This window comes from Curtobacterium sp. MCLR17_034 (assembly GCF_003234485.1).
In the GTDB taxonomy this organism is placed as follows: Bacteria; Actinomycetota; Actinomycetes; order Actinomycetales; family Microbacteriaceae; genus Curtobacterium; species Curtobacterium flaccumfaciens.
Map to the genome: position 1 here is coordinate 115343 of NZ_QKTH01000006.1, position 57671 is coordinate 173013.

General features: G+C 71.6%; 54 protein-coding genes (2 of these 54 running past the window's edge). 7 read left to right on the forward strand and 47 right to left on the reverse strand.

The features are described from left to right. The 4 genes from DEI98_RS08685 to fmt all read right to left on the reverse strand — a co-directional run. Positions 1 to 219 carry the 5' portion of a phosphoribosyl-ATP diphosphatase gene (locus DEI98_RS08685; RefSeq protein WP_027465728.1) on the reverse strand. It extends 45 nt beyond the left edge of the window, so 219 of the gene's 264 nt are visible here — the first part of the coding sequence; its start codon is at positions 217 to 219; its stop codon lies off the left edge, out of view. Between the two features lie 101 nt (positions 220 to 320). Next, positions 321 to 980 (reverse strand): ribulose-phosphate 3-epimerase, encoded by a 660-nt coding sequence (gene rpe, locus DEI98_RS08690; RefSeq protein WP_110864565.1) that lies wholly within the window; start codon positions 978 to 980, stop codon positions 321 to 323. Positions 981 to 1015: 35 nt separating this feature from the next. Then, complete coding sequence (locus DEI98_RS08695; protein WP_111100537.1) at positions 1016 to 2521, reverse strand: RsmB/NOP family class I SAM-dependent RNA methyltransferase; 1506 nt, start codon at positions 2519 to 2521, stop codon at positions 1016 to 1018. A 59-nt stretch (positions 2522 to 2580) separates the two neighbouring features. Continuing rightward, positions 2581 to 3516, reverse strand: coding sequence for a methionyl-tRNA formyltransferase (gene fmt / locus DEI98_RS08700; RefSeq protein WP_111100509.1), 936 nt, complete (start codon positions 3514 to 3516; stop codon positions 2581 to 2583). A 134-nt stretch (positions 3517 to 3650) separates the two neighbouring features. Between fmt and DEI98_RS08705 the strand changes: the two genes are divergently transcribed. Together DEI98_RS08705 and DEI98_RS08710 are read left to right on the forward strand one after the other, a co-directional pair. Next, complete coding sequence (locus DEI98_RS08705; protein WP_111100510.1) at positions 3651 to 3980, forward strand: hypothetical protein; 330 nt, start codon at positions 3651 to 3653, stop codon at positions 3978 to 3980. Positions 3981 to 3994: 14 nt separating this feature from the next. After that, positions 3995 to 4450, forward strand: coding sequence for a DUF4383 domain-containing protein (locus DEI98_RS08710; protein ID WP_071403720.1), 456 nt, complete (start codon positions 3995 to 3997; stop codon positions 4448 to 4450). A gap of 123 nt (positions 4451 to 4573) precedes the next feature. Here the strand turns inward: DEI98_RS08710 and DEI98_RS08715 are convergent, their stop codons facing one another. The 14 genes from DEI98_RS08715 to DEI98_RS08780 form a co-directional block, all read right to left on the reverse strand. After that, positions 4574 to 6556 (reverse strand): primosomal protein N', encoded by a 1983-nt coding sequence (locus DEI98_RS08715; RefSeq protein WP_111100511.1) that lies wholly within the window; start codon positions 6554 to 6556, stop codon positions 4574 to 4576. An 8-nt stretch (positions 6557 to 6564) separates the two neighbouring features. Further along, entirely contained in the window at positions 6565 to 7776 is a 1212-nt protein-coding gene (metK, locus tag DEI98_RS08720) for a methionine adenosyltransferase (RefSeq protein ID WP_110858970.1), read from the reverse strand. A 5-nt stretch (positions 7777 to 7781) separates the two neighbouring features. Beyond that, positions 7782 to 8045 carry a DNA-directed RNA polymerase subunit omega gene (rpoZ, locus tag DEI98_RS08725; RefSeq protein ID WP_017887186.1) on the reverse strand — a complete coding sequence of 88 codons (264 nt, stop codon included), beginning with the start codon at positions 8043 to 8045 and terminating at the stop codon, positions 7782 to 7784. A 27-nt stretch (positions 8046 to 8072) separates the two neighbouring features. Next, on the reverse strand, positions 8073 to 8996 hold the full coding sequence (gene gmk / locus DEI98_RS08730; RefSeq protein ID WP_258370785.1) for a guanylate kinase: 924 nt from the start codon (positions 8994 to 8996) through the stop codon (positions 8073 to 8075). Next, a complete protein-coding gene (gene pyrF, locus DEI98_RS08735) occupies positions 8993 to 9877 on the reverse strand; it encodes an orotidine-5'-phosphate decarboxylase (protein WP_258370786.1) in 885 nt (294 codons plus the stop codon). Before pyrF ends, gmk begins: the two co-directional genes overlap by 4 nt. Positions 9878 to 9888: 11 nt before the next feature. Continuing rightward, the gene (gene carB / locus DEI98_RS08740) at positions 9889 to 13182 is read right to left on the reverse strand and encodes a carbamoyl-phosphate synthase large subunit (protein WP_111100513.1); all 3294 of its coding nucleotides are present in this window, start codon (positions 13180 to 13182) and stop codon (positions 9889 to 9891) included. Continuing rightward, positions 13182 to 14381: a glutamine-hydrolyzing carbamoyl-phosphate synthase small subunit gene (gene carA / locus DEI98_RS08745; protein WP_111100514.1), complete on the reverse strand. Its 1200-nt coding sequence runs from the start codon at positions 14379 to 14381 to the stop codon at positions 13182 to 13184. The genes carB and carA overlap by 1 nt, the downstream gene beginning before the upstream one ends. Next, positions 14378 to 14941, reverse strand: coding sequence for a hypothetical protein (locus tag DEI98_RS08750; protein WP_051596738.1), 564 nt, complete (start codon positions 14939 to 14941; stop codon positions 14378 to 14380). The genes carA and DEI98_RS08750 overlap by 4 nt, the downstream gene beginning before the upstream one ends. Then, positions 14938 to 16296: a dihydroorotase gene (locus DEI98_RS08755; protein WP_111100515.1), complete on the reverse strand. Its 1359-nt coding sequence runs from the start codon at positions 16294 to 16296 to the stop codon at positions 14938 to 14940. The genes DEI98_RS08750 and DEI98_RS08755 overlap by 4 nt, the downstream gene beginning before the upstream one ends. Continuing rightward, the gene (locus tag DEI98_RS08760) at positions 16293 to 17267 is read right to left on the reverse strand and encodes an aspartate carbamoyltransferase catalytic subunit (protein WP_110864574.1); all 975 of its coding nucleotides are present in this window, start codon (positions 17265 to 17267) and stop codon (positions 16293 to 16295) included. The genes DEI98_RS08755 and DEI98_RS08760 overlap by 4 nt, the downstream gene beginning before the upstream one ends. Then, on the reverse strand, positions 17267 to 17866 hold the full coding sequence (gene pyrR / locus DEI98_RS08765) for a bifunctional pyr operon transcriptional regulator/uracil phosphoribosyltransferase PyrR (protein ID WP_017887177.1): 600 nt from the start codon (positions 17864 to 17866) through the stop codon (positions 17267 to 17269). The genes DEI98_RS08760 and pyrR overlap by 1 nt, the downstream gene beginning before the upstream one ends. 24 nt (positions 17867 to 17890) lie before the next feature. Continuing rightward, on the reverse strand, positions 17891 to 18343 hold the full coding sequence (gene nusB / locus DEI98_RS08770; RefSeq protein WP_027465744.1) for a transcription antitermination factor NusB: 453 nt from the start codon (positions 18341 to 18343) through the stop codon (positions 17891 to 17893). An 11-nt stretch (positions 18344 to 18354) separates the two neighbouring features. After that, the gene (gene efp / locus DEI98_RS08775) at positions 18355 to 18918 is read right to left on the reverse strand and encodes an elongation factor P (protein ID WP_017887175.1); all 564 of its coding nucleotides are present in this window, start codon (positions 18916 to 18918) and stop codon (positions 18355 to 18357) included. Between the two features lie 148 nt (positions 18919 to 19066). Then, on the reverse strand, positions 19067 to 20758 hold the full coding sequence (locus DEI98_RS08780) for an AarF/ABC1/UbiB kinase family protein (RefSeq protein WP_181437987.1): 1692 nt from the start codon (positions 20756 to 20758) through the stop codon (positions 19067 to 19069). Between the two features lie 467 nt (positions 20759 to 21225). On the opposite strand from DEI98_RS08780, the gene DEI98_RS08785 reads away from it, so the two are divergent. Beyond that, positions 21226 to 21405 carry a hypothetical protein gene (locus DEI98_RS08785; RefSeq protein WP_110864577.1) on the forward strand — a complete coding sequence of 60 codons (180 nt, stop codon included), beginning with the start codon at positions 21226 to 21228 and terminating at the stop codon, positions 21403 to 21405. Positions 21406 to 21414: 9 nt separating this feature from the next. On the opposite strand, the gene aroB is transcribed toward DEI98_RS08785, so the two are convergent. From aroB to DEI98_RS08830, 9 genes are all read right to left on the reverse strand, one after another. Beyond that, the gene (gene aroB / locus DEI98_RS08790; protein ID WP_111100517.1) at positions 21415 to 22512 is read right to left on the reverse strand and encodes a 3-dehydroquinate synthase; all 1098 of its coding nucleotides are present in this window, start codon (positions 22510 to 22512) and stop codon (positions 21415 to 21417) included. Next, entirely contained in the window at positions 22509 to 23090 is a 582-nt protein-coding gene (locus DEI98_RS08795; RefSeq protein ID WP_111100518.1) for a shikimate kinase, read from the reverse strand. Before DEI98_RS08795 ends, aroB begins: the two co-directional genes overlap by 4 nt. Continuing rightward, the gene (aroC, locus tag DEI98_RS08800; protein WP_110858979.1) at positions 23087 to 24307 is read right to left on the reverse strand and encodes a chorismate synthase; all 1221 of its coding nucleotides are present in this window, start codon (positions 24305 to 24307) and stop codon (positions 23087 to 23089) included. The genes DEI98_RS08795 and aroC overlap by 4 nt, the downstream gene beginning before the upstream one ends. 42 nt (positions 24308 to 24349) lie before the next feature. Then, complete coding sequence (gene mltG, locus DEI98_RS08805) at positions 24350 to 25912, reverse strand: endolytic transglycosylase MltG (protein ID WP_146243476.1); 1563 nt, start codon at positions 25910 to 25912, stop codon at positions 24350 to 24352. A 93-nt stretch (positions 25913 to 26005) separates the two neighbouring features. Further along, positions 26006 to 26449, reverse strand: coding sequence for a Holliday junction resolvase RuvX (gene ruvX / locus DEI98_RS08810; RefSeq protein WP_171907752.1), 444 nt, complete (start codon positions 26447 to 26449; stop codon positions 26006 to 26008). 8 nt (positions 26450 to 26457) lie between these two features. Continuing rightward, on the reverse strand, positions 26458 to 29115 hold the full coding sequence (alaS, locus tag DEI98_RS08815) for an alanine--tRNA ligase (RefSeq protein WP_111100520.1): 2658 nt from the start codon (positions 29113 to 29115) through the stop codon (positions 26458 to 26460). Positions 29116 to 29174: 59 nt separating this feature from the next. Further along, complete coding sequence (locus DEI98_RS08820; protein WP_027465751.1) at positions 29175 to 29357, reverse strand: hypothetical protein; 183 nt, start codon at positions 29355 to 29357, stop codon at positions 29175 to 29177. Positions 29358 to 29778: 421 nt separating this feature from the next. After that, positions 29779 to 30408: a 30S ribosomal protein S4 gene (gene rpsD, locus DEI98_RS08825; protein WP_017887166.1), complete on the reverse strand. Its 630-nt coding sequence runs from the start codon at positions 30406 to 30408 to the stop codon at positions 29779 to 29781. 234 nt (positions 30409 to 30642) lie between these two features. Beyond that, complete coding sequence (locus tag DEI98_RS08830) at positions 30643 to 31995, reverse strand: replication-associated recombination protein A (RefSeq protein ID WP_084740335.1); 1353 nt, start codon at positions 31993 to 31995, stop codon at positions 30643 to 30645. Positions 31996 to 32127: 132 nt separating this feature from the next. Here DEI98_RS08830 and DEI98_RS08835 point away from each other — a divergent pair, with 132 nt between their 5' ends. Both DEI98_RS08835 and DEI98_RS08840 read left to right on the forward strand, forming a co-directional pair. Next, a complete protein-coding gene (locus tag DEI98_RS08835) occupies positions 32128 to 32940 on the forward strand; it encodes a peptidylprolyl isomerase (RefSeq protein ID WP_111100521.1) in 813 nt (270 codons plus the stop codon). A 113-nt stretch (positions 32941 to 33053) separates the two neighbouring features. Next, positions 33054 to 34286, forward strand: coding sequence for a DUF349 domain-containing protein (locus tag DEI98_RS08840; RefSeq protein WP_110864584.1), 1233 nt, complete (start codon positions 33054 to 33056; stop codon positions 34284 to 34286). 83 nt (positions 34287 to 34369) lie between these two features. Here the strand turns inward: DEI98_RS08840 and DEI98_RS08845 are convergent, their stop codons facing one another. Genes DEI98_RS08845 through DEI98_RS08865 form a run of 5 tightly spaced genes read right to left on the reverse strand, consistent with a single transcriptional unit; the run spans position 34370 to position 37635 of the window. Then, a complete protein-coding gene (locus DEI98_RS08845; RefSeq protein ID WP_111100522.1) occupies positions 34370 to 35332 on the reverse strand; it encodes a bifunctional riboflavin kinase/FAD synthetase in 963 nt (320 codons plus the stop codon). Between the two features lie 8 nt (positions 35333 to 35340). Beyond that, positions 35341 to 35796, reverse strand: coding sequence for a hypothetical protein (locus DEI98_RS08850; protein WP_110891558.1), 456 nt, complete (start codon positions 35794 to 35796; stop codon positions 35341 to 35343). A gap of 45 nt (positions 35797 to 35841) precedes the next feature. Next, positions 35842 to 36207 (reverse strand): hypothetical protein, encoded by a 366-nt coding sequence (locus DEI98_RS08855; protein ID WP_111100523.1) that lies wholly within the window; start codon positions 36205 to 36207, stop codon positions 35842 to 35844. Continuing rightward, a complete protein-coding gene (gene truB / locus DEI98_RS08860; RefSeq protein WP_111100524.1) occupies positions 36204 to 37166 on the reverse strand; it encodes a tRNA pseudouridine(55) synthase TruB in 963 nt (320 codons plus the stop codon). The genes DEI98_RS08855 and truB overlap by 4 nt, the downstream gene beginning before the upstream one ends. A gap of 22 nt (positions 37167 to 37188) precedes the next feature. Further along, positions 37189 to 37635 carry a hypothetical protein gene (locus DEI98_RS08865; RefSeq protein WP_111100525.1) on the reverse strand — a complete coding sequence of 149 codons (447 nt, stop codon included), beginning with the start codon at positions 37633 to 37635 and terminating at the stop codon, positions 37189 to 37191. Between the two features lie 52 nt (positions 37636 to 37687). Here DEI98_RS08865 and DEI98_RS08870 point away from each other — a divergent pair, with 52 nt between their 5' ends. Continuing rightward, the gene (locus DEI98_RS08870) at positions 37688 to 38614 is read left to right on the forward strand and encodes an A/G-specific adenine glycosylase (RefSeq protein WP_375334812.1); all 927 of its coding nucleotides are present in this window, start codon (positions 37688 to 37690) and stop codon (positions 38612 to 38614) included. On the opposite strand, the gene rbfA is transcribed toward DEI98_RS08870, so the two are convergent. The 12 genes from rbfA to DEI98_RS08930 form a co-directional block, all read right to left on the reverse strand. Beyond that, positions 38611 to 39087, reverse strand: a complete 477-nt coding sequence (rbfA, locus tag DEI98_RS08875; RefSeq protein ID WP_110864589.1) for a 30S ribosome-binding factor RbfA — start codon at positions 39085 to 39087, stop codon at positions 38611 to 38613. The genes DEI98_RS08870 and rbfA overlap by 4 nt on opposite strands. A 113-nt stretch (positions 39088 to 39200) precedes the next feature. After that, positions 39201 to 42053 (reverse strand): translation initiation factor IF-2, encoded by a 2853-nt coding sequence (infB, locus tag DEI98_RS08880; protein ID WP_110864590.1) that lies wholly within the window; start codon positions 42051 to 42053, stop codon positions 39201 to 39203. 74 nt (positions 42054 to 42127) lie between these two features. Continuing rightward, positions 42128 to 42439: a YlxR family protein gene (locus DEI98_RS08885; RefSeq protein WP_031259737.1), complete on the reverse strand. Its 312-nt coding sequence runs from the start codon at positions 42437 to 42439 to the stop codon at positions 42128 to 42130. Positions 42440 to 42507: 68 nt separating this feature from the next. Further along, on the reverse strand, positions 42508 to 43503 hold the full coding sequence (gene nusA, locus DEI98_RS08890) for a transcription termination factor NusA (RefSeq protein WP_071414715.1): 996 nt from the start codon (positions 43501 to 43503) through the stop codon (positions 42508 to 42510). 203 nt (positions 43504 to 43706) lie between these two features. Continuing rightward, entirely contained in the window at positions 43707 to 45458 is a 1752-nt protein-coding gene (locus DEI98_RS08895; protein WP_111029245.1) for a proline--tRNA ligase, read from the reverse strand. A gap of 694 nt (positions 45459 to 46152) precedes the next feature. Continuing rightward, positions 46153 to 47307 carry a flavodoxin-dependent (E)-4-hydroxy-3-methylbut-2-enyl-diphosphate synthase gene (gene ispG / locus DEI98_RS08900; RefSeq protein ID WP_181437988.1) on the reverse strand — a complete coding sequence of 385 codons (1155 nt, stop codon included), beginning with the start codon at positions 47305 to 47307 and terminating at the stop codon, positions 46153 to 46155. Positions 47308 to 47363: 56 nt separating this feature from the next. Then, a complete protein-coding gene (locus tag DEI98_RS08905) occupies positions 47364 to 47924 on the reverse strand; it encodes a cysteine hydrolase family protein (protein WP_111053972.1) in 561 nt (186 codons plus the stop codon). After that, a complete protein-coding gene (locus DEI98_RS08910; protein WP_111100527.1) occupies positions 47921 to 49399 on the reverse strand; it encodes a cytosine permease in 1479 nt (492 codons plus the stop codon). The genes DEI98_RS08905 and DEI98_RS08910 overlap by 4 nt, the downstream gene beginning before the upstream one ends. Before the next feature lie 24 nt (positions 49400 to 49423). Continuing rightward, entirely contained in the window at positions 49424 to 50758 is a 1335-nt protein-coding gene (locus DEI98_RS08915) for an RIP metalloprotease (protein ID WP_181437989.1), read from the reverse strand. Between the two features lie 128 nt (positions 50759 to 50886). After that, a complete protein-coding gene (gene dxr, locus DEI98_RS08920) occupies positions 50887 to 51999 on the reverse strand; it encodes a 1-deoxy-D-xylulose-5-phosphate reductoisomerase (RefSeq protein ID WP_111094225.1) in 1113 nt (370 codons plus the stop codon). A 2-nt stretch (positions 52000 to 52001) separates the two neighbouring features. Continuing rightward, positions 52002 to 52973 carry an FKBP-type peptidyl-prolyl cis-trans isomerase gene (locus DEI98_RS08925; RefSeq protein WP_071404621.1) on the reverse strand — a complete coding sequence of 324 codons (972 nt, stop codon included), beginning with the start codon at positions 52971 to 52973 and terminating at the stop codon, positions 52002 to 52004. Positions 52974 to 52979: 6 nt separating this feature from the next. Then, on the reverse strand, positions 52980 to 53489 hold the full coding sequence (locus DEI98_RS08930; RefSeq protein ID WP_111053976.1) for an OsmC family protein: 510 nt from the start codon (positions 53487 to 53489) through the stop codon (positions 52980 to 52982). Positions 53490 to 53523: 34 nt separating this feature from the next. On the opposite strand from DEI98_RS08930, the gene DEI98_RS08935 reads away from it, so the two are divergent. Then, positions 53524 to 54516, forward strand: a complete 993-nt coding sequence (locus DEI98_RS08935; protein WP_111100529.1) for an asparaginase — start codon at positions 53524 to 53526, stop codon at positions 54514 to 54516. Between the two features lie 85 nt (positions 54517 to 54601). Here DEI98_RS08935 and DEI98_RS08940 read toward each other — a convergent pair whose 3' ends face one another. The 3 genes from DEI98_RS08940 to DEI98_RS08950 all read right to left on the reverse strand — a co-directional run. Next, on the reverse strand, positions 54602 to 55372 hold the full coding sequence (locus DEI98_RS08940) for a hypothetical protein (protein WP_111100530.1): 771 nt from the start codon (positions 55370 to 55372) through the stop codon (positions 54602 to 54604). Positions 55373 to 55437: 65 nt separating this feature from the next. Continuing rightward, positions 55438 to 57408 (reverse strand): zinc-ribbon domain-containing protein, encoded by a 1971-nt coding sequence (locus DEI98_RS08945; RefSeq protein WP_111100531.1) that lies wholly within the window; start codon positions 57406 to 57408, stop codon positions 55438 to 55440. After that, positions 57405 to 57671, reverse strand: partial view of a DUF3488 domain-containing protein gene (locus tag DEI98_RS08950; RefSeq protein WP_111100532.1) — the 3' end only. The gene runs 2205 nt beyond the window's last position; the window shows 267 of its 2472 coding nt (coding positions 2206-2472); its start codon lies beyond the right edge, outside the window; the stop codon is at positions 57405 to 57407. Before DEI98_RS08950 ends, DEI98_RS08945 begins: the two co-directional genes overlap by 4 nt.

The window sequence follows — 57671 nt, forward strand, 5'->3', positions numbered from 1 at the left end:
CATGAGGACCTGGAGGTGGTAGATCAGCTGGGAGATCTCCTCCGAGGTGCGCTCGTCGCCCTCGTACTCGGCCGCCATCCAGACCTCGGCGGCTTCTTCCACGATCTTCTTGCCGATCTGGTGCACGCCGGCGTCCAGTTCGGCGACGGTGCCGGAGCCCTCGGGGCGCGTACGCGCCTTCTCGGTGAGCTCCTGGAACAGGTCGTCGAACGTCTTCACGGGGTCCAGGCTACCGGTCTCCGCCGACGCTGCCGACGCACCGTCCGGACGGGAGGCAGTGGTCGCCTCGGTGACGCCGGTGCGCTCCGGCGCTCCCCAGGTCACGAGCGAGCCCGAGCGGCGGCCTCGCGCAGGTCGGCGATGCGCGCAGCGGGTTCGCCGCCGTACACCGCGGAGCCCGCGACCAGCGTGTCAGCGCCGCTCCGCACGGCCTCGGGCACGGTGTCCACGGCGATCCCGCCGTCCACCTCGAGCCACACGTCGAGCCCGGAGGCGTCGACGGCGGCGCGGGCGTCGGCGAGCTTCGGCATCACGGACGGCATGAAGGACTGGCCGCCGAACCCGGGCTCGACCGTCATCAGCAGGATCATGTCGTAGGCGTCGAGGTGGTGCAGCACCTGCGTGATCGGGGTACCGGGCTTCACGGCGACGGCGGCCCGGGCACCGTTCGACCGGATCGCGGCGGCGGTCGCCACCGGGTCGTCGGCTGCCTCGAAGTGGAACGTGACGCTCGACGCACCCGTCTCGGCGTACTTCGGCGCGTTGCGGTCGGCGTCGGTGATCATCAGGTGCACGTCGAGCGGCACCGGCGACACCTGCTGCAGGCGCTGCACGATCGGCAGCCCGAGCGTCAGGTTCGGGACGAAGTGGTTGTCCATCACGTCGACGTGCACCAGGTCAGCGGTCTCGATGCGCTGGAGTTCGCGCTCGAGGTTCGCGAAGTCGGCGGACAGGATGCTCGGCGAGATGCGGATCGTCACCGGGCAAGCCTACCGGCGTGCCGTGGGCCGGGGCCTCAGTCGACGCGACGGAACAGCGCGATGAACATCGCGTCCGTCCCGATGCGGTGCGGCCACAGCTGCGCCGTGGCGCCGTCCGCGATCTCGGGGTCGCGTGCGGCGACACCCCGGACGATCGCGGCGGTGTCGAGCTGCTCGAGCCGGTCGCCGTGCCGCCCCATCAGCGCGTCAACCTGCCCGCGGGTCTCGGCCAGGTGCGGCGAGCACGTCACGTATGCCAGGGTCCCACCCGGTGCGAGCACCCGGACGGCGGCGTCGAGCAGTTCGGTCTGCAGGCCAGCGAGCTCCTCGACGTCCTCGGGGAGCTTCCGCCAGCGTGCCTCCGGTCGGCGACGCAGCGCGCCGAGCCCGGTGCACGGGGCGTCGAGCAGGATGCGGTCGAAGGTCATCCCGGTGCCGTCGCGTCCGTACCGACGGGCGTCGCCCTCGACGACCCGCACGTGGTCACCGAACACGCCGAGGGCGTTCCGCACGAGGCCGGCGCGGGCGGGCACGAGCTCGTTGGCGACCAGGGTCGCCCCGCCCTGCTGCGCCTCGGCGGCGAGCAACGCGGCCTTGCCGCCGGGCCCGGCGCACATGTCGAGCCACCGCTCCCCCGCACGCACGTCCGACGAGCGGCTCAGCGCCAGCGCGGCGAGCTGCGACCCCTCGTCCTGCACGCGCAGGCGTCCGGCGGCGACGCCCGGCACGCGCGCCGGGTCGCCGCTGATGCCGCGGATGCCGACGGGCGACACCGGCGCGGCGTCCGCCTGCACGACGGGCTCGTCGGCCCGGACGGGAGGCACGGTGCCGGTCACGCCGTCGGCCTCCGGTTCGTCGTCCGCGGGCACCAGGGCCGCGGGCACGTCGTCCGCACCGGTCGCGTCGGCGAACGCGGCGTCGGTGTCGTCGTCCGGAGCGGTGCGGGCGGTCGCCGTGGCGATGTCTTCGTCGGTGGCGAGTCCGGGCAGGGCCGCGAGCTGCACCCGGGGTGCGGCGTTGTCGGCGGCGAGCAGGGCGGCGAGCTCGTCGCGGGAGCGTTCGGCGGCCAGGGCGTCGCGGAGCGCCGAGACGACCCAGACGGGGTGCGACCAGCGGGTGGCGAGCAGGGCGTCCCCGGCGCGGCCCTCGGTGATCAGGGCGTCCCACTCCTGGTCGGTTCGGGCGGCGATCTTGCGCATCACGGCGTTCACGAACCCGGTCGCGCGGCGGGCACCGACCTCGCGGGCGAGCTCGACCGTGGCGTCGACGGCGGCGTGCGTCGGCGTGCGCATGGCGAGCAGCTGGTGCGCACCGAGACGCATCACGTCGAGGACGTCCGCCTCGATGTTCTCGGCCCGACGACCGGATGCCAGCGCGATGATCACGTCGTAGCGGCCGAGCATCCGGATCGACCCGTAGGTGAGCTCGGTCGCGAACCCGGCGTCGCGGGCGGTGAGCCCGGCGCGGCGGATGCGCGTCGGCAGCAGCAGGTTCGCGTAGGCGTCGTCGACCTGCACGGCGCGGAGCACGTCGAACGCCACGCGGCGGGCACTCGCCGGACGCGGGCCGCGGCGGGCACCCTGGGGCTTCGTCTGGGGGCTCATGCGAGGACCTTCCCGTCCAGTTCGCCGAGGCCACGGGCCCAGGCGGCGGCGTCCATCGCCTTCTTGCCCGCCGGCTGCACCTCGAGCAGCACGAGCGGGGTGTCGGCGGTCCCGACCAGCAGCCGGCCGCCGTGGAGTGCGAGCGCACCGGGCGCGAGCGACGGGGCGGGGTCCTGCGTGCCTCCTGGCTGGAGCGTGCTGCGGAGCAGCTTCAGGCGGGTCTCGCCCAGGTGGGCGTACGCGCCGGGCTCGGGCGTGACCCCGCGCAGCCGCGCGTGCACGGCGGCGGCGGGCGCGGCGAAGTCGATGCGGCCGTCGTCGATCGTGAGCTTCGGGGCGAGCGTGGGCTCGCCGGACTGCTCGGTCGCGACGGCGGTGCCGGCGGCGATGGCGTCCACGACGTCCGCCACCACGTCGGCGCCGACCTCGGCCATCGCCGCGAGGACCTCGCCCGAGGTCGCCTCGGGGTCGATCTCGAAGGGCAGGGCGGCGTAGACCGGGCCGGCGTCCAGCGACTCGACCAGCTGGAAGACGGTGGCGGCGGTCCGGGTGTCGCCGGCCATCACCGCACGCTGCACGGGAGCCGCACCGCGGTACGCCGGCAGGTCGGAGAAGTGCAGGTTGATCCAGCCGTGCCGCGGGGCGTCGAGGGCCGGACGGCGGAGCAGTGCGCCGTAGGCGACGATCACGCCGAGGTCGACGTCGAGGTCCGCGATCCGGGCGGTGACGGCGTCGTCGACGCGCGAGGCCTCGATGACCGGCAGTCCGAGCTCCGCGGCGACGACGGCCACCGGGGTCGGGGTGAGGACACGCTTCCGGCCCTGCGGGGTGGCCGGCCGCGTGAGCACCGCGACGATCTCGTGGTCGGACGCCGCCAGACGGCGGAGGGTGGGGACGGCCGCAGCGGGGCTGCCGGCGACGACGAGACGCATGGGTTCGATCCTCCCACGCCGACGGGCCCACCCGACCCCGACCGCCTGTCCGGAGCACGCGGTGCTCGGCACTGCCTGTGCACCAGCAGAGCGTGGGCTGCGTACGTTCTGGCGGTATCGACGGAAGGAGCACCATGACCGACCGAGACCTGCCCATCCCGGACTTCGACCACGTCCCGCTCGGCAACCTGACGGAGCACCTGACGGCCCTCGACCGCGAGCAGCTCGAGATGCTGCTCGACCACGAGAACGCCCACGGCGCACGGTTGCCGGTGCTGGAGCGGATCCGTCACCGGATCGAGGCCCTGGACGGCGGTGCGGAGCCGACCGGTTCCGTTCCGGAGCGCCTCCCCGAGACGTCTGCGGGGGCTTCGGCACCAGCGGACGTCACGCCGGCCACCGCCGGTCCGACGATCAACCCGCCGTCCCACGGCGTGCCCACCAACCCCGCGCAACCGCGCTGAGATCAGGAGACACCATGAGCGACGTCACCACCGCCACCAACCGCTACGCCGGTTCGTCCGTCCAGAAGGCCGCCCTCGTGGTCGGCATCGTGTTCCTGCTCGTCGGGATCGCCGGGTTCGTCCCCGGCATCACGACCGGCGACCTGGCCGGGGCCGGACACGAGTCGATGGGCATGCTGCTCGGCATCTTCCAGGTGTCCGTGCTGCACAACATCGTGCACCTGCTGTTCGGCGTCGTCGGACTGCTCGCCGCCAACCGTGCCTCCGGTTCGCGGATGTACCTGGTGATCGGCGGGATCGTCTACTTCGTGCTGTGGATCTACGGCCTGTTCACCGCCGGCCACAGCTCGGGTGCGAACTTCGTCCCGCTGAACAACGCCGACAACTGGCTGCACCTCGTGCTCGCCATCGGCATGGTCGCCCTCGGCGTCGTGCTGCCGCGCGAGCGTCGTCGGCCCGCCAACGCCTGACCCGCCAGCACCAGCCGGTCGCCACCCGGCGGCAGACCCCGAACGACACCGCCGACGTCCCACGACGTCGGCGGTGTCGTTCTGCGTCGTGGAGCGCCCGGGCCCACACGGACCCGGGCACGGTCAGACCTCGGAGAACGGTTCCGCGTCGTCCAACCGCACCCGCAGCGTCGGAGCGGCCCGTCGTCGGTTGCCGCCCTTGAGCACCCGCCGGGTCGACGAGCGCCGGATCACCTCGGCCTTGAGCGTCGCGGCGACCTCGGCCCCGTGCGCGTACGGGAACCGCACGATGGCCCGGACCGTGCCCGGCAACGTGTCGTCCTCGACCGGGACCGGGCCGAGCACCGGACCGACGACAGCGTCGCCGAGGGCCTCGACCGCAGCGGTGACGGCCTCGTCGGTGCCGGTCATCGTCGCCACCCGCACCGCCGGCGGGAAGTGGAGTTCGCGGCGGTCGGTGAGCTCGTCGTGCGCGGGACCGTCGAGCCGCCACAGGGCCATCGCCGACGCCAGCCGACCGCCGATCCCGACCAGGTACACCTCGGCACCGGGGGCCGACTTCGCGGCGGCGTTCGTCCAGAAGCGCAGCACGTCCTCCTGCACCCGCAGCCCTTCGCGGGCGAGCATCTTCTCGCCGTCGAGCAGCAGCACGCAGGCGTACCCGCCCGGCGCCGACGGCTCGGCCCCACGGGTGGCGACGACGACCGATGGCTTGGCGGGAACCTCGTCGAGCGGACGGGATCCGTCCGCGACGATGATCCGGGTGCCGGGGAACGCCCGCCCGAGCTCCTCCGCGGTGCGCTGGGCCCCCTGGCCGACCGGCTTCACGGTGCCGTTGCCGCACGTCGGGCAGCGGAACCCGACGGCCAGGGCACCGCAGAACCGGCACTGGGGTGTGGCGCCGCGGTGCGGGCTGCCGAGCGGCCCGCCGCAGACCCGGCAGTGCGCGCGTTCGCCGCATTCGGCGCAGACCAGCCCCGTACCGAAGCCCGGGCTCGCGACCTGCACCAGGACGGCACCGTGCTGGCTGGCCTCGCGCGCGGCACGCCAGGCGGAACTCGGGATGCGCGCCTGTGCGGCGAACCCCTCGGCCCCGGTCTGCTGCACGGTGGGGATGACCTTCGGCGTCTTCACGCGGTAGGGCACGACGTCCTGCAGCCAGTGCAGCTCCACCAGCCGTTGCACGTCGGTGCTGCGCGCGTGTGAGACGAACAGCAGCGCGGCCCCGGACTGGGCGGCCCGCACCAGGGCCACGTCACGCGTGTGCACGTAGGGGGCCCGCTGCTCGATGAACGAGGCGTCGCCGTCGTCCCACATCGCGATCAGGCCGAGCTCCGTCGCCGGCGCGTACATCGCCGTACGGTTGCCGATCGCGACCACCGGGTGCGTGCGGGCCTGCAGCAGGGCCTTCGCGCGCTGCCCGTTCGTCTGTTTGGCGTCGAACCGCACCACCCGTTCCGGCGGCAGCACGGCGAGCAGGGCGCGCTCGAGGTCGATGACGTCGCGGAAGTCCGGCACGGCGATCACCGCGGACTGCTCGGCCGCCACCGTGTGTGCGGCGGCCTGGGCGAGCGTCGCGGCCCACCCCGGGACCCAGACCGGTGCGTCCGCGTCACCCACCGCCACGGGCTGGGGCACGGCGGCGACCGCGGCGCGCCCGTGCTCCGTCACCACGGCCTCCAGGACGCCGTCGGCGTAGCCGGTGACGGGCGGGGCGGTCACCGGCGGCGGCGACCACGCGGTGTCACGGGCGAGCCAGGCCTTCTCGGCGCGCACCTGCCGCGGTGGCACGGCCAGGCGCAGGACGTCCGAGGCGACACCCGCGGCGCGGTCGGCGACGGCGCGCGCGAGGGTCCAGATCTCCGGCGCCAGCACGGGCACCGGGGACAGCACGGCCTCGATCTGGCTGAGCTCACCGGGGTACTCACCCTCGGTGACGATCTCGACCACGTAGCCGTCGGACATCCGGGCCCCGGTGCGCAGCGGCACCTTGACGCGGACGCCCGCGACGCAGTCGTCCTCGAGCTCGGCCGGCACCCGGTAGTCGAACAGACGGTCCAACTGCGGGAGCGGCGAGTCGAGGACGACGCGCGCGACGGTGGTCACGCGGTGCTTCAGACGGTCGCGGCGACGAGTCCTGCGGCGGCGCGGAGTTCCTCGACACGGTCGAGCTGCTCCCACGTGAACCCGGGGAGCTCGCGGCCGAAGTGGCCGTAGGTCGCGGTCTGCGCGTAGATCGGTCGGAGCAGGTCGAGGTCGCGGATGATCGCGGCCGGACGCAGGTCGAAGACCTGGCGGATGGCGGCCTCGATCGTGGCGTCGTCGACGTGTCCGGTGCCGAAGGTCTCGACGTACAGCCCGACGGGCTTCGCACGGCCGATCGCGTAGGCGACCTGCACCTCGAGCCGGTCGGCGAGCCCCGCGGCGACCGCGTTCTTGGCGACCCAACGCAGCGCGTACGCCGCCGAACGGTCGACCTTCGACGGGTCCTTGCCGCTGAACGCGCCGCCACCATGACGGGAGGCCCCGCCGTAGGTGTCGACGATCACCTTGCGGCCGGTGAGCCCGGCGTCGCCCTGGGGGCCGCCGATCTCGAAGCGACCGGTCGGGTTCACGATGACGTCGACGTGCGACGAGTCGAGGTCGACCAGGTCGAGGACCGGACGGATCACGTGCTCGGTGATCGCCGCGGTGAGCTCGTCGAGCGTGACGCTCGGCGAGTGCTGCGTGGAGAGCACGACGGTCTCGACGGTCTTCGGCACGACGCCGTCGTACCCGATGGTGACCTGGGTCTTGCCGTCCGGGCGCAGGAACGACAGCTCGCCCGACTTGCGGACCGCGGCGAGGCGCTCGGCCAGACGGTGCGCCAGCCAGATCGCGACCGGCATGTACTCGGGGGTCTCGTTCGTCGCGAAGCCGAACATGATGCCCTGGTCGCCGGCGCCCTGACGGTCGAGCGGGTCGACCGCACCGGTGCGGGAGTCGAGCGACTCGTCCACACCCTGCGCGATGTCGGGCGACTGCGCGCCGATCGAGACCTCGACACCGCAGGTGGCACCGTCGAACGAGACGTCCGACGAGTTGTAGCCGATGCCGGTGATGACGTCACGGACGAGCTTGGGGATCTCGACGTAGCCGGAGGTCGTGACCTCGCCGGCGACGTGCACGAGCCCGGTGGTCACCATCGTCTCGACGGCGACGCGCGCGTTCGGGTCGACCGTCAGCAGTGCGTCGAGGATGCTGTCCGAGATCTGGTCGCAGATCTTGTCGGGGTGCCCCTCGGTCACCGACTCGGACGTGAAGAGGCGGAGAGCAGCTGCAGTCACCGGGATCAGTCGGTGGGCTGCTGCTGCTTGGTGACGGTGAGCTTGTCCTCGTTGATCTCGTGGAGCGCGACGGACAGCGGCTTGTCGTCGATCGTCGAGTCGACGAGCGGTCCGACGTTGTCGAAGAGCGAGCCCTCGTGCAGGTCGGCGTAGTAGTCGTTGATCTGGCGGGCGCGCTTCGACGCGAAGATGACGAGCGCGTACTTCGACTCGACCTTGCTGAGCAGGTCGTCGATGGGCGGGTCGATGATGCCCTGGGGGTTGGCCATGGTGTCTCCTCGGAGTCAGTGCACCCGTCAGGGCGCAGAGAACAAGTCTACGACCTCACGTGCCGCGGTGCCGACATCGGAGTTCACGATCCGCACGTCGAACTCGTCCTGCGCGGCCAGCTCGACCTTCGCGGTCTCGAGACGACGCGCCTGTTCCTCCGCGGATTCGGTGCCGCGGCCGATCAGCCGGCGCACCAGTTCCTCCCACGTCGGGGGCAGCAGGAACACGAGCACCGCCTCGGGCATGGCGTCGCGGACCTGCCGGGCGCCCTGCAGGTCGATCTCCAGCATGACCTTCTCGCCGGCGTCGAGCGCGCGGTCGATCGGCGGGCGCGGGGTGCCGTAGCGGTACGAGTTGTGGACGGTCGCCCACTCGAGCAGCTCGCGGTCGCGGATCATGCGGTCGAACTCGTCGTCGTCCACGAAGTAGTAGTGCACGCCGTCGACCTCGCCGGGGCGCGGCTTCCGGGTGGTGGCGGAGACGCTGAGGTTGACGTCCGGGTAGTGCTGTCGGATGTGCGCGCTGACCGTGCCCTTGCCGACCGCGGTGGGTCCGGCGAGCACGACGAGCTTCGAGGCACCACGCTTGCGACCGCGGGCGGCGAGCCAGTCCGCCAGGGCGGTCCGCTGCCGGGTCCCCAGGCCACCGAGGCGCTTCGAGGGGGCGATCCGCAGGGTCCCCATGATCGCCTCGGCTCGTGCGGGGCCGATTCCCGGCAGGCTGACGAGCAGGTCACGGACCCGGAGCGAGCGTTCCGCCGAGGTCGTCTCGACCAGCGAGTCGTCCCACGCGGCACGGGCGACGTCGAGTGCCGAGCGCTCCCCCGACGCGATCGCGGCCTTCACCGCGGCCCGGGCGCGTCGCGCGGCCACCGCGGCCTTCGCCGCGGCGACCCGGTCGACCTCTGGCGGGGTCCGGTGGGCGGGCAGGCCCTCGTGCTCGTCGTTCACGCTGCCGCCGCCAGTGCGGTGCGGATGCGGTCGGCGCGCTCGGTGACGAGCGCCGCGACGCCGTCCGGACCGCCGGTCAGCAGGCCGCGCGACTCACTCACGAGCACCTGCTCGGCACGCGCGCCGTACAGCGCACGGAGGTCCTCGATGCGGGCCCCCTGGGCACCGAAGCCCGGGGCGAGGACCGGGGCGGTGCCGATCGCGTCCGCGTCGATGCCGAAGTCGTCGAGGTGAAGGGTCGCGCCGAGCACGAGCCCGACGTCGCCGAGGGCCTGATCGCCCACGGACCGGTTGTCGTCTGCCACGTCCAAGACGATACCGGCCGCGACCGTCCGGCCGGTACGCGGTCCTTCCGCGAGCACCGCGGTCTGCAGCACCCGCGCCTCGGGGTTGCTCGTCGCCGCGAGCACGAAGACCCCGGCACCGTTCCGGCGCGCGACGTCGATCGTGCTCCGGAGCGAGCCGTACCCGAGGTACGGCGACACCGTCATCGCGTCGGCCGCGAACGGCCCGTCGCGGTCCAGCCACGCCAGCGCGTAGTCGTCACCGGTGGTCCCGATGTCGCCCCGCTTCACGTCGGCGACGATCAGGAGGCCCGCATCGCGCGCCCGGCGGATCGTCGCGTCGAGCGCACGGTAGCCCGCGACCCCCGCCGCCTCGAAGAAGGCGACCTGCGGCTTCACGATCGCCGCGCGGCCGGCGGCCGCGTCGACCAGGGTCGCGCCGAACGCCGTCAGGCCCTGCTCGTCGCGGGCGAGCCCCCACGCCGCCAGGGTGGCGGCGTGGGGGTCGATCCCGACGCAGAGCGGTGAACGCTCCCCCATGGCGGACGCGAGGCGGTCGCCGAAGGAGGCCGGGCCTCCCGACCGGGTCGTTGCCACGCTGGCAGCCGTCACCAGGTCGCGCGCTCGAGCGCGTAGTCCTGCAGGCTGCGGACGTTGAGCGGCGAACCGATCGTCTCGATCGCCGCGACGGCCGCCCCGATCTGCGCGATCGTCGTGAACAGCGGCTTGTCCGCCGCGACCGTGGCCGCACGGATCTCGTACCCGTCCGCACGACCGGCGGCACCCGAAGGCGTGTTGATGACGATGTCGACCTCGCCCCGGGCGAGCAGGTCGACGACGCTCTCGCCGCCCTGGCTGTACTTGCCGACGATCCCGACCTCGATGCCGTTGCGGCGGAGGATCTCCGCCGTGCCCTCGGTCGCGATGATCGTGAAGCCGAGCTGCTGCAGGCGGTGCACCGGCAGCACGATCGCGCGCTTGTCGGTGTCGGCGACGCTCACGAAGACCGTGCCGCTGGTCGGCAGGCCGCCGTACGCGGCGTCCTGCGACTTGAGGAACGCCCGCGGGAAGTCGCGGTCGATGCCCATGACCTCGCCGGTGGAGCGCATCTCGGGGCTGAGCACCGAGTCGACGACCTGGCCTTCGCGGGTGCGGAAGCGACGGAAGGGCAGCACGGCTTCCTTCACGGCGACCGGCGACTGTGCGGGGACGAACGCCCCGTCACGCTCGGGCAGCATGCCCTCGGCGACGAGCTCGGCGACCGTGGTGCCGGTCATGATGCGGGACGCGGCCTTGGCCAGCGGGATGCCGAGCGCCTTCGAGACGAAGGGCACGGTGCGGCTGGCGCGCGGGTTCGCCTCGAGGACGTAGAGCACGCCGGCGCCGATGGCGAACTGGACGTTGAGCAGGCCCTGCACGCCGATGCCGCGGGCGATCTTCTCGGTCGCGTCGACGACGCCCTGGATCTCCGCGCGGCCGAGGCCGACCGGGGGCAGGGTGCAGGCCGAGTCGCCGGAGTGGATGCCGGCCTCTTCGAGGTGCTCCATGATGCCGCCGATGTAGAGCCGCTCGCCGTCGAAGAGCGCGTCGACGTCGATCTCCACGGCGTCGTCCAGGAACCGGTCGACCAGCAGCGGGAGCTCCGGGCCGATGATCGCTTGGTCGGCCATCCGGTCGAAGTAGTCCGCGAGCGACGGGGAGTCGTAGAGGATCTCCATGCCGCGGCCGCCGAGCACGAACGACGGGCGGACGAGGACGGGGTACCCGATCTCCTCCGCCACCGTGGTCGCGCTGGCCAGGTCGTGGGCGGTGCCGTTCCGCGGTGCGAGCAGGCCGGCGGCGTCGAGGATGGCGGAGAACTGCCCGCGCTCCTCGGCCGAGTCGATCGCGGTGGGGCTGGTGCCGAGGATCGGGATGCCCGCGGCCTCGAGCGGCTTCGCCAGGCCGAGGGCGGTCTGGCCACCGAGCTGCACGACGACGCCGACGAGTTCGCCGGACGCGGCCTCGGCCTCGATGACCTCGAGGACGTCCTCGGCGGTCAGCGGTTCGAAGTACAGGCGGTCGGAGGTGTCGTAGTCGGTCGACACGGTCTCGGGGTTGCAGTTGATCATGATCGTCTCGAACCCGGCGGCGCTCAGCGCGAAGGACGCGTGCACGCACGAGTAGTCGAACTCGACGCCCTGTCCGATGCGGTTCGGGCCGGAGCCGAGGATGACGACCTTCTTGCGGTCGCTCGGCGTGATCTCGGTCTCGGTGTCGTACGACGAGTAGTGGTACGGCGTCAGGGCGGGGAACTCGCCGGCGCAGGTGTCGACGGTCTTGAAGACCGGTCGGATGCCCTGGGCGTGCCGCTCGTCACGGACCTGCTGCTCGGAGACCGGTGCCGCGTCCGTGCTGCGCAGGCTCGCGATCTGGGTGTCGCTGAAGCCGTGCTCCTTCGCCCAGCGCATCGTGTCCGCGTCGAGGGTGTCGGCGGCCCGGACCTCGTCCGCGACCTCGTTGATGAGCACGATCTGGTCGATGAACCAGGGGTCGATCTTGGTGGCCTCGAAGACCTCGTCCGCGGTGGCGCCCGCGACCAGGGCCTGCTGGACCGTGACGATGCGGCCGTCGGTCGGGATCGACGACTTCGCCAGCAGGGCGTCCTTGTCGAGCTCGGCCGCCGGGGTGTCCCAGTGGAAGCTCGACCCGCGCTTCTCGAGCGAGCGCAGCGACTTCTGCAGCGCGGTGGCGTAGTTCCGGCCGATGGCCATCGCCTCGCCGACGCTCTTCATCGTCGTGGTGAGGGTGGCGTCGGCGGCCGGGAACTTCTCGAACGCGAACCGCGGGGTCTTCACGACCACGTAGTCGAGGGTCGGCTCGAAGCTCGCCGGGGTGACCTTCGTGATGTCGTTCTCGATCTCGTCGAGCCGGTAACCGATGGCGAGCTTCGCGGCGATCTTGGCGATCGGGAAGCCCGTGGCCTTCGACGCGAGGGCCGACGAGCGGGACACGCGTGGGTTCATCTCGATGACGATGACGCGGCCGTTGGACGGGTCGACGGCGAACTGGATGTTGCAGCCACCGGTGTCGACGCCGACGCGACGGATGATGTCGATGCCGATGTTCCGCATGTTCTGGTACTCGCGGTCGGTCAGGGTCAGCGCGGGGGCGACCGTGATCGAGTCACCGGTGTGGACGCCGACCGGGTCGACGTTCTCGATGGAGCAGATGACGACGGTGTTGTCGTAGTTGTCGCGCATCAGCTCGAGCTCGTACTCCTTCCAGCCGAGGATGGACTCCTCGAGCAGGACCTCGGTCGTCGGGCTGGACTGCAGCCCGTCGCCGACGAAGCGGACGAGTTCGGCCTCGTTGTAGGCGAAGCCCGAGCCGAGGCCGCCCATGGTGAACGACGGGCGGACGACCAGCGGGTACCCGAGGTCCTTCGCGAACTCCTTCGCTTCCTCCAACGTGTGCGCGATGTGGCTGCGGGCGACGTCAGCACCGGACTCGAGGACGAGCTCCTTGAAGAGCTGGCGGTCCTCGCCGCGCTGGATCGCCTCGACCTTGGCGCCGATGAGCTCGACGCCGTGCTTGTCGAGGATGCCGGCCTCGTCGAGCGCGATGGCCGCGTTCAGGGCCGTCTGGCCGCCGAGGGTCGGCAGGACGGCGTCCGGCTTCTCGATGCGGATGATCTCCTCGAGCGACGCGTTCGTGATCGGCTCGATGTAGGTCGCGTCGGCGAAGTCGGGGTCGGTCATGATCGTCGCCGGGTTCGGGTTGACCAGGATGACCCGGACGCCCTCGGCCCGGAGGACACGGCACGCCTGGGTGCCGGAGTAGTCGAACTCCGCGGCCTGACCGATGACGATCGGGCCGGAGCCGATGACGAGGACGGAGTTGATGTCTGCGCGCTTGGGCATCAGTTCGCTTCCTTGGTGATGTCTGCTGCGGGGGTCGTGGCATCGGCGGTGGCCGCGTCGAGCGGCTCCCCGTCGCGACGCTCGCGCACCATGTCCGCGAACCGGTCGAAGAGGTACATGCTGTCGTGCGGTCCGGCGGCGGCCTCGGGGTGGTACTGCACGCTGAACGCCGGCACGTCGAGCGCGCGGAGGCCCTCGACCACGTTGTCGTTCAGCGAGTAGTGCGAGACCTCGACCCGACCGAACCCGGCCGGGGACTCGAGGACCTCGCCGAGGGGCGCGTCGACCGCGAAGCCGTGGTTCTGGCTCGTGATCTCGACCTTGCCCGTGGTCGTGTCGAGCACCGGCTGGTTGATCCCGCGGTGGCCGAAGGGCAGCTTGTAGGTGCCGAAGCCGAGCGCGCGGCCGAGCAGCTGGTTGCCGAAGCAGATGCCGAAGAACGGGCGGCCGGTGCGCAGGCTGTCCTGCAGCAGCTCCACCTGTGCGTCCGACGCGGCGGGGTCGCCGGGGCCGTTCGAGTAGAACAGGGCGTCCGGTGCGAGGGCTTCCAGCTCCGCAGCGGAGATGTCCTGCGGCACCACGTGCACCTCGAAGCCGCGGGCCGCGAGGTACCGGGTGGTCGAGGCCTTCACGCCGAGGTCGAGCACGGCCAGGGTGCCGATCTGCTCGCCGGCGGCGGGGACGACGTAGGTCTCCGGGGTGGACACGACCGCCGAGAAGCTCGCGCCGGCCATCGTCGCCTGCGACACGACCGCGTCCAGCTGCGACTCGGCGGACAGCGCCGCGTCCGGACCGCTGAAGACGCCGCCCTTCATGGCGCCGGCGTCACGGATGCGGCGGGTGAGTGCGCGGGTGTCGATGCCGGAGATGCCGACGATGCCGTCGCGCACCAGGTGGTCGTCGAGCGAGGCGTTCGCGCGGTGGTTCGACACCACGCGGCTGGGGTCGCGCACCACGTACCCGGCGACCCAGATGCGACGGGACTCGGGGTCCTCGTCGTTCACCCCGGTGTTGCCGATGTGCGGCGCGGTCTGCACCACGATCTGTCCGGCGTAGGAGGGGTCGGTCAGCGTCTCCTGGTAGCCGGTCATGCCGGTCGCGAAGACCACCTCGCCGAGCGTGCGCCCACGGGCGCCGTAGGCCCAGCCGTCGTACCGGGTGCCGTCTTCGAGGACCAGGACGGCCCGTTCGCGTGTCATGCTTTCTTCCCTTCGCCCGCGGTTCGCGGAGCATCGGCCGCAGTCGCCTGCGGCCCGGTCTCGGTCAGTCCCTGCAGGGCGTGCAGCGCGGCTGCGTCGCCCTCCGGGAACCGGAAGTAGGTGTCCAGGTCCGTCGCACCTGCGGCGCCGGTCGCCGTCCATCGCAGACGGACCAGTCCCCCGGGTTCGACCACTCGGTCGATCGCCCACGTGGAGCGGTCGGCGCCGCGGACCGCGTCACGCGCGATCCAGCGGTCGTCGGTACCGGCGAGGCGCATCACCACGCCGGTCGCGTGGACCGTCACCCCGCCGCGGCCGCGGAACCCGAGGCCGCCTGCGGTGATGCGTTCCAACGGCTGGTCGGCGCGGGTCGTCGCGACGGTGAACCCGTCCCACGACCCGACCGCCGGTGCCAGGTCGGCCGGCACGCGGACTGGAGGCACGGCTTCCGCCTGCTTCCTGGTCCGCGTCCGCCAGGTGCGCGCCATCGCGACGAACAGGGCGGCGACCGCGAGCAGGATCACCGCGCCGAGGAGCCATCGCTGCGCGTCGCCGCTCATGCGCGCGCCCCTGTCCGGAGCGCCGCGGCGTGCGCCGCGATCGTGTCCGCGTCGACGACGCGGCCGTCGAGCACCGTCGCGTACCCCTGGTGGAAGGTCGCGACGACCCGGCCGGGCAGCGTCATGCCGAGGTACGGCGAGTTCTGCGACTGCCCGGCGAGGTCGGCGACCGCGAACTCACGGCGGGCCGACGGGTCGTAGAGCGTGATCTCGGCGGGTGCTCCCTCGGCGATGCGCTGCCCGTGCCCCTCGACCTGGCCGATCCGCGCCGGCGCCTCGGACAACACCCGGGCGACGTCGGCCCAGTCGAGCCGGCCGTCGTCGACCACGGCGGACTGCACCACGCTCAGCGCGGATTCGAGGCCGACCATGCCGTTCGCGGCGGCGGGCCACTCGCAGCACTTCGCCTCGGCAGTGTGCGGTGCGTGGTCGGTCGCGACGATGTCGATGGTGCCGTCGGCCAGGGCCGCGCGGAGCGCCTCGACGTCCTCGCGGGCGCGGAGCGGCGGGTTCACCTTGTAACGGGCGTCGTAGCCCGGCGCACCGTCGTGGCCGGCGATGAGGTCCTCGGTGAGCACGAGGTGGTGCGGGGTGACCTCGGCCGTGACGTCGATGCCGCGGGACTTCGCCCACCGGATCACCTCGACGCTGCCGGCCGTCGAGACGTGGCAGACGTGCAGGCGTGCCCCGACGTGGTCGGCGAGCAGGACGTCGCGGGCGATGATCGCCTCTTCCGCGACGGCGGGCCACCCGGCGAGGCCGAGCTCCGAGGACAGCCGGCCCTCGTTCATCTGCGCGCCGATGGTCAGCCGGGGCTCCTGGGCGTGCTGCGCGAGCACCCCGCCGAAGCCCTTGATGTACTCGAGTGCGCGGCGCATGAGCAGCGGGTCGGCCACGCAGGAGCCGTCGTCCGAGAACACCCGGACCTTCGCACGCGAGGTCGCCATCGCACCGATCTCGGACAGGTGCGTGCCCTGCAGCCCCTGCGACACGGCGCCGATCGGGCGGACCGTGACGTAGCCCGCGTCGTCCCCGAGGGCCTGGACCTGCTCGACGACCCCGGCGGTGTCGGCGACGGGGCTCGAGTTCGCCATGGCGTTCACGGCGGTGAAGCCACCGGCGGCCGCGGCACGCGAGCCGGTGAGGACGGTCTCGGACTCCTCGTGACCGGGCTCGCGCAGGTGCGTGTGGAGGTCCACGAGGCCGGGCAGGGCGATGAGGCCGTCCGCGTCCACGGTGGTGGCGCCGGCCGTGTCGAGACCGGACCCGACCGCGGTGATGTGCCCGGCCTCCAGGCGGATGTCGGCACGCGAGCCGTCGACCAGCTGCGCGCCACGGATCAGGTGAGCGGTCATGCGGCGGACTCCTTCGCGTCGGTGCCGGTTCCGGCACTGCCCGTCAGGGCGAGGTAGAGGACGGCCATCCGGACCGAGACGCCGTTCTCGACCTGCTCGACGACGGTCGAACGGGGATCGTCGGCGGCGACGCCGGCGATCTCGAGCCCGCGGTTCATCGGGCCGGGGTGCATGATCAGCGTGCGCTCGGACAGCCGCCCGAAGCGCGCCGCCGTCAGGCCCCAGTGCCGCGTGTACTCGCGCGGGTTCGGGAAGAAGGCGTCGTTCATGCGCTCCTGCTGGATGCGGAGCGTCATGACGACGTCCGGGTCCTCGGCCAGGGCGGTGTCGAGGTCGTGGTGCACCGCGGCGCCGAACGGGGTCGGGGTGGCGGGCAGCAGCGTCGGCGGCGCGGCGAAGGTCACGCTCGCGCCGAGGGTGCGGAGCAGCCAGGCGTTCGACCGGGCGACCCGGCTGTGCAGCACGTCGCCGATGATCAGGACGCGCACGCCGTCGAGGCCCTGGCCGCGCGAGCCGGCACCGTGCAGGCGGCGGCGCATGGTGAAGGCGTCGAGCAGCGCCTGCGTCGGGTGTTCGTGCGTGCCGTCACCGGCGTTGACCACCGGCACGTCGATCCAGTCGGCGTCGGCGAGCACCCGCGGGGCGCCCGAGGCACCGTGGCGCATGACGATGCCGTCGATGCCCATCGCGCCGAGGGTCTGCACGGTGTCCTTCAGGGATTCGCCCTTCGAGACGCTCGAGCCCTTCGCGGCGAAGTTCAGGACGTCGGCGGACAGGCGCTTCGCAGCGGCCTCGAACGAGATGCGCGTGCGCGTGGAGTCCTCGAAGAACAGGTTCACCACGGTCTTGCCGCGCAGGGCCGGGAGCTTCCGGACCTCGCGCGTGTTGACCTCGGCCATCTCCTCGGCGACGTCGAGGATGTGGACGGCCTGGTCGCGGGACAGGTCGGCGGTGGAGAGCAGGTGCCGCATCACGCCACCCCCTGCTCGATGAACACGGTGTCGTCGCCGTCGGTCTCGGCCAGGTGCAGCGTGACCCGCTCGTCGGACGCGGTCGGCAGGTTCTTGCCCACGTGGTCCGCGCGGATCGGCAGCTCGCGGTGGCCGCGGTCGACGAGCACGGCGAGCCGGACGGCACGCGGCCGTCCGATGCCCTGCAGCGCGTCGAGCGCGGCACGGACGGTGCGGCCGGAGTAGAGCACGTCGTCGACGAGCACGACGACCTTGCCGTCGATGCCGCCGGCGGGGATGACCGTCCGGTGCGGCGCGCGACCGATGCCGTGGCCGAGGTCGTCCCGGTGCATGGTGACGTCGAGCGTGCCGACACGCTCCGTCCCGATGCCGCCGGCGGCCGAGGACCACTCCGGCTCGATGCCGGCCAGGATCCGACCGAGGCGTTCGGCCAGGACGGCGCCGCGGGTCGGGATGCCGAGGAGCACGAGGTCCGAGCCCCCGTGGTTGGCTTCGAGGATCTCGTGCGCGATGCGTGTCAGGGCACGCGTGATGTCGGGCTGTTGCAGGACCGTTCTGGTTCCCACGTCGACCCCCTTCCCCGCCTCACTGGACGGCATTAAAGGATGCTGACGTGGTCAACCCTACCGGGACTCCTGGTCTCCTGCGACCGTCCGACCGGACGGTGCGCGACCGCCGGCCACGGCCCCGAGCACGCCGTTGACGAAGCCCGCCGAGTCCTCGGTGGACAGCGACTGCGCGAGTTCGACCGCCTCGGCGATGGCGACGGCGTCGGGCACCTCCGGGTTGAACCGGAGCTCCCAGACGGCCATCCGCAGGATGCAGCGGTCGAGGACCGGCATCCGGGCGATCGACCAGCCCTGGGCGTGGTCGACGATGACGGAGTCGATCTCGTGACGGGCGTCGTCGACACCGGTGACGATCTGGCGCGCGTAGTCCCAGCTGGAGGCACGCTCCGGCTGGTCCAGGTGCCGGACCGTCTCGGTGGCGAGCACGTCCGCGATCGGCAGCTCGCGCACCTCGGCCACGTACAGCATGTCGAGGGCGCGCTTGCGGGCCTTCGAACGAGCACTCATACGGTCAGCGCCTAGGAGTTGACGCGGCCGAGGAAGCTGCCGTCGCGCGTGTCGATCTTCACCAGGGTGCCGCTCTCCAGGTACAGCGGGACCTGGATGCGGTGGCCGGTCGCGATGATGGTCGCGTCCTTGGTGCCACCGGAGGAACGGTCGCCCTGCAGGCCGGGCTCGGTCTCGACCTCGGTGACGATCGACGTCGGGAGCTCGACGTACAGCGGGTTGCCCTCGTTCATCGCGATGGTGACCATCGCGGACTCGAGGAGGTAGTTCTTGGCGTCGCCGACCACGGTCGCGGAGACCGGGATCTGGTCGTACGTGTCGGTGTCCATGAACACGTAGGAGTCGCCGTCCTCGTAGAGGAACTGGTAGTCACGACGGTCGACGACGGCGGTGTCGATCTTCGCGCCGGCGTTGAACGTGCGGTCGACGACCTTGCCGGAGACGACGTTCTTGAGCTTCGTGCGGACGAACGCGCCGCCCTTGCCCGGCTTGACGTGCTGGAACTCGACGACCGACCACAGCTGGCCGTCGATGATGAGAACGGCGCCGTTCTTGATGTCTGTGGTACTGGCCATGAGTCGTCGGTGTCCCGTTCGGTCGTGTTGTGAAGTGTCCTCGGGCCGCGGACGGCCCCGGACGAGTGTAGCGGACGCCCGCCCGGCGACCCGAGCGGTGCGCGTGCGTGCCGGACGCGCCGGTCCCGGGCGGGCGCCGGGCCCGGGCTCAGCGTCGCCGTCGGGCGAGCCAGGCGTCGATCGCCGCCCAGCCGAGCAGCACCACCGCCGCTCCCCCGAGCAACCCGCCCGAGACCCCCGTGGACAGGGCCGCCGTCGGTCGTGCCGGCAACGACAGGTAGACGATCGCCAGGATCCCCGCCCCCGCACCGAGCAGCACGAGCAGAATGCGCCGGATCATCCCGGACACGAGCTGCCGGTCGCGGCTGTCCGCGAAGAGCCGGATGTTCACCGTGAACCGGCCGGTCTCGATCGCCTCGCCGATGCGGTCCACCCGGCGGGGCAGGCGACGAGCGGCCGACACGACGCCGAGCAGCTCCTTCGCCGCGAGGTCGCGGAGCTTGCCCGGCCGGAGCTGGTCGGTGATCTGTTCCCGGGCGAGTCCGCGGGACTCCTCGAGCAGGTCGAACGACGGTGCGAGCGTGCGGAGCGTGCCCTCGAAGATGGCCAGCGCGCGGGCCGCGGCGACGAAGTCCGGCGGTGGCTTCAGCCGGTACCGCCCGAAGACCTCGACCGCGTCGTCCACGGTGTCGACGCCGATGCGCGCACCCGGGCCGAGCTCGTCCGCGACGAAGCGGGCGATGTCCCGACGGAAGTCGGGCTCGTCGTGCGCATCGCGCACGGGTGCCATCCGCAGGACCGCATCGGCGATCCGCGACGTGTCGTCCTGCAGGTACGCGGCCAACAGGTCCTGGACCGTGTCCCGGAGACCCGGGTCGAGCCTCCCGACCGATCCGAAGTCGATCAACGCGGGCCGCCCGTCGGGCAGCACCAGGACGTTCCCCGGGTGCAGGTCCGCGTGGTACAGGCCGTCGAAGACGACCTGGCGCAGGAAGGCGCGGAGGATGGCGCGCATCGGCGCGTCGACGTCGCGCTCGGAACGCTCGGCGCGGATCGCGCTGAGCGTGTCGCCCTCCAGGAACTCCATCACGAGCACACGCCGGCCGGACAGGTCCGGGTAGGGGTCCGGGAACCGGACCTCGTCCGGACGCGCGCTGCGGGCCTGGGCCGCACGCAGCGCGGTGAGGTTCCGGAGCTCGGAGACGAAGTCGACCTGCCGGATCAGGTCGTCCGCGTACTGGCCGGCGATGTCCTGCACGCCGACCTGCCGCGCCTCGGTCGACCACCGGGCCATGAACCGGACGACCCGCAGCGCGATGTCGACGTCGCGGCGCACCGCGGCGTCGATCCCCGGCCGCTGCACCTTCACGGCGACCGCGGTGCCGTCGGGCAGCCGGGCGCGGTGCACCTGCGCGATGGACGCCGCTGCGACGGGCACCGGGTCGAAGGTCGCGAAGACCTGGTCGACCGGGGCACCGAGCTCCTGCTCGAGGAGCGCACGGACCTCGTCCGCCGGTGCCGCCGTGACGTTCCGCTGCAGGTGGGCGAGTCCCTCGGTCCACTCCTCGGGCAGCAGGTCGTCACGGGTGGACAGCAGCTGGCCCATCTTCACGAATCCACCACCGGCTTCCTCGAGCGCCCGGCGCAGGTGCTCGGCCTGGTCGCGACGCAGGTCCGACGTTGCCGGGTCGTGCGAGAAGTCGAGACGACGGAACGGCACCAGGTGGTGGCGGCGGGCGATCGAGAGGAGTTCGGTGAAGCGGCGACCACGGGAGCGCAGGGTGCCGGTGTCGGCATCGCGCGGTCCGGAGAGGTCGCTCAGTCGGGGTGGGGTGGGCACGCCCGCCAGTCTGCTCCCCGGTGCTGGGTCCGCAGCGTGCGGGTCGCCCGGTCCGTCGCGTCGCCCCATCCTCCTCCACAGCCTGGAGGCCCGGTGCGGCTTCCACAGGTCGGCGCGGGCCCGGCGCGGGGCTCGGTCCTGGAGCGAGACACTCGTGCCGTGGAGACAGCACTGATCGCGGCGTGCATCGCCGCCGGAGCGGCGATCGTCGCGGCCGTCGTCAGCTGGTTCGGGGCGTTCCAGAGTCGACGGACGTCCGATCGTGACCACGCCTGGCATCGGTTCACCTGGGCCGTCACGCAGCGGCCGGACATGAACACATACGACATTTCGACAACGGTGCTCCGAGACTTGGAGACCGTACCGTGGTGGTCGAAGGCCGATCGCCGACTCGCGAGCCGAGCGCTCCGCAGGCGAGCCAGCGCCGACCAGGCACATGACGACGACGAACGAAGGGACCCCGACTGATGTCGATCCTGCGACCGCTCCCCGACGCGCCCGACCTCGACGAGGACGACGACGTCCTCTTCGCCTGGGACCACGGCGCCACCGTCGACGAATGGCGGGAATCCCAGCGCACCGGTGTGGTCACCGTCTCGACGCGTGTCACCTGGTGGTGGCGCAGGATGCGACGGGTCCTGCGCTGACCGGCGTGGCTAGACGCCGACCTCCTGGTAGGCGGTGAAGAGCAGGTGGTCCTCGGGGCCCTCGAGCACGACGGGCTTGCCGACGCCGTCCAGGATGATGAACCGCAGCATGCCGGCACGGGCCTTCTTGTCACGACGCATGGTGGCGAGCAGCCCCTGCCAGCGCCCGACGCCGTACGAGGTCGGCAGGTCGAGCGACTCGAGGATCGCCCGGTGCCGATCGACCGTGGCGTCGTCCAGGTGGCCGGTCAGTCGGGCGAGCTCGGCGGCGAACACCATGCCGACCGACACCGCTGCCCCGTGGCGCCACTGGTACCGCTCGGCGTGCTCGATCGCGTGCCCGAGGGTGTGCCCGTAGTTCAGGATCTCGCGTCGGCCCTGCTCCGTGAAGTCGTCCGAGACGACCTCGGCCTTGAGCGCGATGGCGAGCTCGACGACCCGGCGGAACTCCGGGGTCGTCGGGTCGGTGACCCGGTCGACGTCGGCCTCGACGATGTCCAGGATCTCCGGCACCGCGATGAACCCGGCCTTCACGATCTCGGCGAACCCGGTCAGGATCTCGTTGCGCGGCAGCGTGCGGGCGAGGTCGAGGTCCACGACGACGGCACGGGGGGCGTAGAAGGCGCCCACCAGGTTCTTGCCCTCGTTCGTGTTGATGCCCGTCTTGCCGCCGACGCTGGCGTCCACCATGCCGAGCACGCTGGTCGGGACGGCCACGTACGGCACACCGCGCAGCCAGGTCGCGGCGACGAAGCCGGCCAGGTCGGTGACGGCGCCGCCACCGAGGCCGATCACCGCGTCGGTGCGGGTGAAGTCGGCCTGCCCCATGATCTGCCAGCAGAACGCGCCGACCTCGACGCGCTTGGCGCCCTCGGCGTCGGGGACCTCGGCGATCAGGGCTTCGAGCCCGGCCTCGACCAGGAGCGCGCGGAGCTCGTTCGCCCGGGCACCGAGCGTCGGCGAGTGCACGATGAGGACCTTGGCGACACGCGGGCCCAGGATCGCGGGCAGGGCACCGAGCAGGTCCGTGCCGACGGCCACCGTGTAGCCGTCGTCACCGCCGACCCGGATCTCGGTGGTCCCGGCGGGCAGGGTCGACTCGGTCACGGTGCTCCTTCGGTGCTGGTGGTGCTGGTGGTCGTACTGCCGGGCGCGGCGGTGGTGCCGGCGTCGCTGCGCAGCCACGTGACGACCTCGTCAACCACGCGGGACATCGGGCGGCGGGACGTGTCGACCACGACGTGCGCGAGTTCGGCGTAGGTGGCCGCCCGCTCGTCCATGATCGTCTGCCAGGCGTCGATCCCGCCGTTGGCGAGCAGCGGCCGGTCGGACCCGGCGATCCGGTCGGCGACGGCCTCGGGCGACACGGTGAGCAGGACGATGCGCGCGCCGCTCAGGGCCTGCCGGGTGTCCGCGTGGGTGACGGCTCCCCCGCCCACGGCGATCACGCCGCCGGTGGCCAGCGCCGCACGGACCGCCTGGGCCTCGAGGGCGCGGAACGCCGGCTCGCCGCGGTCGGCGAAGATCCCGGGGATCGGCCCGTGCTCGCGCACGATGACCCGGTCGGTGTCCGTGAACGGGACGCCGAGGGCCTTCGCCACCCGCTTGCCGACGCTCGACTTGCCGGCGCCCATCGGGCCGATCACGACCACGGGCGCGTCGGCGCGTCGGACGTCGGTGCTCACAGGTCGGTCGACGTCGCCGACGGCTCGGTCCGGCGCGTGCGCAGGGTCTCCGGGATCGCCGCGAGGTAGGCGTCGAGGTTGCGCTTCGTCTCGACGACGTTGTCGCCGCCGAACTTCTCGAGCACCGCGTCGGCGAGCACCAGGGCCACCATCGCCTCGGCGACGACACCGGCAGCGGGCACGGCGCAGACGTCCGAGCGCTGGTGGTGCGCCGAGGCATCCTCACCGGAGACGACGTCAACCGTGTGCAGGGCGTGCGGGATGGTCGCGATCGGCTTCATCCCGGCGCGGACGCGCAGCACGGTGCCCGTGGACATCCCGCCCTCGGTCCCACCGGCGCGGTCGCTCGTGCGGTAGATCTCGCCGTCCTCGCGGTACAGCTCGTCGTGCGCGGCGGAGCCCCGGCGGCCGGCGGTCGCGAAGCCGTCACCGACCTCGACCCCCTTGATGGCCTGGATCCCCATGATCGCCGCGGCGAGGCGGGCATCGAGCCGGCGGTCCCAGTGCACGTGCGAGCCGAGGCCCGGCGGGACGCCGTAGAACAGCACCTCGACGACGCCGCCCAGGGTGTCGCCGTCCTTCTTCGCCGCCTCGACCTCGGTGACCATGCGTGCGGAGGTCTCGGCGTCGAAGCAGCGCAGCTGGTCCTCGTCGAGGCGGTCCACGTCGTCGGGCAGCGGCAGGTCCGTGCCGTCGGGGACCCGGACGGTCCCGACCTGCAGGGTGTGTGCCACCGAGCGGATGCCGAGTTCGGCCAGGAACGACTTGGCGACGGCACCGAGCGCCACGCGTGCGGCGGTCTCGCGGGCGCTCGCACGCTCCAGGATCGGGCGCGCTTCGTCGAAGCCGTACTTCTGCATGCCGACCAGGTCAGCGTGGCCCGGTCGCGGTCGGGTGAGCGGCGCGCTCCGCCCGCGGGACATCTCGGTGGACTCGATCGGCTCGGGGTTCATGACCTCGACCCACTTCGGCCACTCGGTGTTGCCGATGCGGATCGCGATGGGGCTGCCGAGCGAGTAGCCGTGCCGGACGCCGCCGGACACGTGCAGCTCGTCCTGCTCGAACTTCATCCGCGAGCCACGGCCGTAGCCGAGCTTGCGGCGCGCGAGATCGGCACGGATGGACTCGAACGACACCGGGACACCCGCGGGCAGGCCCTCGAGCATGGCGATCAGTTCGGGTCCGTGGGACTCACCAGCAGTCAACCAACGAAGCATGCCGCAATCCTCCCACAGCGATCGTCCGTGCGACGTCGTCGCCTACTGGTAGTCGGGGTGCGCCCGCAGCCACGCCTGGAACTGCTCGACCGCCACCAGGTGCTGGTCGTAGGTGTCCGAGAAGACGGTCTTGCCCGACTCCAGGTCGACCGTCACGAAGTACAGCCACTTGCCCGGGGCCTCGTTCGTCACGGCCTTGATCGCGATGTCACCCGGGTTGGAGATCGGTGCGGGCGGGAGCCCCTCGTGCACGTAGGTGTTGTACTCGTTGGAGGCGTCCGCACGCTCGGCGTCCGTGGTCGTCACGGTGTGCGTGTTGCCCGTGCCGTACGCGACCGTGGCGTCGGACTGCAGCTTCATCCCCTGGTCGAGGCGGTTCTGGAACACCCGGGCGACCTTGGGGTAGTCGGCCGCGAGGCCGGCTTCCTTCTGCACCAGCGACGCGAAGACGATGGTGCGCTCCTGGTCGGCCTCCTTGACGCCGGCGGCGGACAGGTGCTCCTTCATGGTGTCGACCATCGACTTGAAGTACTGCTCGGCGGTCCAGCCCGGGTTGATCGGGTAGGTCGCGGGGAAGAGCCAGCCCTCGAGCGTCGTGACGCCGGACGGCAGGTCGTAGGCCGACAGGTCCTTCGCGGCCGCGTCGACCTGCTTCTCGGTCAGGCCGGCCTTCGAGACCATCCCGGCCTTGATGTCGGCGAGTGCCGTGCCCTCCGGGATGATGATCGACGCCTGGACGCGGTTGTCCTTGTCCTGCAGGGCCGCCAGCGCCGACTTCGAGCTCATCTGCTTCTTCAGCGCGTACGAACCGGGCTGGAACTGCACGTCCGGCGATGCCAGCAGGAGCTTGTAGAACACCTTCGAGTCCTTGACGACGCCGCTGCGCTGCAGCGTCGCGGCGACGTTCTCGCCGATGTCGCCCTGCTTGATCGTGATGGTCACCTTCGAGGTGCCGTTGCCCGTGTAGTCGTCGGGCTCCTGCGCGCCGCTGATCGCCGCGATGAGTTGCTGGATCTTGGGTGCGGCGAACGTGTACGCCCCGACGCCGGCAGCGAGCACGACCGCGACGATGACGAGCCCCGCGACGAGCGGTCCGCGCCGGCGCTTCGGCCGTGGCTCGCGGGGCGGCCTGGAGGCGCGTCCTCCGCCGCCTCGTCCCCCGCGTCCGCCGCCTCCCGCGGCACCACCGCCGCCGGTCGCGTCACCGTCGTCCGTCCCGTCGGCGCCGGACCCGCCGGCCGCGGCGGTCGCCGCGGCCTCGGTCGGCAGCTCGCCGGTCAGCAGTGCGGCGACCTCGGGGTGCAGGTCTTCGGGGCGGGCGGCGATCGGTGCGTCGGCGGGGGACGCCGGGCGTTCGTCGCGTGCGGCTCGCGGGGCCTCGGTGGTCCGTTCGGCGGCCGAAGGCTCGTCGGTCGCTGCGACGCGGGCTCGTTCGGCTTCGAGGGCGCGGGCTTCGCGTCGGGACATCGGAGGCGCCGGCGGTGGGGTCACCTGACCAGCGTCGTCGCGGTCATCGGTGCCTGTCGTGCGGTCGGAAGTCGCCTTCCGCCGCTCGGCGTCGTTGCCGGGCGCGATGATCGCGTTCCAGTCCAGATCGTCTGCCAACGTCCTCGGTCTCTCGGTCGGGAACTCCACCTGGGCACCGTCGTCCTCACAGCTGACGACGAGAGCACCCATGTGCGGTACCGGGCAGCCCTGTCAGGGAAGCGTGGTGCCCGGAGGGGCACCGGCACTGCGCTCGTGGTCGAGCGCGTGTTGCAGAATGATAACAGCGGCTGCTTGGTCGATCACGGCCCGGGACTTCTTCGTGTTCTTGCCGGCCTGGTGCAGCCCTCGCTGGGCGGTCACGGTCGACAGTCGTTCGTCGACCAGGCGCACCGGCCGACGCGCCGCGATCCGGGCCGCGAACACGCGGGCGTCCTCGGTCGAGGCCGTGTCCCCACCCGACATCGACAGCGGCAGTCCGACGACGACCTCGAGCACGTCGTACTCGTCCGCGAGCTCGAGGATCCGCCGGAGGTCCTTCGAGTCGTCACGACGGACGGTCTCGACCGGCGTCGCCAGCAGGCCGTCGCGGTCGCACACGGCGACCCCGATCCGGGCGCGTCCGACGTCCACGCCGAGCCGCCGCCCGGACCGGATGCCCACGGTCAGCCCGCGAGCCGTGCGGTCACGGCACGCAGCGCCGCGGGGAGCGCTGCTGCGTCGGTCCCGCCGCCCTGCGCCAGGTCCGGCTTGCCGCCGCCACCGCCACCGAGCACGCCGGCGGCCTCCTTCGCGAGGGGGCCCGCCTGCACGCCCGCAGCACGGGCGGCGTCGTTGGTCGCGACGATCACGATCGGCTTTCCACCGACGACCGCCCCGAGCAAGACGACCGCCGCGCCGTCACCGAGCTGGCCCCGGACGCCGGTGGCGAGCGAACGCAGGTCGTCGCCCGACTGCAGGCCGTCGACCGTCTCGGCGACCACGGTGGTGGCACCGACGGTGGTGGCGTTCCGGGCGATGGCGGGCACGCGCTGCTGCAGGTTCGCCGACTCGTACTCGGCGAGCTTCTTCTGGGCGGACCGGAGGTCCTCCATCAGGTTCTGCACGCGGGCCGGCAGGTCGGCACGGGGAGCCTTGAGCGCGCTGGAGAGCTGCGACACGATCGTGCGCTCGACGGCGAGGTCGCGGAACCCCTCGAGCCCGACCAGCGCCTCGACGCGGCGGTTCGTCGAACCGACGCTCGACTCCCCCACCAGGTTGACGAGTCCGATCTGCGCGCTCGAGGCGACGTGCGTGCCACCGCAGAGCTCGCGGGACCACGGGCCGCCGATGTCGACCATGCGGACCTCTGCGCCGTACTTCTCACCGAACAGGGCCTGCGCCCCGAGGGCCTTCGCCTCGTCGATGGGCAGGATGCGCGTGGAGACCTCGAGGTCGGTGCGGATCGCGGTGTTCACGACCTCCTCGATCTCGGAGCGCGTCTCGAGCGAGACCGGCTGTGACCACGAGAAGTCGAGGCGCATGTAGCCGGACTTGTTGTACGAACCGGCCTGCAGCGCCTCCGGCCCGAGGATGTCGCGGAGGGCCGCGTTCACCAGGTGCGTCGCGGAGTGCGCCTGGGTCGCACCGCGGCGGTACTCCGCGTCGACGACGGTGCTCGCGGCGTCACCGACGCCGACCTCACCGGAGCGGACCTGCACGGTGTGGCTCCACAGCCCGGAGACCGGTCGCTGGACGTCGAGGACCTCGAGGTCGAACCCGTTGCCGACGATCGAGCCCTGGTCGGCGTCCTGGCCGCCCGACTCGGCGTACAGCGAGGTCTCGCCGAGGATGACCTCGGCGATGTCACCGGCGACCGCACGGTCGACGCTCACACCGCCGACGATGATGCCGAGCACGCGCGTCTCGGCCTCGAGCGCGTCGTAGCCGAGGAACGTCGTCTCGCCCTTGGCCCGGAACGCGCTGTACACGCTCAGGTCGGCGATCGCGGTCTTCTTGCTCTTCGCGTCGGCCTTCGCCCGGGCACGCTGCTCGGACATCAGGGTCTCGAACGCCGTGCGGTCGACGTGGACCCCGGCTTCCTCGGCCATCTCCATCGTCAGGTCGATGGGGAACCCGAAGGTGTCGTGCAGCAGGAATGCCGTGTCGCCGCCGATCGACGGGGCGCCGTCCTGCTTCGCACGCTCGACGGCCACGTCGAGGATGGTCGTGCCCTGCGCCAGGGTGCGGAGGAAGGTCTCCTCTTCCGCGTAGGCGATGCGGGAGATCCGGTCGTAGTCGGACGCCACCTCGGGGTAGGCGTCGCGCATGGCGTCGCGGGACGCCGGGAAGAGCTCGGGGAACGTGGGCGCCTCGACACCGAGCAGGCGCATCGCGCGGACGGTGCGACGGAGCAGCCGACGGAGGATGTACCCGCGGCCCTCGTTCGACGGGCTCACGCCGTCGGCGATGAGCATCAGCGAGGAACGGACGTGGTCGGCGATGACGCGCATCCGCACGTCGTCCTCGTGCACGGCGCCGTAGCGTCGGCCGGAGATCTCGGCTGCGCGGTCGAGCACCGGGCGCACCTGGTCGATCTCGTACATGTTGTCGACGCCCTGCTTGATGAAGGCGACGCGCTCGAGCCCCATACCGGTGTCGATGTTCTTGTTCGGCAGCTCGCCAGTGATCTCGAAGTCGTACTTCGACCGCACGTCGGCGATCTGGTACTGCATGAAGACGAGGTTCCAGATCTCCACGTAGCGGTCGTCGTCCGTCGCCGGGCCACCGTCGATGCCGTACTCGGGGCCACGGTCGAAGAAGATCTCCGAGCAGGGACCCGCGGGTCCGGGCTGTCCGGTCGACCAGTAGTTGGTGTCCTTGCCGAGGCGCTGGATCCGCTCGTCGGGCAGCGACGAGTGCTGCTTCCAGAAGCCGATCGCCTCGTCGTCCTCTTCGTAGACGGTGACCCAGAGGTCGTCCGGCGAGAAGCCGAGTCCGCCGTCGGTCTCCGGGTTGGTCAGGAACTCCCAGGCGAACTGGATCGCCTGCTCCTTGAAGTAGTCGCCGAACGAGAAGTTCCCGTTCATCTGGAAGAACGTGCCGTGGCGAGGGGTCTTGCCGACCTCTTCGATGTCGTTCGTGCGGATGCACTTCTGCACGCTCGTCGCCCGCGGGAACGGCGCCGGGATGAGACCGGTCAGGTACGGGATGAACGGCACCATGCCGGCGACCGTGAAGAGGAGCGACGGGTCGTCGGAGACGAGGGACGCGGACGGGACGACGGTGTGGCCGCGGTCACCGAAGTACTGGAGCCAACGGCGGCGGATCTCTGCGGTCTGCATGGTGCTTCCTGGGTTCAGGTCGTGGGTGGAGGAGGGTCGAGGCTGCTCGGTCGGAGCGCTCAGACGTCGGTACGGAGCTCGGCCTCGCGCGACCGGTAGCCGTCCGCGACGGCTCCCGTGAAGGCCTTCGTCTTGGCGTTCACCTCGGCGAAGAGCCGGGCGCCACCGGAGGTCTGGGCGACCCGGTGTGCGACGGCGAACCCGATGACGATGCCGACGGCGACGAAGAACAGCTGCTTCACGGTGCCTCTCCCTCTGTGCACCCGGGCGGTGCATGCCCGGACAAGCTTAGTCGCCGGGCACTTCCGCGCGTCCCCGTCCGCAAGACGCCGTCGTGTCGGCAGGACGCCGCCGAAACCGGGGGCGTCTCGCGCACCCGGCGGCGCATCGATGAGAAGCCGGCGTGTTGCGGACCAACCAGGGGCCGGGCTGGAGGCCGTGCGCACGGCGCACCCCGCGCCTCCCGTCCGCCCCTGCTCACGTCCACTGCCCCACACAAGACGCCGTCGTGTCGGCAGGACGCCGCCGAAACCGGAGGCGTCTCGCGCACCCGGAGGCGCGTCGCCGAGACGACGGCGTGTTGCGAAGCGGAGGCGGTGCCGGAACGCCGAACGGCGGGTCGCCCTCGAGAGGACGACCCGCCGTTCGGGTGTGATCAGTGGATCAGCGAGCTGCGTAGTACTCGACGACGAGCTGCACTTCACAGGTCACGGGGACCTCGGCGCGCTTCGGGCGACGCACGAGGCGGGCCTGGAGCTTCTCGATCTCGACCTCGAGGTAGCCCGGGACCTTCGGGAGGACTTCCTGGTGGCCACCGGCAGCGGCGACCTGGAAGGGCTCCATCGACTCGGACTTCGCCTTGACGTGGATCAGCTGGCCCTCCTTGACGCGGAAGGAGGGGCGGTCGACGAGCTTGCCGTCGACCAGGATGTGGCGGTGCACGATCAGCTGACGGGCCTGCGCGGTGGTGCGGGCGAAGCCGGCACGGACCACGAGGGCGTCGAGGCGCTGCTCGAGGAGCTCGACCAGGTTCTCACCGGTCAGGCCCTTCGTCTTGCGGGCCTCTTCGAAGACGATGCGGAGCTGCTTCTCGCGGATGCCGTACTGGGCGCGCAGACGCTGCTTCTCACGGAGGCGGACGGCGTAGTCGCTGTCCGCACGACGGCGCGTACGGCCGTGCTCACCGGGCCCGTAGGGGCGCTTCTCGAGGTAACGGGCAGCCTTCGGCGTCAGCGGGATGCCGAGTGCGCGCGACAGGCGGGTCTTGCTGCGGGTACGTGACTTGGTAGACACAGGGTCCTTTTCTCTGTTCGAACTGAATACTCACCGGAGGCCGGGCACGCGAGTGCCGGTGGCCCCGACGACGGGATCCAGAGGGATGAGCCTGTGGGATCGGACGGCTACAGTCCGAACCTCTGCCCCCGTACCACCGGAGTGGCACTCTGTCCTCGACGCAGCCGTGCTCGAGGACCAGGACGTAGGCCCGGCAATGCTAGCAGCATCGGGGCGAGCGCAGAAGCACCGACGCTAGTGGCCGCGTGTGATCTTCCGGAGTCGTTCGAGCCGCGGCCCGACCTCGCGCTCGTAGCCGTTGGCCGTCGGCGTGTAGTACTCGGTGCCCTCGAGTGCGTCCGGCAGGTACTGCTGCTCGGCGACCCCGTGCTCGGCGTCGTGGGAGTAGACGTACCCCTTGCCGTGCCCGAGCCGCTTCGCCCCGGCGTAGTGCGCGTCGCGCAGGTGCATCGGGACCGTGCCCATGCGCCCCGCCTTGACGTCGGCCATCGCCTGGTTGATGCCGTTGTAGGCGGCGTTCGACTTCGGCGCCGTCGCCAGGTACACGACGGCCTCGGCCAGCGGGATCCGCCCCTCGGGCATCCCGATGAGCTGCACGGCCTGGGCCGCGGCGACCGCGATGGGGAGCGCCTGGGGATCGGCCATGCCGATGTCCTCGGACGCGGAGATGATGATCCGGCGCGCGATGAACCGGGAGTCCTCGCCTGCCTCGATCATCCGGGCGAGATAGTGCAGGGCCGCGTCGACGTCGCTCCCCCGCACCGACTTGATGAACGCGCTGATGACGTCGTAGTGCTCGTCGCCCTGTCGGTCGTAACGCAGCAGGGCCCGGTCGACCGCGGCCGCGACGGTGTCGGCGTCGACGACGGGCACGGTGTCGTCGTCCTCGTCCTGCGCGGCGGTGGCCGACGCCGCCGCGGCCTCGAGCGCGGTCAGGGCACGTCGGGCGTCGCCGGACGCGAGGCGGATGATCGCACTGCGGGCTTCGTCACCGAGGACGACGGCACCGCCGAGCCCGCGGGGGTCCTCCACCGCGCGGTCGACGAGCATGCCGAGGTCGGGATCGGTGAGCGGTTTGAGCGTCAGGAGCAGCGAGCGGGACAACAGGGGCGAGATGACCGAGAACGACGGGTTCTCGGTGGTGGCGGCGATCAGGATGACCCACCCGTTCTCGACGCCGGGCAGCAGGGCGTCCTGCTGGGCCTTGCTGAACCGGTGGATCTCGTCGAGGAACAGCACCGTGGTCGACCCGTACAGGTCGCGGTGGGTCAGGGCCTTCTCCATGACCTCGCGCACGTCCTTCACGCCGGCGGTCACGGCGGAGAGCTCGACGAACTCGCGACCGGACTGCCGTGCGATGGCCTGCGCCAGCGTGGTCTTGCCGGTACCGGGCGGTCCCCACAGGATGACGGAGACCCCGCCGGGGTTCTCACGCGTGCCGGTGGCGAGCTGCACCAGGGGCGAACCCCGGCCGAGCAGGTGCTGCTGACCGGCGACCTCGTCGAGGCTGGTGGGGCGCATCCGGACGGCGAGCGGGACGGAACCCTGCGCGAGACCGGCGCGACCACCCGTGGTGGGCGCGTGCATTCCCGAACGATCCGCTGCCATCCTGCAATCGTAGGCCGGTCCACCGACGCAGGCCGCGCCTCCCGCCAGGTGGTGGTGGTGACCGTTCGGCTACGCTCGTTGCACACTGCGACGAGAGGGCAGACCAGCACCGTGGCACCGAAGAACCCAGCCCGTGACAACCGAGAGGCGCGCGAGCGCCTCCGCCTCTACCAGGCCCGCCAGGGCCTCCACGAGCGGCAGCGACGCCGCCGCGTGCGGGACAACCTGATCGGTGCCGGTGCCCTCGTCCTCGTCGCGGCCCTCGCCACCGGGTCGCAGCTCGCCTTCGCCGGATCGCGAGGGTCGGACGCACCGGCCCCGAGCGCCTCTGCGTCGTCGACGGCCACGCCGTCGGCCAGCGCCACGGCCGCCAACACCGGCGACGTGCCGAGCAAGTCGATCGCGAAGGGCGCCACCTGGACCGGCACGCTCACGCTGAACAAGAGCATCGACCTCGGCATCGAGCTGGACGGTGCGAAGGCGCCGCAGGCCACGAGTGCCGAGATCTCGTTGATCCGTGAGCAGTTCTACAACGGCACCACCTGCCACCGGCTCGCCGACAGCGACGGGCTGAAGTTCCTGCAGTGCGGCTCCGCGAACGGCGACGGCACCGGCGACGCCGGCTTCGAGTACGGCCCGCTCGAGAACGTGCCGGAGGACGGCGTCTACGAGAAGGGCACCATCGCGATCGCGCGGTCGGACTCCCCGTACTCGCAGTCGACGCAGTTCTTCATCGTCTACGGGGACACCACGCTCGACGGCTCCACGGGCGGCTACACGGTCGTCGGCAAGGTCACGAGCGGGCTGTCCGAGCTCGAGTCGGAGATCGCCGCGAAGGGCATCGCGTCCCCCGGTAGCGACGGCACCGGTGAGCCGAAGGTGGCGACGAAGATCACCGACGCGACCATCGCGGAGCAGAAGTAGTCCACAACCCGTCGCACCGGTCGGGCGGCGGAGCCCGTCCGTGCAATAGGCTGACGACCTGACCGTGCCGACGGTGACGTCGGCGATGCACGACCACGATCGAGGCGAGACCTGTGGGATCTGACGAAGCAACGACCTGGGGGCGGGTCGACGAGAACGGGACCGTGTACGTCCGGTACGAAGAGACCGAACGTGCTGTCGGTGAGTACCCGGACGCCACCCCCGAAGAAGCCCTCGCCTACTTCGCGCGGAAGTACGCCGACCTCGAGGGGCAGGTGAAGATCGCCGAGCAGCGCGTCCAGCGCGGTGCGTCGGCGAACGACGTCGCCCGGACGGTCGAGCACCTGACGGCCCTGGTCGCCGACGCGCGGGTGGTGGGTGACATCAAGTCACTCGAGACCCGCGTCGGCGTCCTCGCCGAGCAGCTCGGCTCGCTCACCAAGGAGCAGGCGGAGCAGGCGCAGCAGGCCCTGCAGGACGCCCTGGCGCACCGCACCGCCCTGGTGGAGGAAGCCGAGGCACTCGCCGCGGTGGACCCCGCACGCGCGCAGTGGAAGCAGATCACGGCGCAGCTCGACGACGTGTTCGCGCGCTGGCAGCAGCACCAGCACGACGGGCCGCGGATCCCCAAGAACGAGGCCAACGACCTGTGGAAGCGGTTCCGCGCAGCGCGGTCCACCGTCGACCAGCACCGTCGTGCCTTCTACTCCGAGCTGGACGCACAGCACCGTGACGCCCGGACCCGCAAGCAGGAGCTCGTGGCGCAGGCCGAAGCCCTCGCGCCCCGCGGTTCCGACGCGATCCCGGACTACCGCCAGCTCCTCGACGACTGGAAGAACGCCGGACGTGCCGGCAAGCGCCACGACGACGCACTCTGGGCACGCTTCAAGGCCGCCGGAGACGTGCTGTTCGAGCAGCGCCACGCCGAGAGCGCAGCCGAGAACGAAGAGTTCTCCGCCAACCTCGAGGCGAAGCAGGCCCTGCTGACCGAGGCCGAGCCGCTCCTGCAGGCGACCGACCGGGTCGCCGCGCGCAAGACCCTCACCGGCATCCAGCGGCGCTGGGACGAGATCGGCAAGGTCCCCCGCGGTGACGTCCGTCGGGTCGAGGACCGCCTGCGTGCCATCGAGGACCACGTCCGTGGGCTCGAGGACGCGCACTGGAAGGAATCGAACCCGGAGCGCAAGGCCCGTCAGAACGGCCTCGCGAGCCAGCTGGAAGACGCGATCGGCAAGCTCCAGTCCGAGCTCGCCGCGGCGCAGGCCACCGGTGACGCCCGGAAGATCAAGGACGCGCAGGAAGCCCTCGATGCCCGCAAGATCTGGCTCGACGCCCTGGGCGGCTGAGCTTCCGAACCACGAACGACGCCCCCGTGACCGATCGGTCACGGGGGCGTCGTCGTGCGGGGGGAACCAGTGTGCTCGGCAGGTCAGACCGGCGCGGGCAGTCCGAGCAGCAGCCGGATGTCCAGGTCGTCCTGCCGCATCTGCGCGGCGAGCTCGTCCATCGACGAGAACTTCACCATGCCGCGCACGTACGACACGAAGAGCACCGAGATCCGATCGCCGTACAGGTCGATGTCGACGTCGAGCAGGTGCGCCTCGATCTGCTTCGCCGGCACACCCTCGAACGTCGGGTTGTTGCCGACCGACACCGCTGCCGGGTAGACGATGCCCTCGTGCAACACCCGGGCGGCGTAGACGCCGTCGGCGGGGACGAAGCCCTCGCACGCCGGGTCGAGGTTCGCGGTGGGGTACCCCATCGCCCGGCCGCGCTGGTTGCCGTGCACCACGACGCTCCGCACGGCGTGTTCCCGCCCGAGGAGTCGTGCGGCTTCGGCCACGCGGCCCTGGCCCAGGAGCTCCCGGATCCAGGTGGAGGACACCCGGCGCTCACCGTCGGGTCGGACGTCGTCGATCAGGTCCACGTCGTCGATGAGCTCGACGGTGAAGCCGTGCTGCTCCCCCAGGGTCCGCAGCAGCGCGACGTCACCGGCGCCCTTCGCACCGAAGCGGAAGTCGCTGCCGACGAAGACGAGCCGGGCGTGCAGGGTGTCGACGAGGATCTCGGACACGAACGCCTCGGGCGACTTCGACTGCAGTTCCTGGTCGAACCGGAGCAGCAGGGTGGCGTCGACCCCGGCGTCCTCGAGCAGTTCGCGGCGCTGCGCGGTGCTCGTCAGGGCCGGCGGGACGTGCGGCGGGTCGATGACGTTGAGCGGGTGGCGGTCGAACGTGACCACGGTGGCCACGAGGTCGTGCTCGCGGGCGGCACGCTCGAGGTGTGCGATGACGGCTCGGTGCCCGACGTGCACGCCGTCGAACTTGCCGATGGTGACGGCGCTCGGGCCGAACCCGTCCGCCACGTCGGCGGTGTCCTCGTAGAACTGCACGGTGGCTCCTACTCGCTCGCCGGGGCGGTGGACGAGGACGCAGCCGGTGCCGACGGCTCGGTGACCGCGGTGCGGTGGTGCTTGCGGAGCCACCAGAGCCCGGCGATCGGCAGCACGAGCGGCGCGAAGGCGTAGCCCAAGCCGTAGTACGACCAGATGGTGTCGTCGGGGAACAGCTGGCGGTCGAACAGCGACAGGGTGCCGATGACGAGCACGCCGGTCATCTCGAACACGATCGTGACGCAGGCGACCCGGTACCAGAACCGGCCGGGCACGATGAGGGCGATCATCGCGACGATGTAGACGACCGCAGCGACGGCACTGAGTGTGTACGCGAACGGTGCGAACGAGAACTTCTCGATGATCTGCACGACGCTGCGTCCGGTCGCCGCCAGCGCGAGGATGCCGTACACGGCGATGAGGACGCGGCCGATGCCGGTCGCGAGTGAGGATCTGGTCGCCATTGCACCGATTCTACCGACGCGCGGCTGCGCGCATGACCTCCGGCGTCAGTTCAGCGCGAACCAGATCTGGTACATCCGGTAGACCATCACCGCGACGGTGAAGGCCCCCGCGCCGAGCACCACGGTGCTCCACTTCGTGCGGTCGATCAGTGCCCACACGACCGCGGCCGGTGGGACGAGCAGCACCGAAACGGCGTACACGCCGAACTCGAGCGCGTTGCCGTCGGGCGGGCTGCCCGTCGCCGGCAGCACGATCGAGATGACGCCCTGCGCAAGGAGCAGCAACTCGATGAGCACGAGGGCGCCGACGGTGTAGTCGTTCGGCTTCCAGCCGATGAACCCCACGACGACCGCGAAGAACCCCACCACGACGGCGAGCACCAGCTGCACCCACATGTACCACTCGATCACGCGCGGGCTCCGGTCTGCGAGGAGGACGACGCTCCGGGCGTCGGGAAGTTCGTGATGACCCGGAGCAGCCCCCGGCGGACGGAGACGAGGCCGACCAGCCGGTCGTCGGGCCCGGTGACCGCTGCCACCGGTCCGTCCGAGTCGGGGTGCTCGGCCGCGACACGCTTGCCGTCGGTGAGGTCCTTCGCCGAGGCTGCGTCGAGCGTCACCGACGAGAAGAGTCGCCGGGCGATGTCCGCCGGACGTGCGAGCGCGGCGCGGACGTCGACGGCGTCGTCCTCGAGGTCGATGGCGTCCTGCACGTCGAACGGTCCGACGCGGGTCCGACGGAGGGCGACGAGGTGCGCCCCGGTGCCGAGGGCAGCGCCGACGTCACGGGCGAGCGCGCGGACGTAGGTGCCCGACGAGCAGGTCACGACGACGTCGAGGTCCACCACGGCGACGTCGGTGCCGTCGACGGCGACGGTCCGCTCGTTCCGCGTGGTGACGTCGAACTGCGAGACGGTCACCGTGCGGGACTTGAGCTCCACCGCCTCGCCCTTGCGCGCCAGGTCGTAGGCGCGGCGCCCGTCGACCTTGATCGCGCTGACCGTGGAAGGGACCTGGTCGATCACGCCCCGCTGTGCTGCGACGGCGGTCTCGACGGCGTCGTCCGAGACGTCGGCAGTTCCCACACCGACAGCAGCGGTCGGGGTGCCGTCGGCGTCGTCGGAGTCCGTGGAGACACCGAGCCGGATGGTCGCCGTGTAGGTCTTGTCAAGGCCCACCAGGTGCGTCAGCAACCGGGTGGACGGCCCGATGCCGAGCAGCAGCAGCCCCGTCGCCATGGGGTCGAGGGTGCCGGCGTGGCCGACCTTCTTCAGGCCGAGGCGCCGACGGGCGATGGAGACCACCCGGTGGCTGGAGATCCCCTGCGGTTTGTCGACGAGGAGGATGCCGTCCGGCGCGGTTTCGAGCACCAGGCGAGATTACCAGCGCCGGTCAGCAGGCGTCGTTCCACTCGCGGCGGGGGTGCTCGGGATCGGTGACGTCGAGCACGGCGGAGGCCGCGATCTTCACGTCGGCGCGGCGCTCGAGTCGGCCGGACTCCTGCTCGACCCACAGCGACCAGCGCCACAGGGTACGGACCCCGGGGGCCAGGATGCCCCGCCCGTGCACGATCAGGACACCGTCACCGGCTCCGGTCGTGCGGAAGGGCGTCACCAGGTCGGACCGGAGCGTGTCCTGGTCGGCGGACGGCGCGGCGGCGGCCATCGCGGAGACACCGTGCCGCTCGAAACCGGTGACGAGCGCGGCCGCGACCCGTTCGAGGTCGGTGCCGTCCTGCCCGTCGACGCCGATGACCGTGCGGTTCGTGCCGACCTGCGCGATCGCCTCTGCGGCGATCGCAGCCATCGTGTCGGTCTCTTCGGGTGCCCAGCGTGCCATGCGTCCACCGTAGGCTGTCGAGGTGAACGCGAGTCGGGCCTCCAGACCGGATGTGGACAAACCGACCGCGCGAGGCGGTGTGCAGGAGTCGACCACGCCGGAACGGCCCGACATCGCGACCCCGCTGATCGCGTGGTTCCGGCAGCAGGCTCGGGACCTGCCGTGGCGCCGCCCCGGCTTCCCCGCGTGGGGGACGCTCGTCAGCGAGATCATGCTGCAGCAGACGCAGGTCGCGCGCGTGGTCCCCCGACTGGAGGCGTGGCTCACCCGGTGGCCGACGCCTCGCGACCTCGCGGACTCGCCCCCGTCCGAGGCGGTGCGTGCCTGGGACCGGCTCGGCTACCCGAGACGCGCGCTCGCGCTGCACGCGGCGGCGACCGCCATCGCGACCCACCACGGCAACGTCGTGCCCCGCGACGTCGACGCCCTGCTCGCCCTGCCGGGCATCGGCGACTACACCGCCCGCGCCGTCGCGGTCTTCGCGTACGGCGACCGGCACCCGGTCGTGGACGTCAACGTGCGCCGCGTGCTCGCACGTGCGGTCCTCGGCCAGGGCGAACCCGGGCCGGCGAAGGCGAAGCAGGACCTCCCGCTGATGGAGTCCGTGCTGCCGGCGGACCGCGACGACGCAGCTGTCACGAACGCCGCCGTGATGGAGCTCGGCGCGCTCGTGTGCGTGTCCCGCTCCCCCGCGTGCGATGCGTGCCCGATCGCGGACCGCTGCGCGTGGCGTGCGGCCGGGTACCCGGAGCACGACGGGCCGAGGGCTCCGCGGCAGGCGAAGTTCGCCGGCAGTGACCGCCAGGTGCGCGGCCTGATCATGGCCGAGCTGCGCGCCAGCGACGTGCCGGTCACCCGGTCCGAGATCGAACCGGTGTGGCCGGACGCCGACCAACGGGACCGGGCGCTCGCGTCGCTCCTGCGTGACGGGCTGGCCGTCGGGGACGACGCGAGCGGCTACCAGCTGCCCGGGGTCTAGGAACGCGGCTCGGCGGAGCCGTCGGTCTCGGCCGCGTCGTCGTCGGCGTCGTCGTCCTCGTCGCGCTTGTACGGGTCGGCGTCCCCGGCGTACGTCGCACCGACCGAGGCTGCGCGGACCTGCTCGTCGCGCACCTGGGCCTGCACGAGCAGGTCCTCCATGTGCGCCGAGGTCTCGGGCAGGGCGTCGGCGATGAACTCGAGCGACGGCGTGAGCCGGGCGGTGATGTTCTTGCCGACCTCGGACCGGAGCATGCCGGTCGCGGCCTTGAGCGCCGCGGCGGAGTCCGCACGCTCCTCGTCGGTGCCGTAGACGGTGTAGAAGATCGACGCGTGCTGCAGGTCACCGGTCACACGGACGTCGGTGATCGTGACGAACCCGAGTCGCGGGTCCCGCAGACCCTTGTCGAGTCGACGTGCGACGACTTCCTTGATGCGGTCCGCCATCTTGCGTGCGCGCTGCGGATCGGCCATTGGGTGCCTCCTGAGGCAGTGGCGGGACGCTTCCCGCCGGTGGTCCTGCGTGGGAAAGGGGTCGGGCCCCGGCCTCCCGCGTGGGGAGGCCGGGGCCCAGAGGAGTCACGCGATCAGTCGCGCGGCTTCTCGACGAGTTCGGTCGTCTCGACCTCGTCGCCGATCTGGATGTCGTTGAACTTGCCCAGACCGATACCGGCTTCGAAGTCCGTGCGGACCTCGGTCACGTCGTCCTTGAAGCGACGCAGTGACTCGATGGCCAGGCCATCGGCGACCACCACACCCTCGCGGATGACGCGCGCCTTGGCGTTGCGCGTGATCGTGCCGGAGCGGACGATGACACCCGCGATGTTGCCGAACTTCGAGGAACGGAACACCTCGCGGATCTCGGCGACGCCCGACTGGACCTCTTCGTACTCGGGCTTGAGCATGCCCTTGAGGGACTGCTCGATGTCGTCGAGTGCGTTGTAGATGACCGAGTAGAAGCGCACGTCGATGCCTTCGCGCGCCGCACGCTCACGGGCCTTGACGTCCGGACGGACGTTGAAGCCGATGACGATGGCGTTGTCGATCGTGGCGAGGTCGATGTCCGACTCCGTGATCGCACCGACACCGCGGTGCAGGATGCGGAGCTGGACGCTGTCGTCGACCTCGATGTCCAGGAGCGACTGCTCGAGTGCCTCGACGGCACCGGAGACGTCACCCTTGATGATGAGGTTGAGCGACTCGACCTTGCCCTCTTCGAGCGCACGGGTGAAGTCCTCGAGCGAGATGCGCTTGCGCGACTTCGCCAGCAGGGCGTTGCGCTCGGCGGCTTCACGCTTCTCAGCGATCTGACGCGCCGTGCGGTCCTCTTCGGTGACGAGGAAGGTGTCACCGGCGCGGGGCACCGAGGACAGACCCTGCACCTGGACCGGACGGCTCGGCGTCGCGGCCTTGACCGCGACCCCGTTCTCGTCCGTCATCGCACGGACTCGGCCGTAGGCCGTGCCCGCCACGATGGCGTCACCGACGTGGAGCGTGCCGGACTGGATGAGGACCGTGGCGACTGCACCGCGACCCTTGTCGAGCCGGGCCTCGATCGCGACACCACGGGCGTCCTTGTCGGGGTTCGCACGCAGGTCGAGACCGGCGTCCGCGGTGAGCAGCACGGCGTCCAGGAGCTCCTGGATGCCGATGTTCTGCCGCGCCGACACGTCGACGAACATGACGTCGCCGCCGTACTCCTCGGCCACCAGGTTGTACTCGGTGAGCTGCTGGCGGACCTTGGCGGGGTTCGCGCCTTCCTTGTCGATCTTGTTGACCGCGACGACGATCGGCACACCGGCCGACTGCGCGTGGTTCAACGCCTCGATGGTCTGCGGCATGATGCCGTCGTCCGCCGCGACCACGAGGATCGCGATGTCCGTCACCTGGGCACCACGGGCACGCATGGCTGTGAAGGCTTCGTGACCCGGGGTGTCGATGAAGGTGATCGGGCGGTCGATGCCCTCGTGCTGCGCGACGATCTGGTAGGCACCGATGTGCTGGGTGATGCCACCGGCCTCGCCCTCGACGACCTTCGAGTTGCGGATCGCGTCGAGGAGGCGGGTCTTGCCGTGGTCGACGTGACCCATGACGGTGACCACCGGCGGCCGCTGCTGCAGCACGTCGTCGTCTTCGTCCTCGAGTTCTGCGTCGAGGTCGATGTCGAAGCCCTCGAGGAGCTCCTTGTCCTCGTCCTCGGGCGAGACGATCTGGATCTTGTAGCCCAGCTCGTCACCGAGGACCTCGAACGTCGCCTCGTCCAGCGACTCGGTCGCGGTCGCCATCTCACCGAGGTGGAACAGCACCGTCACGAGGTTGCCGGGCATGGCGTCGATCTTGTCCGCGAAGTCCGAGATGCTCGCACCACGACGGAGTCGGACGACCGTGTTGCCGTCGCCACGAGGGACCTGCACACCGCCGAGCGACGGTGCCTGACGCATCTCGTACTCGGCGCGCTTCGTCCGCTTCGACTTGCGGGCACGGCTCTTGCCGCCACCGCGACCGAACGCACCGGCGGTACCACCACCGGGGCCACGACCACGGCCACCGCCACCGGCGGGACGCGGGCCGCTGAAGGCCGGACGCGGGAAGCCGCCACCGGCACCGCCGCCGGCACCCGGACGGGCACCGGGGCCGCCACGGCCACCACCCTGGCCCGGGCGCTGCCCGAAGCCGTTGGGACGGTTGCCCTGACCGGGACCACCCGGACGCGGAGCACCCGGACGGGGCGTGCCCGGACGCGGGGGCTGCGGACGCGGGATGCCACCGCCACCGGCTGCGCCGGCGGCCGGGCGCTGGCCCATGCCCTGGTTGGACGAGTACGGGTTGTTGCCGGGGCGCGGCGGGCGCGAGCCCATGCCCTGGTTCGACGAGTACGGGTTGTTGCCCGGACGTGCACCGGGCTTGGGGCCACCCGGCTTCGGACCGGCTGCCGCGGGAGCCTTCGGGCTGGTGCCCGGCTTCACGGCGTCGGACTTCGGAGCAGCGTCGGTCGACCCGCCTGCCTGCTCGGCGGCCTGCTTCTCAGCGGCCTGCTTCTCGGCACGGGCCTTCTGCGCGGCCTCGGCCTCGGCCTGTCGCTGGGCGACGGACTTCGGTGCGGCCGGTGCGGGGACGTCGGCAGCGGGTGCTGCCGGGGCCTCGGGCTCGGGAGCCGGTGCCGGACGAGCCGGACCCGGACGGGGACCGCCGGGCTTGGGTGCACTCGACTTCGGCGCGCTGGCCTTGGCGGGTGCGCTCGGCGCGGAGGCCGAGGCGGCGGGCTTCGCCGCGGGGGCACCGTCTGCCTGGAGGGCGGCACGGAGCTTCCGTGCCACGGGGGGCTCGATGCTCGAGCTGGCACCCCGGACGAACTCGCCGAGCTCCTTGAGCTTCTCGAGTGCGGTCTTGCTGTCGACGCCGAGTTCGCTTGCGATCTCGTGTACGCGTGGTTTAGCCACTGTTCTCCTTCACGGGTCCCACCCCGTGAAGGGGCAGGACTCAATGGATGACGGGTCTCATTTCGAGCCGTTCATCAGTTGTCCATAAGCCGTTCAGCCTGTTCTGTCATGTCCGGGCGCTCGGCCGGTTCCTGTGGGAGACCGACGATGTGGTCGAGCACCGCGGACGTGTCGGGATCGCGATCCAACCGGAGCGCACGGCGGAAAGCCCTGCGCTTGACGGCCAGATCGTAGGCATCGACGGTCGGTGTGAGCCACGCTCCCCGGCCCGGCATGACTGCCTTCGGATCCGCCACGACACGGCCATCGCTCAGGGCGACGACTCGGAGGAGGGAGGATCGGGAAGCGCGACGACGACTGCCGATGCACGTTCTGACGGGAACCACTCTACTCCTTGCCTCGGACGTGCGCGATCCGGCGCGCCCTCGCAGGGCGCGCCGGGAGCGAAATCGTCCTAGTCCTCGCCGTCCAGGATGGAGTCCGGCTGGATGTCGATGCGGGCACCGGTGAGCTTCGCGGCGAGGCGGGCGTTCTGCCCCTCCTTGCCGATCGCGAGCGACAGCTGGTAGTCCGGCACGAGCGCGCGGACGGCCTTCGTCGAGGCATCGAGCACGAATGCGCTCGTCACCTTGGCAGGCGACAGGGCGCTCGCGACGAACGATGCAAGGTCGGACGAGTAGTCGACGATGTCGATCTTCTCGGCACCGAGCTCGTTCGTGACCGCACGGACACGTGCGCCGAGCTCGCCGATGCAGGCACCCTTCGCGTTCACGCCGGGCTCGTTCGCCTTGACGGCGATCTTCGTGCGGTGGCCGGCCTCGCGGGCGAGCGAGGTGATCTCGACGACACCGGACGCGATCTCCGGGACCTCGAGTGCGAAGAGCTTCCGGACGAGGCCCGGGTGGGTGCGCGACACGATGATCTGCGGGCCCTTGTTGCCACGGGCGACGCTCGTCACGTAGACGCGGATGCGGGAGCCGTGCTTGTACGACTCCCCCGGCACCTGCTCTTCGGGCGGCAGGATCGCCTCGATCGTGCCGAGGTCGACGTGCACCATCTTCGGGTTCGGGCCCTGCTGGACCACGCCCGCGACGATGTCGCCTTCCTTGCCGCGGAACTCGCCGAGGATCTTGTCGTCGCCGATGTCGCGCAGGCGCTGGTTGATGACCTGCTTCGCCGCGAAGGCTGCGATGCGTCCGAAGTCGCTCGGCTGGTCGACGGCTTCACCGATGACGGTGCCCTCGTCGTCCAGCTCGGGGACGTAGACGCTGACCTCGCCGGACTTGCGGTCGAGCTCCACACGCGACTGCGCGTGGGCCGGCTCGCCGTTCTCGTCGGCGTGCTTCTGGTAGGCGGTCAGGATGGCAGATTCGATGATCTGGACGAGCTCGTCGAACGGGATCTCCCGCTCGCGCTCCATGAGTCGCAGGACTGCGAGATCGATCTTCACCGAGGTGCCTCCGTATTCAGATGAGTCGCTCCTGCGGGGTGGAACTGCGCAGAAGTCGGCCACAAGCGTACCCCAGAACCAGGAGACGGACAGGAGGCCCGTGGCGACGTCGCACCCCGCCCTCGCAGGCTCGGTCGGCGCCCCCCGCGTGACGCTGGCGCGTCACCGCTGAGCGGGGCGCGCCCGTCCGTCAGGCGTCGCGTCTAGATCGCGCGGACCGCGTCGAGCAGCTCGGCCACAGGCACGTCGCGGCGGTCGCCGGTCGCGCGGTCCCACAGCTCGACGACGCCCTCGGCGGCGCCGCGACCGGCGACGACGACGATCGGCATGCCGAGCAGTTCGGCGTCACGGAGCTTCACGCCGGGCGAGACCTTGGGGCGGTCGTCGTACAGCACGTCGAACCGCTCGCCCTCGAGCTCGGCGACGACGGAAGCCGCCAGCTCGTAGGCGACCTGGTCACGGCCGGTGGCGACGATGTGCACGTCGAACGGCGCGACGTTCTTCGGCCAGACCAGGCCCTTCTCGTCGTTGTGGGACTCGGCCAGGATCGCGAGGATGCGGGTCACGCCGATGCCGTACGAGCCCATCGTGACCGTCGCGAGCTTGCCGTTCTCGTCCTGCACCTTGAGACCGAGCGCCTCGGCGTACTTCCGGCCGAGCTGGAAGACGTGCCCGATCTCCATGCCGCGCGCGGTCTCGAGCGGGCCGGAGCCGTCCGGGGACGGGTCACCGGCACGGACGTCGGAGACCTCGACGACACCGTCGGCCACGAAGTCACGGCCGGCGACGAGGCCGGAGACGTGCACGCCGCGCTCGTTGGCGCCGGTGATCCAGCTCGTACCGTCGACCACACGGGGGTCGACGAAGTAGCGCAGGCCGGTGGCGCTGTCGGCGCCGAGGACCTGCGGGCCGATGTAGCCCTTCACCAGGCCCCGGTGCTTCTTGAAGTCGTCGTCGCCGGCGGCCTCGACCTCGGCCGGGGCGAACGACACCTCGGCGCGCTTCAGGTCGACGTCACGGTCACCGGGCAGGCCGACGACCACGACCTCGCGCGTGCCGTCGAGGTGGGTGAGCGCGAGGACGACGTTCTTCAGCGTGTCCGCCGCGGTCCACGGTGCACCCTCGCGCGGCGCGACCTGGTTCGCGTGGGCGACGAGCGTGTCGATCGTCGGGGTGTCCGACGCCGGCAGCAGCACGGGCTCCGGCTGGCCCTCGATCGGCAGCGACTCGGGGACGGGGGTGACGTACGCCTCGACGTTGGCCGCGTAGCCGCCGGCGCTGCGGACGAAGGTGTCCTCGCCGACGCCGATCGGGTGCAGGAACTCCTCGGACTTGGAGCCGCCCATCGCGCCGGCGTCGGCCTTGACGATGACGTAGTCGAGGCCGAGGCGGGCGAAGATCTTCTCGTACGCGTCGCGCATGACCTGGTAGCTGCGCTCGAGGCCCTCGTCGGTGAGGTCGAACGAGTACGCGTCCTTCATGGTGAACTCGCGGCCGCGCAGGAGCCCGGCACGGGGCCGGGCCTCGTCGCGGTACTTGTCCTGGATCTGGAACAGCGTGACCGGCAGGTCCTTGTAGGACGAGTACAGGTCCTTCACCAGGAGCGCGAACATCTCCTCGTGCGTGGGGGCGAGCAGGTAGTCGGACCCCTTGCGGTCCTGCAGGCGGAACATGCCGTCGCCGTACTCGGTCCAGCGGTTCGTCGCCTCGTACGGCTCACGGGGCAGGAGCGCGGGCAGCAGGACCTCCTGCGCACCGGCTGCGACCATCTCGTCGCGGATGATCGCCTCGATCTTGGCGCGCACCCGGAGGCCGAGCGGCAGCCAGGCGAAGATCCCCGGGGACTGGCGACGGACGTACCCGGCGCGGACGAGCAGCTTGTGGCTCGTCACCTCGGCGTCGGAGGGGTCGTCGCGGAGCGTACGGAGGAACAGATGCGAAAGCCGTGTGACCACGGGGCAAGCCTAGTGGCGACGGGCCGACGGCGCGGGTTCGCTGCGGTGTCCCCGCCGCTGGGCGCGAGCGGCGCGGTTCGGCACGGTGCGCGGTTCGCCGGCTCGTGCGGCGCCAGCCGCTGCGTGCGCGCCTGCAGGCTCGCACCGGGCGATCAACCCGGCGGCCGCTCGCGAAGTCCGCACTGTGCGGAGGGGACGCGCGTCGAGCAGCCGCAGCGAGCCTCCGAGCCGGTCCGCGGTGCGTCGCCCGCGTCGGCCGCGCCGCGGGCGACGCGGAGCGGAGCCGCACGGTGCGAGGTTCGTCGGCCGGTGCGGCGGCAGCCGCTGCGTGCGCGCCTGCTGCCTCGCACGGGGCGGTCAATCCGGCGGCCCGCTCGCGAAGTCCGCACCGTGCGGAGGGGATGCGCGTCGAGCAGCCGCAACGGGCCTCCGCGGCGTTCCCCGGTCCGGCACGCGCGTCGCGGGCGCCGCCGGCGACGCGGAGCAGAGCTGCACGGTGCGAGGTTCATCGGCCGGTGCGGCACCAGCCGCTCCGTGCGCGCCTGCAGGCTCGCACGGGGCGATCAACGCGGCACGGAAGCGCGAAGCACGCACCGTGCCGACCGGCGCTGGCGCCGGCACCAGCACCGCACGACGACGGACCGGAGGCCCGGTGCCAGCTGGCACCGGGCCTCCGGTCGGAGGGTGGTCGCGCCTACGGCGCCATGATCACCTGGGGCGTGCCGGTGGCGGCGGCCGGACCCATCTCGTCCGCGATGCGGTTCGCCTCGTTGATGAGCGTCTGGACGATCTCGGCCTCGGGCACGGTCTTGACGACCTGGCCCTTGACGAAGATCTGCCCCTTGCCGTTGCCCGAAGCGACGCCGAGGTCGGCCTCGCGCGCCTCGCCCGGGCCGTTCACGACGCAGCCCATGACGGCGACGCGGAGCGGGACGGTCATGCCCTCGAGCCCCTTGGTGACGTCGTTCGCGAGCTGGTAGACGTCGACCTGCGCGCGACCGCAGCTCGGGCAGGAGACGATCTCGAGCTTGCGCTCGCGCAGGTTGAGCGACTGCAGGATCTGCAGGCCGACCTTGACCTCTTGCGCGGGCGGGGCGGAGAGCGACACGCGGATGGTGTCGCCGATGCCCTCGGCCAGCAGGATGCCGAACGCGGTGGCGCTCTTGATCGTGCCCTGGAACTCCGGGCCGGCCTCGGTCACGCCGAGGTGCAGCGGCCAGTCACCGGCGGCGGCGAGCTGCCGGTAGGCCTTGACCATCACGATCGGGTCGTTGTGCTTGACCGAGATCTTGAAGTCGTGGAAGTCGTGCTCCTCGAACAGGGAGGCTTCCCACACCGCGGACTCGACGAGCGCCTCGGGGGTGGCCTTGCCGTACTTCTGCAGCAGGCTCGGCTCGAGCGACCCCGCGTTCACGCCGATGCGGAGCGAGACGCCTGCGTCCTTGGCGGCCTTGGCGATCGCGCCGACCTGGTCGTCGAACTTGCGGATGTTGCCCGGGTTGACGCGGACGGCGGCACAGCCGGCGTCGATCGCCTGGAAGACGTACTTCGGCTGGAAGTGGATGTCGGCGATCACGGGGATCTGCGACTTCTTCGCGATGATCGCCAGCGCGTCGGCGTCGTCCTGCGTGGGGACGGCGACCCGGACGATGTCGCAGCCCGACGCCGTGAGTTCGGCGATCTGCTGCAGCGTCGCGTTGATGTTGGTGGTCTGCGTCGTGGTCATCGACTGCACGGACACCGGGGCGTCGCCGCCCACGAGCACCTTGCCGACCCGGATCTGCCGCGACTTGCGACGCGGAGTGAGGGTTTCGGGGGACTTGGGCATACCGAGGTTGACTGCGGGCACGTGAGCACTCTACGCGCTCGGTCTGACCGTGCCGGGTCCGGTCCCCGTGCGTCCGTTCAGAGCTCCCTGACCGAGTCGACGACCGTGATGAGCGGGGCGTAGAGCCGCATCACCGCGAGCGCTCGGTCGTGGTCCTCGTCGGTGGCGCCGGCGCAGGCGTCCGCCACGACGGTCACCGTCGCACCCGCGTCGGCCGCCGCCAGCGCGGTCGACAGCACGCAGCAGTCGGTCGACACCCCCGTGAGCACCAGGTGCGGGTGGTCGCCGACGACGGCCTGGAGGCTCGTCCCCCACTTGCCGAAGGTCGGTTCCGTCACGACGGGGTCGTTCCGGTCCGCTGCCGCCGACGCGAACGGCTCGGTGAGCGCGTACAGCGGGTCGGCGTCCGGCACCAGTGCGAAGGGCCAGTCGCGGTAGTACGGCACCCACGCACCCTCGGGCTCCGCCGGAGCCACGAAGCGGGTGAAGACCGTGCGGCCCGTGAACCGCGGGAGGAGCCGCTCGATGCCGGCGCCGGCGTGGTCGTACCGCGGGGCGGCCCACGGGTTCTCGCCCGTGAAGACCTGCTGCATGTCGATGACCACGAGCCAGGCGTCGTCGGGGATCTCCGCGCTCATCGCAGGTCGTCCGGGGTGGCGAGTGCTTCCTGGCGGCGGATCGAGCCGCGAGCGAACAGCAGCGTGCCGAGGAAGCCGACGACCAAGGCGACGAGGACGCCGAGGTTCGCGTAGGCCCACGGCCCCTCGCGGCCACCGAGGCCGAACGGGCCGAGCAGGTAGCCCTGCCAGTTGAGCCAGGCCGGGACGCCGTAGGTGTTCGTCACCAGGCCCCACCCGAGCACGGTACCGAGCACGACGAGCGCGATGGGCAGCCACCGGACGTCGCCGTAGCGCCCGCGGCGGTCGTCGAGCTCGGCTTCCGCGTAGGCGCGTCGACGGAGCAGGACGTCGGCGACGAAGATCCCGGCCCACGCGGCGATCGGGACGCCGAGGGTCACGAGGAAGGCCTGGAACGGCGAGATGAAGTCCTGCGCGAAGAAGGCGACGTAGACCGCACCGGCGACCATGGTCACACCGTCGACGCCCGCGGCCGCCGGACGCGAGATCTTCACGCCGACGCTCAGCAGTGCGAGGCCCGACGAGTAGATGTCGAGGACGGCTCCCCCGACGAGCCCGAGGATCGCCACGATCGCGAACGGGATGAGGAACCAGACCGGGAGCAGCGTCGTGAGCGCGCCGATCGGGTCGGCTCCGATCGCGTCGTTCAGGTCCGGTGACGACCCTGCAAGCATCACGCCGATCACCACGAGGACCGCCGGTGCGAGGGCACCGCCGAACGTCGTCCAGCCGACGACCCCGCCCGTCGAGGCATTCCGTGGCAGGTACCGCGAGTAGTCAGCGGCGGCGTTCACCCAGCCGAGTCCGAACCCGGTCATCACGAGGACGAGCGCCCCGATGACGTTCTGCCCGCTGCCGGACGGCAGGGCACCGAGCGCTGCGAAGTCGATGGTCGGCGCGGCGAGCACGATGTAGACGACGGTCAACACGGCGGTGACGACGGTGATCACGGTCTGCAGGCGCATGATGACGTCGAACCCGGCGATGCCGGCTCCGACGATCAGTGCGGCGACCACGATGAGCGCGACGATCTTCGTCAGCACCCCGCCGTCCCAGCCGAGCTCGGTGAACACCGTCGAGGTCGCCAGGACCGCCAGGGCGGCGAGCGAGGTCTCCCACCCGACGGTGAGGATCCAGCTGAGGAACGAGGGCACCCGGTTGCCCCGCACGCCGAAGGCCGCGCGGCTCAGCACCATCGTCGGCGCGGACCCGCGTTTGCCGGCGATCGCGACGACGCCGCACAGCAGGAACGAGAACACCACCCCGATCACCGAGACGATCGTCGCCTGGGCCAGCGAGATGCCGAAACCGAGGACGAAGGAGCCGTAGCTCAGGCCGAGCACGGAGATGTTGGCGGCGAACCACGGCCAGAACAGTCCCCGTGGGGTGCCCTTCCGATCGGACTCGGCGATGACGTCGAGGCCCTGGCGCTCGACGGTGCGAACCTCGGGAGGGTTCGGGGCGGCTGTGGTCATCCGCTGAGCGTAGCGCCGGAGCGACTACCCGAACAGGTTCACCGGCCGCACGATGTCGGCGTAGATGAGCAGCGCGCTCATGCCCGCCAACAGCACCACGACGACCATCGTCAGCGGCATCGTCTTCGCCAGGTCGATGGGCCCCGGGTCCGCCTTGCCGACCAGCTTGAACGACCGTCGCTTGATCGCTTCCCAGAGCGCACCCGCGATGTGTCCGCCGTCGAGCGGCAGCAGCGGCACCATGTTCAGCACGAACAGGCCGATGTTGAGCGAGGCCAGCAGCCCGAGGATCGTGTACGCCTTGTCGACCACGGGGACGCCGCTCATCGACGAGACCTCGCCGATCGCACGGCCCACACCCACCACCGACACGGGGCTGTCCTGCGACCGCTCCTGGGCACCGAACGCGGCGTTCCACACGGCGACCAGGCGCTGCGGCAGGTCGATGATCAGGTGCGCCGACGCCGCGATCTGGGCGCCGGTCGCGGGCAACACCTCGGCCGGGGACTGCCGCACCAGGGACTGCCCGATGCTGACGCCGACCACGCCGACGCGCTGGGTCTTCGTGGTGCCGTCGTCGTTCTTGACGACCTTGCCCTCGGCGTCGTAGACGTCGCGGGTGGCGGTCGTCGGGGTGATCTCGAGGGTCTTCCGGGCACCGTCGCGCTCGACGACCACGGTGACCTGCTCACCGGCGGACTCCTGGAAGACCTCGGAGACGCGGGTGATCGAGGGGTCCTGCTCGCCGTTCACCGAGAGCACGACGTCGCCGGACTCGATGCCGGCCTGCTTCGCCGGGGACACCGCGTCGCCGGGCGAGCACTCGGTCGTCTGGCTGTTCGGCAGCACGCACCCGACGCTCGACGTGAAGGTCGTCGTCGGCGCCCCGAACCCGCACAGCAGCACACCGAACAGCACGATGCCGATCACCAGGTTCATCGCCGGGCCCGCGACCATCACGATGATCCGCTTCCAGGGCGTCAGGCGGTAGAAGGCGCGGGAGTCGTCACCGCCGGAGTCCGCGATCTGCTCGGCGCTGGCCTGGCGGGCGTCCTGCACGAACGCGCCGTACATGCCGGTGTTCGTGATGGCGTTCGCCCGGCCCGAGGCGCGCGGCTTGAGCATGCCGACCATCGAGATGTACCCACCGAGCAGGATCGGGCGGATCCCGTACTCGGTCTCACCCCGCTTGAACGACCACATCGCCTTGCCGAAGCCCAGCGAGTACTGCGTCACCTTGACGTTGAAGAGCTTCGCGAAGGACAGGTGCCCCAGCTCGTGGAGTCCGATCGAGACCAGCAGGCCGATGATGAAGACGACCACGCCGAGGACGAAGAGCAGGACGGATTCGACGGTCACCGGGAAAGAGTACGGGACTGATTCCATGACGGAGCCGAGCGCCGTCTGAGAGGCGAGCTGGGCCTCCAGGCCGGTGCGTCACGTCCGCGGTCTGCCGCCTCCGCGTCGGACGGGAGGCGCGACTCGCGTCAGCGGGTCAGCGCGCGGTCCGCAGCGGTGCGGGCCCACTGCTCCGCGGCGAGTACGCCGTCGAGGGACGGCTCCCCCGCGGTGTGCTCCTCGACGACGCGCTCGACCGTGTCGACGATGTCCAGGAAACCGATCGCACCCGCGTGGAACGCGGCGACGGCCTGCTCGTTCGCGGCGTTGAACACGGCCGGGAACGTGCCGCCCAGCTCACCCACCCGCTTGGCGAGGGCGACGGCGCCGAAGGCGTCCTGGTCGAGCGGCTCGAACGTCCACGTGCTCGCGGTTGTCCAGTCGAGCGGCACGCCGACGCCGGGCACCCGGTCCGGCCAGGCCAGGCCGAGCGCGATCGGCAGACGCATGTCCGGCGGCGACGCCTGGGCGATGGTGGAGCCGTCGACGAACTCGACCATGGAGTGCACGATCGACTGCGCGTGCACGGTGACGTCGATGCGGTCGTACGGCACGTCGAAGAGCAGGTGGGCCTCGATGACCTCGAGCCCCTTGTTGACCAGGGTCGCGGAGTTCGTCGTGACGACGAGACCCATGTCCCAGGTCGGGTGCGCCAGTGCCTGGGTGGGGGTGACGTCACGGAGCTGCTCGCGGGTGCGCCCACGGAACGGACCGCCACTCGCCGTCAGGACGAGCCGCTGCACCTCGGCGTCGGCGCCGGAGCGCAGCGCCTGCGCGATCGCGGAGTGCTCGCTGTCCACGGGCACGATCTGCCCGGGCGCCGCGGCCTGCTGCACGAGGGAGCCGCCGACGATCAGGCTCTCCTTGTTCGCGAGGGCGAGCACGGCACCGCTCTCGAGCGCCGCGAGCGTCGGGCCGAGGCCGACCGAGCCGGTGATGCCGTTCAGGACGACGTCGGCCTCGACGCTCCGGACGAGCTGCTCCGAGTCGGCCGCGCCGAACGCCGTGTCGTGGACGCCGAACCGGGCGGCCTGTTCCGCGACCAGGTCGCGGTTGCTGCCGGCGGTGAGCCCGACGACCTCGAACCGGTCGGGGTTGCGGGCGACGACGTCGAGCGCCTGGGTGCCGATCGAGCCGGTGCTGCCGAGGACGACGATCCGCCGACGGTCCGGACCGGTGGTGCCGAGGCGGCCGTCCGTCACGGTCAGCCCTTGGCGAGGATGTCGACCACGAAGACGAGCGTGGCGTTCTTCGGGATGCCCGAGCCCTCCTGCGGGTTCGCGCCGTAGGCGTCCTCCGGCGTGGCGACGATCAGGACCTGCGAGCCGACCTTCTGCCCGACGAGCCCGGTGACGAAGCCCTTGATGAGCGCGCTCTCCGAGACGGTGAAGGTGGTGGGGACGCCCTTCGACCACGAGGAGTCGAACTCCTTGCCGGTGTCGTAGACGACGCCCTTGTACTGCACGAGTGCGGTGTCGCCGTCGGCGATCTCGGTGCCGTCGCCCTGCTTAAGCACCTCGACCGTGGTCTTCGTGGGCGCCTTGACGCCGTCGGGGACCGTGATCTCCGGCTCGCCCGAAGCCTTGTCCTTGACCGTGGGCAGGCCCGGGTCCTGGTCCTGCGGGGTACCGGTCGCCTTGGTCGGGGTCTGCGCGACGACGTCGGCGACCACGACGATCTCACCGCCGGTGTTGAAGCCGAGTGCCGAGGACTGTCCGACCGCGGCGACCCGGTCGCCCACCTTCGAGCAGGCGAGGAGCGCGCCGAAGCCCGATCCGCCGACGGAGAGCACCTGCGGGTTGCCCTCGTCGAAGCCGACGGTGCCGAGCTTCTTGGCGTCCGATGCCTCGTACACGCTGTAGGAGACCTGCGCGTAGTCGCCCTCGTCGAGCGCCGCGCCCTTGCCCTTCACGAGGCGGGTGGCCTGCGGCGTCTTCGCGGACAGGCCGGACGAGAACTTCACGGTCGGGGCCTTCGGACCACCGAACGACCCGGTCGCCTTGATGGCGTCTGACGACTTGCCCGGGTCGGGGCAGGAGGTGATCGCCGAGGCCGTGGCACTGGCCGACGGGGTCGGCGAGGCCGAGGACCCGTTCGAACCGGAGCCGGAGCAGGCGGCGAGTCCCAGCACGACGGCGGGGACGATGGCGATCGGGAGCAGGCGGAGACGCTTCACGAGGACCTAGTCTGCCCCACCTGTCGAAGAGTCCCCTGCCAATGACGCAGGTCGGACGACCAGCTGCGGCTCGTGGTGCACCGGGAACGCCACGGACCGCGCGATGAAGCAGAGCTCGTTCGCGGTGACGTGTGCGGCTTCGGCGTCCGCGGCCCGGTCGGCTTCGAGGATGGTGACGACCGGGTGCAGGGTCGCCTCGGTCAGTTCACCCGAACCGTCGCGGTTCAGGCGGAGCGACGCGGTCGCGGTGTCCTGGTAGTCGACGACGGTGAAGCCCTTCGTCACCGCGACGTGCAGGTAGCTGAGCATGTGGCACTGGGCCAGCGCCGCGACCACCATCTCCTCGGGGTTCCAGCGGTCACGGTCCCCGCGGAACGTCGGGTCGGCGGAGCCGGGGACGTCGGGCTTGCCGGTCGCCGAGACCACGTGTTCGCGTCCGTAGTCGCGGTACCCGGAGGTGCCGGTCCCGCGGTCGCCGGTCCAGCTGACGGAGACCTCGTAGGAGTGGTCGTGCACGGGTGCGCCCCTTCGCCTTGGCTAGCATGGCGGCATGACGGTGAGCCCCGAAGTCCGCAGTGATCGCCATCCTCTCACCGCCGACGGTTCCGTCGAGCTGGCGGTGCTCGAACGCTCAGGGTTCGACGAGAGCCGGCACGCCGGCGCCGGAGTCGTCGTCGACGCGAGCGGCACCGTGATCGACTCCGTCGGCGACGTGACCGCGAGCATCTACCCGCGTTCCACCATGAAGCCGTTCCAGGCCCTGGCCGTCCGACGTGCCGGTGCGCTGTTCTCCGACGAGGAACTCGTCCTCACCACCGCGAGTCACGCCGGCACCGCGGCGCACCAGGCGCTCGCCCTGCACATGCTCGAGTCCTTCGACCACGTCGAATCCGACCTCGGCTGCCCGCCCGACATGCCCTTCGACCGCGGGACCGCCCGGACGATGGACGGCCCCCGCCGCCTGGCGATGAACTGCTCCGGCAAGCACGCCGGAATGCTCGCGGCCTGCCGGGTGAACGGCTGGGACGAGGCCACGTACCTCGACATCGAGCACCCGCTGCAGCAGCGGGTGCGTTCCGTCGTCGAGGAGTACACGCACGAGACCGTCGACCTAATCGGTACGGACGGCTGCGGCGCCCCCGTGTTCCCGCTCACCCTGACGGGGTTGGCACGCGGGTTTGCCGGTGTCGTGGCACGGGCCGACGACGACTCCGCTGCCCTGACCGATGCGGTCCTGGCGCACCCGTGGGCGATCGACGGCGTCGGACGCGCGAACACGGTCACCATCGAGCGACTGCAGGTGCTGGCGAAGCTCGGTGCCGAGGGCGTCATGGTCATGGGGTTGCCCGGAGGCGCCGCCGTGGCCGTGAAGGTGCTCGACGGCTCGCAGCGGGCCGGCACCCTGGCGGCCCTGGCGCTGCTCGAGCGGAACGGGCTCGTGGCGTCGGACGGGGTGGCCGAGGTGCTCGAGGCGACCGGCGAGCGGGTGCTCGGTGGTGGCGTGCCCGTCGGCGCGGTGCGGGTCGGCGCCGGGTTGCGCTGATCGTTGGTCGGCGCTGGTCAAGGGTCAGCGCCGGTCAAGGGTCGGCGCTGGTCAAGGGTCAGCGCTGGTCAAGAGTCGGCGGTGGTCATCGATCGGCGCTCACGGGGTCGGGGACGAGGACCGGCAGCGCCGGGGACACCCGGACGACCGCGTGGTCGTCGGGTCGACGAACGGAGCAGCCGTACCGTGAGACCTCGACGGTGACGTCCCGCTGACGAGGCGCCGATCCGAGTCCGGCCACGAGCACCACGGACCCGTGCGGTCGGCCGTCGGCCCCCATCCGCACCACGACCGAGGTCCCCCATGGCAGGGCGTGCACTGACAGGGTGCTCGCTGCCCGGGTGCTCGCTGGCCGGGCGCTCGGGGCTGGATCGGTGCTGCCGGTCCCCACGGCGTCGAGGACCTCGGGAGCAGCGGCCCAGCGCAGGTCCTCGTCCGCGCGGACGGCAGCGGCTCGGAGCTGCTCGGCGAGCCCGCGGAACACCGCGACGGCGAGTGCTCCGGCACCGACGACCACGACGTGGGACGCGGCGTCGACCCGGAGCACGCGGCCGCCCGGACCGTGCCCGAGGACGAGTGCCGGCGTGCCGTCGCCGTCCTCGGGAACGGTGCCCGTCAGCGTTTCCGGCGCACCGAGCGGTCCGGGCTCGGTGGGCTGGTCAGGTCCACGCGGAGGGACGACCGCGACCGGGTCCGGCGGGGCCGAACGGTGCAGCACCACGTCGACCAGCGCGCAGCACGCACCCGCGCCGAGCAGGACGCCCTGCCCCGCGCCGCTGATCGGCGCGAGGACCCCGGCCACGACGAGCGCGACCGCGGCCCCCACGATCACGCAACGTGCGGTGAACCGGGACATGACCCCATCGCACCAGGAACGAGCAGCTCAGCGCTGGCCCGGGATCCGATCTGTGGAGAAGTCGCCTACTGCACCAGGAAGAACTGCTCACCGATGTCGACGCGGGCACCACGCTCGACGCGGTACCGGCGACCGGGCTCGCAGCGGCGGATCGATCCGTCGATGTGCCGGACGACCGTGCCGTTGCCGGAGAACCGGTCGGAGACCCACAGGTCGTCGCCGTCGCGGCCGAGCTCGAGGTGCGTCTTCGACACGGACTTGCCCGGGTCGTGCACGGTCAGCAGGTCGTCGTAGCGCTCCCCCGGCTGCGGTCGCGGCAGTCGGCCGAGCAGGCCCGTGCCGTGGACGCCGAGCCGCTCACCCGTGCTGAAGTGCAGCACGAACGGTGCCCGGGTCGGGGTCTTCGCGACGATGCGGGTCTCGTCGACGTCCTCGTCGAGGTCGTCGAGCGCGCCGGCCGCTGCGGGCGACTCCGACCGGTCGACGGGCGGGAGCGGCAGCGCGGGTCCGGTCGCTCCCGGGATCGGGGGCAGCGGTGCAGCGGAGGGGACGCCCGCGGTGTCGGCGGACGGTACCGAGGAGGGGACGGTGGCGGAACCGGGCACCGGCGGGATCGGCGTGCGCGGCACGGCGGACGCCTCGGTCGGCGGATCGGGCTCGGTCACCGGGGCAGCGTGCGCCCCGCGGGGACGTCGGCCGGCATCGGACTGCTCGACCTCGGCGCGGAGGGACTCGTCGTCCACCGGGATCTCGTCGTCCGGCTCGTCGCCTGCAGCGCGCTCGTCGGACTCGTTCGGACCCGCGGGCTCGGCCGGATCCGCGTCGGGCTCGTCCAGCACGTCCGGCTCGTCCGCAGCATTGCCCGCGTCGGCGGCCTGCGGCCCGTCGGACTCCTCGGCTGCCCAGTCGGGTCGGGTCATCGGCAGCGGCATGACCGGGCCGGTGAAGGCCGCGGTGACCGCCGGACGGACGGCTCCGCACTCGCCGCAGAAGATGTCGTCGGGTTCGAGCCGGTTGCCGCAGACGTGGCAGATGGTCGTCTCGTGCATGCCCGGGGTGACGAGCGGGGCCGGACGGGGCGGTCGACGGTCGATCAGTGGCTCGACCACGGCCGTGTCCCCGGGCTGCGGGGGCGACACGACGGCCGGCTGGTCGTCGGTGGCGCTGGTCTCCGACGCGGCCACGATCGCTTCGTCGGGCTCCGGCTCGGAGGCGTCCCGGGCACCCTGTGCATCCCGGGCGTCCTGTGCCCCGTGTTCGTCGGGCGCAGGAGCCGCAGCGTCCTGCTCGCCAGCAGGTTCGGCGGGTGCTCGCGGCATCGGCGGGACGACCGGATCGGCCGGCGCCTCGGCAGCCGGGGTACCGCGACCGACCCACCAGGACGGACCGGCGGGTGCCGCCGGGGGTGCGGTGGCAGCGGGCGGCGCCCACACCGGAACGGAGGGCTCGACAGCGGGCGGCGGCTCGACGGGCTGGGGCTCGACGGGCTGGGACTCGACGGGCTGTCGCACCGCCTGGTCCGACACCGACGACGGAGCATCGCGGATCGGGTCCTCGGGTGTCTCGGGGCGACCGGGAGCCGGGGCGATCCGCGTGCGTTCGGGGTCGTCCGCATCGAGGGGTTCGGACGGGTATGCGTCGGGGTCGAGGGGAGGCTCGGACTCGCCCGGCGCACCCGACCAGTCCTCGAGCCCGGAGCCGGCACCGTGCACATGGGAGGGGGCCTGGCGCGGCGGGAAGTCGTCAGGACGCTGCACCGGCACGGGTGCCGGCGGTTCGGTCCCGCGACGGTCGGCACCGGTGAGCCAGGCACGGGTGGCGGGATCGAGCGTGGCTTCGGGCAACCAGGCGTCGGAAGCCGGGTCGGACCGTCGGCCGTGTGCGTCGGGCTGCTGCAACGGTGGCGGCGGCGCCTGTTCGACGGGGGTCGGCGCGACCGGGCGACGGCTCGCGGCGGCGGTGACCGCGCGACCGCACTCACCGCAGAAGATCGCTCCGTCCGGGAGCATCGATCCGCAGTGTTCGCATCTGATCACGTGGTGCCTCTGTCCTCACTCGGCCGTCCACGACGCTCGTCCGGCCTCTGGACATCGTAGTCGCCGCGCCCCGACGCAGCCTGGCCGCCGGTCCGCCGACGGGACCGTGCCGTCGGACGGCGTCCCGTTCCCCGCAGGGACCGGAGCGAGACGGCGGTGCGGAACCGCTCCCTCCGGGTCCGCCCCGTCCGGAGCGAACCGATCGCGTCGTCGGTCGCCGCCCACATGCGGTCGGCGGTGGTCTGGTCGGCGTCACTCGGACC

Excerpts from the sequence above, each read along its gene's own strand:
- aroC (WP_110858979.1), bottom strand. The coding sequence starts at position 24,307 with ATGCTTCGTTGGTTGACTGCTGGTGAGTCCCACGGACCCGAACTGATC.
- DEI98_RS08830 (WP_084740335.1), bottom strand. The coding sequence starts at position 31,995 with ATGCACGCGCCCACCACGGGTGGTCGCGCCGGTCTCGCGCAGGGTTCC.
- DEI98_RS08910 (WP_111100527.1), bottom strand. The coding sequence starts at position 49,399 with ATGACCACAGCCGCCCCGAACCCTCCCGAGGTTCGCACCGTCGAGCGC.
- rpoZ (WP_017887186.1), bottom strand. The coding sequence starts at position 8,045 with ATGGCCAACCCCCAGGGCATCATCGACCCGCCCATCGACGACCTGCTC.
- DEI98_RS08940 (WP_111100530.1), bottom strand. The coding sequence starts at position 55,372 with ATGTCCCGGTTCACCGCACGTTGCGTGATCGTGGGGGCCGCGGTCGCG.
- DEI98_RS08760 (WP_110864574.1), bottom strand. The coding sequence starts at position 17,267 with ATGCGGCACCTGCTCTCCACCGCCGACCTGTCCCGCGACCAGGCCGTC.
- DEI98_RS08905 (WP_111053972.1), bottom strand. The coding sequence starts at position 47,924 with ATGAGCGCGGAGATCCCCGACGACGCCTGGCTCGTGGTCATCGACATG.
- nusB (WP_027465744.1), bottom strand. The coding sequence starts at position 18,343 with ATGAGTGCTCGTTCGAAGGCCCGCAAGCGCGCCCTCGACATGCTGTAC.
- DEI98_RS08785 (WP_110864577.1), top strand. The coding sequence starts at position 21,226 with ATGTCGATCCTGCGACCGCTCCCCGACGCGCCCGACCTCGACGAGGAC.
- alaS (WP_111100520.1), bottom strand. The coding sequence starts at position 29,115 with ATGCAGACCGCAGAGATCCGCCGCCGTTGGCTCCAGTACTTCGGTGAC.
- DEI98_RS08705 (WP_111100510.1), top strand. The coding sequence starts at position 3,651 with ATGACCGACCGAGACCTGCCCATCCCGGACTTCGACCACGTCCCGCTC.
- DEI98_RS08865 (WP_111100525.1), bottom strand. The coding sequence starts at position 37,635 with ATGGCACGCTGGGCACCCGAAGAGACCGACACGATGGCTGCGATCGCC.
- fmt (WP_111100509.1), bottom strand. The coding sequence starts at position 3,516 with ATGCGTCTCGTCGTCGCCGGCAGCCCCGCTGCGGCCGTCCCCACCCTC.
- efp (WP_017887175.1), bottom strand. The coding sequence starts at position 18,918 with ATGGCCAGTACCACAGACATCAAGAACGGCGCCGTTCTCATCATCGAC.
- rbfA (WP_110864589.1), bottom strand. The coding sequence starts at position 39,087 with ATGGCCGATCCGCAGCGCGCACGCAAGATGGCGGACCGCATCAAGGAA.
- DEI98_RS08710 (WP_071403720.1), top strand. The coding sequence starts at position 3,995 with ATGAGCGACGTCACCACCGCCACCAACCGCTACGCCGGTTCGTCCGTC.
- DEI98_RS08755 (WP_111100515.1), bottom strand. The coding sequence starts at position 16,296 with ATGACCGCTCACCTGATCCGTGGCGCGCAGCTGGTCGACGGCTCGCGT.
- carB (WP_111100513.1), bottom strand. The coding sequence starts at position 13,182 with ATGCCCAAGCGCGCAGACATCAACTCCGTCCTCGTCATCGGCTCCGGC.
- carA (WP_111100514.1), bottom strand. The coding sequence starts at position 14,381 with ATGACACGCGAACGGGCCGTCCTGGTCCTCGAAGACGGCACCCGGTAC.
- DEI98_RS08935 (WP_111100529.1), top strand. The coding sequence starts at position 53,524 with ATGACGGTGAGCCCCGAAGTCCGCAGTGATCGCCATCCTCTCACCGCC.
- pyrR (WP_017887177.1), bottom strand. The coding sequence starts at position 17,866 with ATGCCGTCCAGTGAGGCGGGGAAGGGGGTCGACGTGGGAACCAGAACG.
- DEI98_RS08850 (WP_110891558.1), bottom strand. The coding sequence starts at position 35,796 with ATGGCGACCAGATCCTCACTCGCGACCGGCATCGGCCGCGTCCTCATC.
- DEI98_RS08750 (WP_051596738.1), bottom strand. The coding sequence starts at position 14,941 with ATGAGCGGCGACGCGCAGCGATGGCTCCTCGGCGCGGTGATCCTGCTC.